The sequence below is a fragment of the Roseixanthobacter pseudopolyaromaticivorans genome, from assembly GCF_043195145.2.
In the GTDB taxonomy this organism is placed as follows: Bacteria; Pseudomonadota; Alphaproteobacteria; order Rhizobiales; family Xanthobacteraceae; genus NCEH01.
Genome location: NZ_CM195539.1, coordinates 903,821 through 956,624, shown reverse-complemented (window position 1 = coordinate 956,624; position 52,804 = coordinate 903,821). Strand labels below are relative to the sequence as shown.

The 52,804-nt window shown below is 60.9% G+C and carries 75 protein-coding genes and 1 tRNA gene (2 of these 76 cut by a window edge); 14 read left to right on the top strand and 62 right to left on the bottom strand.

What is annotated here, in order from left to right; genetic code table 11:
* The 17 genes from V5F68_RS04680 to V5F68_RS04600 form a co-directional block, all read right to left on the bottom strand.
* Positions 1-621: the start of a helix-turn-helix domain-containing protein gene (locus V5F68_RS04680; RefSeq protein WP_394016040.1), read on the bottom strand. It extends 630 nt beyond the left edge of the window; the window shows 621 of its 1,251 coding nt (coding positions 1-621); it begins with the start codon at positions 619-621; its stop codon lies off the left edge, out of view.
* A 27-nt stretch (positions 622-648) separates the two neighbouring features.
* Positions 649-1,005 (bottom strand): hypothetical protein, encoded by a 357-nt coding sequence (locus V5F68_RS04675; RefSeq protein ID WP_394016041.1) that lies wholly within the window; start codon positions 1,003-1,005, stop codon positions 649-651.
* Positions 1,005-1,133: a hypothetical protein gene (locus V5F68_RS04670; protein ID WP_394016042.1), complete on the bottom strand. Its 129-nt coding sequence runs from the start codon at positions 1,131-1,133 to the stop codon at positions 1,005-1,007. Before V5F68_RS04670 ends, V5F68_RS04675 begins: the two co-directional genes overlap by 1 nt.
* A 79-nt stretch (positions 1,134-1,212) precedes the next feature.
* Positions 1,213-1,644 (bottom strand): hypothetical protein, encoded by a 432-nt coding sequence (locus V5F68_RS04665; RefSeq protein ID WP_394016043.1) that lies wholly within the window; start codon positions 1,642-1,644, stop codon positions 1,213-1,215.
* A 264-nt stretch (positions 1,645-1,908) separates the two neighbouring features.
* Complete coding sequence (locus tag V5F68_RS04660) at positions 1,909-2,577, bottom strand: glycoside hydrolase family 19 protein (RefSeq protein ID WP_394016044.1); 669 nt, start codon at positions 2,575-2,577, stop codon at positions 1,909-1,911.
* A 75-nt stretch (positions 2,578-2,652) separates the two neighbouring features.
* On the bottom strand, positions 2,653-6,186 hold the full coding sequence (locus V5F68_RS04655; protein WP_394016045.1) for a hypothetical protein: 3,534 nt from the start codon (positions 6,184-6,186) through the stop codon (positions 2,653-2,655).
* Positions 6,186-6,527, bottom strand: coding sequence for a hypothetical protein (locus tag V5F68_RS04650; protein WP_394016046.1), 342 nt, complete (start codon positions 6,525-6,527; stop codon positions 6,186-6,188). Before V5F68_RS04650 ends, V5F68_RS04655 begins: the two co-directional genes overlap by 1 nt.
* A gap of 66 nt (positions 6,528-6,593) precedes the next feature.
* Positions 6,594-7,163 carry a hypothetical protein gene (locus V5F68_RS04645; protein WP_394016047.1) on the bottom strand — a complete coding sequence of 190 codons (570 nt, stop codon included), beginning with the start codon at positions 7,161-7,163 and terminating at the stop codon, positions 6,594-6,596.
* Entirely contained in the window at positions 7,163-8,488 is a 1,326-nt protein-coding gene (locus V5F68_RS04640) for a hypothetical protein (protein WP_394016048.1), read from the bottom strand. The genes V5F68_RS04645 and V5F68_RS04640 overlap by 1 nt, the downstream gene beginning before the upstream one ends.
* 84 nt (positions 8,489-8,572) lie before the next feature.
* On the bottom strand, positions 8,573-9,256 hold the full coding sequence (locus V5F68_RS04635) for a DUF2612 domain-containing protein (protein WP_394016049.1): 684 nt from the start codon (positions 9,254-9,256) through the stop codon (positions 8,573-8,575).
* Positions 9,256-10,425, bottom strand: coding sequence for a baseplate J/gp47 family protein (locus V5F68_RS04630; RefSeq protein ID WP_394016050.1), 1,170 nt, complete (start codon positions 10,423-10,425; stop codon positions 9,256-9,258). Before V5F68_RS04630 ends, V5F68_RS04635 begins: the two co-directional genes overlap by 1 nt.
* Positions 10,425-10,778: a contractile injection system sheath initiator gene (locus V5F68_RS04625; protein ID WP_394016051.1), complete on the bottom strand. Its 354-nt coding sequence runs from the start codon at positions 10,776-10,778 to the stop codon at positions 10,425-10,427. The genes V5F68_RS04630 and V5F68_RS04625 overlap by 1 nt, the downstream gene beginning before the upstream one ends.
* The gene (locus V5F68_RS04620; RefSeq protein ID WP_394016052.1) at positions 10,775-11,443 is read right to left on the bottom strand and encodes a Gp138 family membrane-puncturing spike protein; all 669 of its coding nucleotides are present in this window, start codon (positions 11,441-11,443) and stop codon (positions 10,775-10,777) included. The genes V5F68_RS04625 and V5F68_RS04620 overlap by 4 nt, the downstream gene beginning before the upstream one ends.
* Entirely contained in the window at positions 11,443-12,381 is a 939-nt protein-coding gene (locus V5F68_RS04615; RefSeq protein ID WP_394016053.1) for a phage protein, read from the bottom strand. Before V5F68_RS04615 ends, V5F68_RS04620 begins: the two co-directional genes overlap by 1 nt.
* Complete coding sequence (locus tag V5F68_RS04610; protein WP_394016054.1) at positions 12,378-12,689, bottom strand: phage baseplate plug family protein; 312 nt, start codon at positions 12,687-12,689, stop codon at positions 12,378-12,380. The genes V5F68_RS04615 and V5F68_RS04610 overlap by 4 nt, the downstream gene beginning before the upstream one ends.
* 96 nt (positions 12,690-12,785) lie before the next feature.
* On the bottom strand, positions 12,786-13,535 hold the full coding sequence (locus V5F68_RS04605) for a hypothetical protein (RefSeq protein ID WP_394016055.1): 750 nt from the start codon (positions 13,533-13,535) through the stop codon (positions 12,786-12,788).
* The gene (locus tag V5F68_RS04600; protein ID WP_394016056.1) at positions 13,528-14,046 is read right to left on the bottom strand and encodes a hypothetical protein; all 519 of its coding nucleotides are present in this window, start codon (positions 14,044-14,046) and stop codon (positions 13,528-13,530) included. The genes V5F68_RS04605 and V5F68_RS04600 overlap by 8 nt, the downstream gene beginning before the upstream one ends.
* A gap of 207 nt (positions 14,047-14,253) precedes the next feature.
* Between V5F68_RS04600 and V5F68_RS04595 the strand changes: the two genes are divergently transcribed.
* A complete protein-coding gene (locus V5F68_RS04595; protein ID WP_394016057.1) occupies positions 14,254-15,120 on the top strand; it encodes a hypothetical protein in 867 nt (288 codons plus the stop codon).
* Here the strand turns inward: V5F68_RS04595 and V5F68_RS04590 are convergent.
* The 16 genes from V5F68_RS04590 to V5F68_RS04515 are packed head-to-tail and all read right to left on the bottom strand — an operon-like array spanning position 15,117 to position 27,613.
* Positions 15,117-15,671, bottom strand: coding sequence for a phage baseplate protein (locus V5F68_RS04590; protein WP_394016058.1), 555 nt, complete (start codon positions 15,669-15,671; stop codon positions 15,117-15,119). The genes V5F68_RS04595 and V5F68_RS04590 overlap by 4 nt on opposite strands.
* Positions 15,668-17,554 carry a hypothetical protein gene (locus tag V5F68_RS04585; protein WP_394016059.1) on the bottom strand — a complete coding sequence of 629 codons (1,887 nt, stop codon included), beginning with the start codon at positions 17,552-17,554 and terminating at the stop codon, positions 15,668-15,670. Before V5F68_RS04585 ends, V5F68_RS04590 begins: the two co-directional genes overlap by 4 nt.
* Before the next feature lie 9 nt (positions 17,555-17,563).
* Positions 17,564-19,441, bottom strand: coding sequence for a M15 family metallopeptidase (locus tag V5F68_RS04580; RefSeq protein WP_394016060.1), 1,878 nt, complete (start codon positions 19,439-19,441; stop codon positions 17,564-17,566).
* The gene (locus tag V5F68_RS04575; protein WP_394016061.1) at positions 19,441-19,590 is read right to left on the bottom strand and encodes a DUF6889 family protein; all 150 of its coding nucleotides are present in this window, start codon (positions 19,588-19,590) and stop codon (positions 19,441-19,443) included. The genes V5F68_RS04580 and V5F68_RS04575 overlap by 1 nt, the downstream gene beginning before the upstream one ends.
* A 47-nt stretch (positions 19,591-19,637) precedes the next feature.
* Entirely contained in the window at positions 19,638-20,072 is a 435-nt protein-coding gene (locus V5F68_RS04570) for a phage tail assembly chaperone (RefSeq protein ID WP_394016062.1), read from the bottom strand.
* Between the two features lie 8 nt (positions 20,073-20,080).
* Positions 20,081-20,536, bottom strand: coding sequence for a phage structural protein (locus tag V5F68_RS04565; protein ID WP_394016063.1), 456 nt, complete (start codon positions 20,534-20,536; stop codon positions 20,081-20,083).
* A gap of 10 nt (positions 20,537-20,546) precedes the next feature.
* Positions 20,547-22,022 carry a DUF3383 domain-containing protein gene (locus V5F68_RS04560; protein WP_394016064.1) on the bottom strand — a complete coding sequence of 492 codons (1,476 nt, stop codon included), beginning with the start codon at positions 22,020-22,022 and terminating at the stop codon, positions 20,547-20,549.
* Positions 22,023-22,024: 2 nt separating this feature from the next.
* The gene (locus tag V5F68_RS04555; RefSeq protein WP_394016065.1) at positions 22,025-22,609 is read right to left on the bottom strand and encodes a phage neck terminator protein; all 585 of its coding nucleotides are present in this window, start codon (positions 22,607-22,609) and stop codon (positions 22,025-22,027) included.
* Positions 22,606-22,983, bottom strand: coding sequence for a hypothetical protein (locus V5F68_RS04550; RefSeq protein ID WP_394016066.1), 378 nt, complete (start codon positions 22,981-22,983; stop codon positions 22,606-22,608). The genes V5F68_RS04555 and V5F68_RS04550 overlap by 4 nt, the downstream gene beginning before the upstream one ends.
* 1 nt (position 22,984) lies before the next feature.
* Positions 22,985-23,488 (bottom strand): hypothetical protein, encoded by a 504-nt coding sequence (locus V5F68_RS04545; RefSeq protein ID WP_394016067.1) that lies wholly within the window; start codon positions 23,486-23,488, stop codon positions 22,985-22,987.
* Positions 23,485-23,874 (bottom strand): DUF4054 domain-containing protein, encoded by a 390-nt coding sequence (locus tag V5F68_RS04540; protein ID WP_394016068.1) that lies wholly within the window; start codon positions 23,872-23,874, stop codon positions 23,485-23,487. Before V5F68_RS04540 ends, V5F68_RS04545 begins: the two co-directional genes overlap by 4 nt.
* Positions 23,875-23,876: 2 nt before the next feature.
* A complete protein-coding gene (locus V5F68_RS04535) occupies positions 23,877-24,233 on the bottom strand; it encodes an STY1053 family phage-associated protein (protein ID WP_394016069.1) in 357 nt (118 codons plus the stop codon).
* Positions 24,234-24,282: 49 nt separating this feature from the next.
* Positions 24,283-25,332 (bottom strand): DUF2184 domain-containing protein, encoded by a 1,050-nt coding sequence (locus V5F68_RS04530; protein ID WP_394016070.1) that lies wholly within the window; start codon positions 25,330-25,332, stop codon positions 24,283-24,285.
* A 21-nt stretch (positions 25,333-25,353) separates the two neighbouring features.
* Positions 25,354-25,851 (bottom strand): structural cement protein Gp24, encoded by a 498-nt coding sequence (locus V5F68_RS04525; protein WP_394016071.1) that lies wholly within the window; start codon positions 25,849-25,851, stop codon positions 25,354-25,356.
* Between the two features lie 26 nt (positions 25,852-25,877).
* Positions 25,878-27,203, bottom strand: coding sequence for a DUF2213 domain-containing protein (locus V5F68_RS04520; RefSeq protein ID WP_394016072.1), 1,326 nt, complete (start codon positions 27,201-27,203; stop codon positions 25,878-25,880).
* A 29-nt stretch (positions 27,204-27,232) separates the two neighbouring features.
* Complete coding sequence (locus V5F68_RS04515) at positions 27,233-27,613, bottom strand: hypothetical protein (protein WP_394016073.1); 381 nt, start codon at positions 27,611-27,613, stop codon at positions 27,233-27,235.
* On the opposite strand from V5F68_RS04515, the gene V5F68_RS04510 reads away from it, so the two are divergent.
* Positions 27,612-27,914: a hypothetical protein gene (locus V5F68_RS04510; RefSeq protein WP_394016074.1), complete on the top strand. Its 303-nt coding sequence runs from the start codon at positions 27,612-27,614 to the stop codon at positions 27,912-27,914. The genes V5F68_RS04515 and V5F68_RS04510 overlap by 2 nt on opposite strands.
* Here the strand turns inward: V5F68_RS04510 and V5F68_RS04505 are convergent.
* From V5F68_RS04505 to V5F68_RS04430, 16 genes are all read right to left on the bottom strand, one after another.
* On the bottom strand, positions 27,904-28,683 hold the full coding sequence (locus V5F68_RS04505; protein WP_394016075.1) for a phage head morphogenesis protein: 780 nt from the start codon (positions 28,681-28,683) through the stop codon (positions 27,904-27,906). The genes V5F68_RS04510 and V5F68_RS04505 overlap by 11 nt on opposite strands.
* Positions 28,667-30,115, bottom strand: a complete 1,449-nt coding sequence (locus tag V5F68_RS04500; protein ID WP_394016076.1) for a DUF1073 domain-containing protein — start codon at positions 30,113-30,115, stop codon at positions 28,667-28,669. Before V5F68_RS04500 ends, V5F68_RS04505 begins: the two co-directional genes overlap by 17 nt.
* Positions 30,115-30,456 (bottom strand): hypothetical protein, encoded by a 342-nt coding sequence (locus V5F68_RS04495; RefSeq protein WP_394016077.1) that lies wholly within the window; start codon positions 30,454-30,456, stop codon positions 30,115-30,117. Before V5F68_RS04495 ends, V5F68_RS04500 begins: the two co-directional genes overlap by 1 nt.
* Positions 30,457-30,478: 22 nt before the next feature.
* On the bottom strand, positions 30,479-31,828 hold the full coding sequence (locus V5F68_RS04490) for a DNA-packaging protein (protein ID WP_394016078.1): 1,350 nt from the start codon (positions 31,826-31,828) through the stop codon (positions 30,479-30,481).
* On the bottom strand, positions 31,764-32,345 hold the full coding sequence (locus tag V5F68_RS04485) for a terminase small subunit (RefSeq protein ID WP_394016079.1): 582 nt from the start codon (positions 32,343-32,345) through the stop codon (positions 31,764-31,766). Before V5F68_RS04485 ends, V5F68_RS04490 begins: the two co-directional genes overlap by 65 nt.
* A complete protein-coding gene (locus V5F68_RS04480; RefSeq protein ID WP_394016080.1) occupies positions 32,345-32,533 on the bottom strand; it encodes a hypothetical protein in 189 nt (62 codons plus the stop codon). Before V5F68_RS04480 ends, V5F68_RS04485 begins: the two co-directional genes overlap by 1 nt.
* Before the next feature lie 88 nt (positions 32,534-32,621).
* Positions 32,622-32,849: a hypothetical protein gene (locus V5F68_RS04475; protein ID WP_394016081.1), complete on the bottom strand. Its 228-nt coding sequence runs from the start codon at positions 32,847-32,849 to the stop codon at positions 32,622-32,624.
* Positions 32,850-32,866: 17 nt separating this feature from the next.
* Positions 32,867-33,289 (bottom strand): hypothetical protein, encoded by a 423-nt coding sequence (locus tag V5F68_RS04470; RefSeq protein WP_394016082.1) that lies wholly within the window; start codon positions 33,287-33,289, stop codon positions 32,867-32,869.
* Positions 33,290-34,125: 836 nt separating this feature from the next.
* Positions 34,126-34,197, bottom strand: a tRNA-OTHER gene (locus V5F68_RS04465).
* A gap of 128 nt (positions 34,198-34,325) precedes the next feature.
* The gene (locus V5F68_RS04460; protein ID WP_394016084.1) at positions 34,326-35,249 is read right to left on the bottom strand and encodes a DUF6456 domain-containing protein; all 924 of its coding nucleotides are present in this window, start codon (positions 35,247-35,249) and stop codon (positions 34,326-34,328) included.
* Positions 35,250-35,335: 86 nt separating this feature from the next.
* Complete coding sequence (locus V5F68_RS04455; protein ID WP_445322320.1) at positions 35,336-35,683, bottom strand: DUF7736 domain-containing protein; 348 nt, start codon at positions 35,681-35,683, stop codon at positions 35,336-35,338.
* Position 35,684: 1 nt separating this feature from the next.
* Entirely contained in the window at positions 35,685-35,924 is a 240-nt protein-coding gene (locus V5F68_RS04450; RefSeq protein WP_394016085.1) for a hypothetical protein, read from the bottom strand.
* Positions 35,921-36,151, bottom strand: coding sequence for a hypothetical protein (locus V5F68_RS04445; RefSeq protein WP_394016086.1), 231 nt, complete (start codon positions 36,149-36,151; stop codon positions 35,921-35,923). Before V5F68_RS04445 ends, V5F68_RS04450 begins: the two co-directional genes overlap by 4 nt.
* Before the next feature lie 9 nt (positions 36,152-36,160).
* Positions 36,161-36,625, bottom strand: a complete 465-nt coding sequence (gene ssb / locus V5F68_RS04440; RefSeq protein WP_394016109.1) for a single-stranded DNA-binding protein — start codon at positions 36,623-36,625, stop codon at positions 36,161-36,163.
* 1 nt (position 36,626) lies between these two features.
* Entirely contained in the window at positions 36,627-37,022 is a 396-nt protein-coding gene (locus tag V5F68_RS04435; RefSeq protein ID WP_509274665.1) for a hypothetical protein, read from the bottom strand.
* A 19-nt stretch (positions 37,023-37,041) separates the two neighbouring features.
* Positions 37,042-38,061: a hypothetical protein gene (locus V5F68_RS04430; protein ID WP_394016088.1), complete on the bottom strand. Its 1,020-nt coding sequence runs from the start codon at positions 38,059-38,061 to the stop codon at positions 37,042-37,044.
* Between the two features lie 77 nt (positions 38,062-38,138).
* Between V5F68_RS04430 and V5F68_RS04425 the strand changes: the two genes are divergently transcribed.
* Positions 38,139-38,363, top strand: coding sequence for a hypothetical protein (locus V5F68_RS04425; RefSeq protein ID WP_394016089.1), 225 nt, complete (start codon positions 38,139-38,141; stop codon positions 38,361-38,363).
* 198 nt (positions 38,364-38,561) lie between these two features.
* Here the strand turns inward: V5F68_RS04425 and V5F68_RS04420 are convergent, their stop codons facing one another.
* The 13 genes from V5F68_RS04420 to V5F68_RS04360 form a co-directional block, all read right to left on the bottom strand.
* The gene (locus tag V5F68_RS04420) at positions 38,562-39,521 is read right to left on the bottom strand and encodes a DNA cytosine methyltransferase (protein WP_394016090.1); all 960 of its coding nucleotides are present in this window, start codon (positions 39,519-39,521) and stop codon (positions 38,562-38,564) included.
* A 117-nt stretch (positions 39,522-39,638) separates the two neighbouring features.
* Entirely contained in the window at positions 39,639-40,100 is a 462-nt protein-coding gene (locus V5F68_RS04415; protein WP_394016091.1) for a DNA methyltransferase, read from the bottom strand.
* Complete coding sequence (locus tag V5F68_RS04410) at positions 40,097-41,098, bottom strand: DNA-methyltransferase (protein WP_394016092.1); 1,002 nt, start codon at positions 41,096-41,098, stop codon at positions 40,097-40,099. The genes V5F68_RS04415 and V5F68_RS04410 overlap by 4 nt, the downstream gene beginning before the upstream one ends.
* The gene (locus tag V5F68_RS04405) at positions 41,095-42,495 is read right to left on the bottom strand and encodes a DEAD/DEAH box helicase (RefSeq protein ID WP_394016093.1); all 1,401 of its coding nucleotides are present in this window, start codon (positions 42,493-42,495) and stop codon (positions 41,095-41,097) included. Before V5F68_RS04405 ends, V5F68_RS04410 begins: the two co-directional genes overlap by 4 nt.
* Positions 42,492-42,722, bottom strand: coding sequence for a hypothetical protein (locus V5F68_RS04400; RefSeq protein ID WP_394016094.1), 231 nt, complete (start codon positions 42,720-42,722; stop codon positions 42,492-42,494). The genes V5F68_RS04405 and V5F68_RS04400 overlap by 4 nt, the downstream gene beginning before the upstream one ends.
* Positions 42,719-43,333, bottom strand: coding sequence for a helix-turn-helix domain-containing protein (locus tag V5F68_RS04395; RefSeq protein WP_394016095.1), 615 nt, complete (start codon positions 43,331-43,333; stop codon positions 42,719-42,721). Before V5F68_RS04395 ends, V5F68_RS04400 begins: the two co-directional genes overlap by 4 nt.
* A gap of 9 nt (positions 43,334-43,342) precedes the next feature.
* Positions 43,343-43,711, bottom strand: coding sequence for a hypothetical protein (locus V5F68_RS04390; protein ID WP_394016096.1), 369 nt, complete (start codon positions 43,709-43,711; stop codon positions 43,343-43,345).
* Positions 43,708-44,079, bottom strand: a complete 372-nt coding sequence (locus tag V5F68_RS04385) for a hypothetical protein (protein WP_394016097.1) — start codon at positions 44,077-44,079, stop codon at positions 43,708-43,710. Before V5F68_RS04385 ends, V5F68_RS04390 begins: the two co-directional genes overlap by 4 nt.
* Positions 44,079-44,369, bottom strand: a complete 291-nt coding sequence (locus tag V5F68_RS04380) for a DUF2312 domain-containing protein (RefSeq protein ID WP_394016098.1) — start codon at positions 44,367-44,369, stop codon at positions 44,079-44,081. Before V5F68_RS04380 ends, V5F68_RS04385 begins: the two co-directional genes overlap by 1 nt.
* 16 nt (positions 44,370-44,385) lie before the next feature.
* Positions 44,386-45,504 carry an ORF6N domain-containing protein gene (locus V5F68_RS04375; protein ID WP_394016099.1) on the bottom strand — a complete coding sequence of 373 codons (1,119 nt, stop codon included), beginning with the start codon at positions 45,502-45,504 and terminating at the stop codon, positions 44,386-44,388.
* 98 nt (positions 45,505-45,602) lie between these two features.
* Entirely contained in the window at positions 45,603-45,977 is a 375-nt protein-coding gene (locus V5F68_RS04370) for a hypothetical protein (RefSeq protein WP_394016100.1), read from the bottom strand.
* A 516-nt stretch (positions 45,978-46,493) separates the two neighbouring features.
* Positions 46,494-46,973, bottom strand: coding sequence for a hypothetical protein (locus V5F68_RS04365; protein ID WP_394016101.1), 480 nt, complete (start codon positions 46,971-46,973; stop codon positions 46,494-46,496).
* On the bottom strand, positions 46,970-47,212 hold the full coding sequence (locus V5F68_RS04360; protein WP_394016102.1) for a hypothetical protein: 243 nt from the start codon (positions 47,210-47,212) through the stop codon (positions 46,970-46,972). The genes V5F68_RS04365 and V5F68_RS04360 overlap by 4 nt, the downstream gene beginning before the upstream one ends.
* A gap of 75 nt (positions 47,213-47,287) precedes the next feature.
* Here V5F68_RS04360 and V5F68_RS04355 point away from each other — a divergent pair, with 75 nt between their 5' ends.
* The 11 genes from V5F68_RS04355 to V5F68_RS04305 all read left to right on the top strand — a co-directional run.
* Entirely contained in the window at positions 47,288-48,076 is a 789-nt protein-coding gene (locus V5F68_RS04355) for a S24 family peptidase (RefSeq protein ID WP_394016103.1), read from the top strand.
* A gap of 144 nt (positions 48,077-48,220) precedes the next feature.
* Positions 48,221-48,529, top strand: a complete 309-nt coding sequence (locus V5F68_RS04350) for a type II toxin-antitoxin system RelE/ParE family toxin (protein WP_509274664.1) — start codon at positions 48,221-48,223, stop codon at positions 48,527-48,529.
* On the top strand, positions 48,526-48,843 hold the full coding sequence (locus V5F68_RS04345) for a helix-turn-helix domain-containing protein (RefSeq protein WP_394016105.1): 318 nt from the start codon (positions 48,526-48,528) through the stop codon (positions 48,841-48,843). The genes V5F68_RS04350 and V5F68_RS04345 overlap by 4 nt, the downstream gene beginning before the upstream one ends.
* A 170-nt stretch (positions 48,844-49,013) precedes the next feature.
* Positions 49,014-49,181 (top strand): hypothetical protein, encoded by a 168-nt coding sequence (locus V5F68_RS04340; RefSeq protein WP_394016106.1) that lies wholly within the window; start codon positions 49,014-49,016, stop codon positions 49,179-49,181.
* Between the two features lie 154 nt (positions 49,182-49,335).
* The gene (locus V5F68_RS04335; protein ID WP_394016107.1) at positions 49,336-49,542 is read left to right on the top strand and encodes a hypothetical protein; all 207 of its coding nucleotides are present in this window, start codon (positions 49,336-49,338) and stop codon (positions 49,540-49,542) included.
* Positions 49,542-51,128: a DUF6745 domain-containing protein gene (locus tag V5F68_RS04330; protein WP_509274663.1), complete on the top strand. Its 1,587-nt coding sequence runs from the start codon at positions 49,542-49,544 to the stop codon at positions 51,126-51,128. Before V5F68_RS04335 ends, V5F68_RS04330 begins: the two co-directional genes overlap by 1 nt.
* A gap of 19 nt (positions 51,129-51,147) precedes the next feature.
* Positions 51,148-51,507 (top strand): DUF8820 family protein, encoded by a 360-nt coding sequence (locus V5F68_RS04325; RefSeq protein ID WP_394016169.1) that lies wholly within the window; start codon positions 51,148-51,150, stop codon positions 51,505-51,507.
* A 3-nt stretch (positions 51,508-51,510) separates the two neighbouring features.
* Positions 51,511-51,660 (top strand): hypothetical protein, encoded by a 150-nt coding sequence (locus V5F68_RS04320; RefSeq protein ID WP_394016168.1) that lies wholly within the window; start codon positions 51,511-51,513, stop codon positions 51,658-51,660.
* Positions 51,653-51,814: a hypothetical protein gene (locus tag V5F68_RS04315; RefSeq protein WP_394016167.1), complete on the top strand. Its 162-nt coding sequence runs from the start codon at positions 51,653-51,655 to the stop codon at positions 51,812-51,814. The genes V5F68_RS04320 and V5F68_RS04315 overlap by 8 nt, the downstream gene beginning before the upstream one ends.
* Complete coding sequence (locus V5F68_RS04310; RefSeq protein WP_394016166.1) at positions 51,807-52,658, top strand: ERF family protein; 852 nt, start codon at positions 51,807-51,809, stop codon at positions 52,656-52,658. Before V5F68_RS04315 ends, V5F68_RS04310 begins: the two co-directional genes overlap by 8 nt.
* Positions 52,658-52,804 carry the start of a hypothetical protein gene (locus V5F68_RS04305; protein ID WP_394016165.1) on the top strand. It continues 861 nt past the right edge of the window, so the window shows 147 of its 1,008 coding nt (coding positions 1-147); it begins with the start codon at positions 52,658-52,660; its stop codon lies off the right edge, out of view. The genes V5F68_RS04310 and V5F68_RS04305 overlap by 1 nt, the downstream gene beginning before the upstream one ends.

The window sequence follows — 52,804 nt, the reverse complement described above, 5'->3', positions numbered from 1 at the left end:
CACTGCATTTCCCGAAGCGGGTGTCCGAGAGACAAGATCGGCAACGCCATCGCCGATGACGGATTCGGCGATCTTCAGATCCCAATTGGTCCCGGTTTCGCCGCGCCAGGCGAAGAGGCCGATATGCCAGTCTGCCAGAGGAACCAGGGTCAGCAGATCATCGCTGACGTGCGCCGGGCTCGGAACGGGTGCGGCGGCGTGCTCATAATCTGAAAAGGCGGACTTGATCGCATCGGCTATGGCGAGCGGGTCGAGTTCGCCTTCCCGCGTCTTGATCCATTGCCCGATAATCCGGTTCTCAGCGTCCACATAAGCGGAAACGCCTTTGACGACGTGGCCGGCTGGCACCGCGAATTCCTCGCCTGGCGCCGGCTCCTGCTGCACCCATTGGCGCACAACCTCTTCGTTTTCGTCGAGTTCCGCGGATGTTTTGGTGATGACAAAGCCCGGAAGGACCGGCTTTGTGCCGAGCATCCCGAGGGCGGCCGCACTATCCAGCCGTTCGCGAAATGCTTGCCGAGATATCCCGATCTCGCGCGCTGCCGCGCTCTTGTTCCCTGGATTTCGCGCAAGTGCCTCCACAGCCTCCCGCGCTTTGGCTTCGTCTTTGGGCACGCCCATTGGTTCTGGCCTCGCGATGTTCGGGGGTTAATCCTGTGTCCGGCGGGGACGAGGGAGTGGCTTGCCCTCAAACATGCGATCGAAGCGGTCCCCGAGCTTGTCGATGGCGCCGACGACCCGGTCTTCCAACTCCCGCATGGACTCTCGCGAGACGTAGTCCTTGGCGACCTGCTCCCGGAACTTCGCCAGATCGGCCGACAGCATCTCGGCTTTCATGCCGGCGGTCTGCGCTGCATTTTCCGCTTTCGCGATGGCGTTCTGCGCCACGATGTTCGCCGTTTCAGCGGCGGAGCTGGCCTTGCTGATGCGATCGGAGAGGTTCATCCAGAAGATGATGAGGGCGCAGACGGCGGCGCCTGCCGTGGCGATGTTGCCCCAATCCATCACTTGCCCCCGCCGATGGCTTCCGCTTCCGCGTCATAGAGCGCCAGCAACCGTTTTCCGCAGCCGGACAGGCGCACCTCAGAGGCCCGCAGCTTCCCGACCAGGGTGACGATCTCCTTCGCCGACATGGCGCCGGAACCCGGAGGCTTCTTTGTCACTTCGGAAAAGCACGTCCGAAGATCCGCCGGCACTGCCGAGAGTTCGATCTTAGGGGGCGCTCCAGAGACCCCGCAGGCCATCAGCGGTAGCGTCATCAAGACAGGCGCCAGCAGGCGTGCGGGATTCCAGGTCATGTGTTTTCCCTTCAAGCGCGGTGATATCGGCGGCATTGCTGGCTGCCGCGATTGAATCGAGGTGGAGGGCGTCCGCCTGCTTCTGCATCTGGAGGAGGCGGACGTTCGCGGCGGCGAGTTGTTCTCGGAGGGCTGCGGCCTCGCTGATGGATTGGCCCGCAGCAACGCCCGCGGTCCAACACGCCCCCGCCACAAGAGCCGCCCCAACAAGCGAGGCGATGCGCCCATAGGGAAGAGGGAAAAGGCCATAGATGATGGCCCCTACGCCGATCAGTCCAAGGAGGCCGGCAAGCGCCGACACCCAGCCGGACGACAGGAAGGACAGAGTCCAGGCGATGACGTTCATGAAGCCCTCAGGAGCCAGAAGGAGGTGGGGGATCGTCGGACGGGCTGTCGATGTCCCGCAGGTGCGCCAGGAAGTTGCGGTCGTCCCACACGGCGCCAAAGACATAGGAGCCGATGGTAGACCCCATCAGCAGGAGCACCCCGCTCGCGATCGTGCGCGAGAGTTCGTGGTCTTGCCCCCAGCCCGTGAGGTAGATGATTTCCCCGCCGCAGAAGAGGAGGACGGCGACAATGATCCGTCGCCGAATGGTCCAAGACGGACGGCTTAGGCCGCCGCGGCGCCGGCCGCGAGCGCGCGCTTGACGTATCCCAGCCATTCCAATTGATCCTGATAGCCGTTGGGGATTTGGCTGGTTTTCACCGTGCCGACGTTGATGATCCGGGCGATCGACAGGGCATCGTTCTTGTCGGCGTAGGCGTTCAGGTTTCCGTCCGACCACTCGTAAAGCGAGGGCAGAAGGATGTTCTGAGGCTCCAAGAGCGCATCGGGATTGGACACGAGGTCCACGCCCATGCGCTTCCCATATTCCGCATAGGCGCCCTTGCCCGTCGTCTGGAGAGGTCCGCGCCCGCGATAGCGATACCCGTCGCCAGTCTCGGGGCCGCCATTGCCCATGCGGTTGCCGTACACGATGTTGAAGAGCTTCTCGCCTTGCCCTGCGAGCGCGACAAGCTCGGACTTGCTGCGGAAGTACCTGTGCCAGTTCCCGCGATCCCATTGGTCCGACAGGTTTTTGGCAGTGTAGCCGGCGCTTTCCACCAGGACCCGGAATCCGCCAGTCTCGGAGAGACATCGGGCGAGGAAATGCGACAGACGAAGATTTGTCGTGAGGCTGTAGGTGGCGAACAGATCGTCCGCATATTTGTCCAGCGCTTCGACATAGGCCGGCTGTGCGCGGGTCGCGATTTTGCGCACCACGTCGATTGCTCGCATGGGGATCACCTCAGATTTTGGGCATAAAAAAACCGCCTCGGCGGGCGGCGGGCAGGCCAGAAATGCCGCGGACGGCTAGCCCCAGCGGACATCCATCGTGTTGTAGGCACGGAAGAGCGGGACCGAGGCGCCCTTGATCGCCTCGCCCGGCGTCGCGCCGACGCCGAACGTGTCGCCGAGCGCGAATGCCCCGCTGTCGCTGCGGATCAGGTCCACAGAGACCCTGACCGCACCGCGCGCATGGACGCGCCCGCGTTGACCGGGGCGAATATCCTCCATCGCGATCCCGGCGAGTTGGGTCACGGGGTCAAACGATGTCATCTTGCGGCAGTTCTTCTCAGTCGTGTTGTAGGCGACGACGTGCTTTTGGCGGATCGCCTCGGTGCTCGTGTTGACCAGCACAACCTCTTCCGTCGCATAGGTCGGGCGATAGAGCAGCTCAGTGTTATAAAGAGATGCCGTCGCGGTAGCACCCAAAGTCGAGTTGATCGTGTTGACGATCGAGGTGTTGCTGGACGCGGTGTAGTTGCTGTTAAACGTCACCGTGACAGGCGCCCCACCATCAACGGTGATGACCAGCGACACCGGGTTGCTGGTGCAGTCGCCCAACCTCTTGCCAATGCTGGTGATCTGCAGGTTACTGGATGGACCAGTCAGAGCATCCGCAATGTCGAATGAACCCCATACCGCCCCCTTGAGACCACCGCCGGACGGATACGTCACCACGTCGCCGAAAATGATCGGCACTGCCGTCCCGCTGACCGTCACCGCGCTTGTGTCGAGCGTGCTTGCGCTCTCTATTTTTAGAGCGCGTGTGCCTCCGTCTCGCACGAGATAGGGCGTTGGGGAACAGTTGATGAGCGTTATCCCGTATTCGTTCCGCACTGCCGGCTGATAGGCCAGCGTTGACTGATACCAAGGTGTTGGCTGCACCGACAACGCGCCGACTATCGAGCAACTGTCGAGCACTACGATATCGCGCTGGCCGGACCCGAGCGACGAAATGGAGGCCCCATAGCCCCCGATAAGCCCCCCTTCGTCACGGGAAGAGGCGAGCACACACCCGTGCGCGGTGATCATGGATGGCCTCTGGAAGTTAGCCCGTGTGTGCGCGTGCAGGCCACCCACGGGGCCTGTCAATCGGCACCGCTCGTAGTGGAGGTGCGCGCCCGAGCTAGTCCCGTGACCAACGGGGAGCTCCGATGCCCAGACCGTCAGGCCGCCATGCGCCGCCTGATACGCGCGCGCCTCGTCGTTGCCGAGGTGCTCAATGTCGCAATCCTCGACCCACATGGTGATGTCGTATGTATCTGGGAGATTATTTGTTTCTGCGTGGATCGCATATCGCATATTTTGACACGTGATACGCAAGTTTGTAATTTTCGTATGTTTATCCAGCCATAGAGTGGACGTTGCTGCAATCGTATTCGGGTCGGTTTCGGGAGGTAGGTATCCCCTAAGCCACGGCTTGACCGGACCAATGCCCCTGATATCGACGTAATGCTTGGGGCGGCCCTCAACATCGGTGTAGGTTCCAGAGTAGACTCGGATTTCGTACCGGTTTGTTTCCGATGCGTCTGTGATCGCCGCGAGGGCCGCCGGGATGGTCGGATAGGTCGCGGCAGGTCCCACATAGACCGTGTGGGCGTAGCTGTTGCCAGCGGTTGCCGCATCAACCGCCTGAGATACCGCAGCGGCAGTGGTGTCGATGGCAGACCACTGGACGGATAGCGAGAGGTTTTCAGACGAAACGGTATTGATTGCCGATGGTGTTGCGATCACCTCGACACGTATGCCCTCAAGGCCGATATAGGCATCGGCCGCAAGTGCCGATGAACCACCTTTTTGATAGTACCAATTCCAAGCGGTCTCTGTTCCAGAAAGCGCGACCTCGAATTTGACAGTTCGGCGGTTTGTACTGATCTGGCTGCTCACAATATTCGTGAGGCTGTGGCCGGCCCAGAGGGGGGTGAATGTGAGCGCCCAATTATCACTGGTCGCAAAATCCGCATAGATGCGAACGGTGCGGCTCGCATATTGAGACTGCAAATCGGCCGGGATCGGGATTATCGGCTGGATCAACGAGGACGCGCCGCTACTTCCCGCCGGGATCGTGAACCCAGCCACGTCGCCCGCGCTATTTACACGGGGCGTCGCACCGTTGAGCGCCTGAACGGCAAACGTCGTAACCCGCCCAAAGACATCCGCGATCCCGGTGGTGTTCGCCGCGATCGACGCCTGTAAACTCTGGGTGGCGGTCGCGACGCTCTTGGCGACCAAATAATCGAGCAGCGCGTCCCCGACTGATGTGGATTTGATCGTGCCTGGCACGACCGGATACCAGCTCAATGACGCGAGTTGCACGGCGTGAGCGTTCGCGGCAGTCACCGGCGCAGCGAACTGGAACGTCACGCCCGCTGACGTATCGGTCGGATCGAGCGTAAATGAGACCACCTTCACGATTTTCGTGCCGGTCTGATAGAGCCGCTCAACCGAGCCGGTGCCGATCGTTGTGCTGCCGCGCCGCACCTGTGCGGTTGCGGAGGCGAGCTGCGGGCGCTCGGCCAGCAAGTTGGCCGTCGCATCAAAAACAGCGACCATATAAACGGTGCAGCCCGCAAATCGGGCGATCTGGTCCGCCGTGATGGGCGCGCGCGCGGTGAAATATGAGTTCGTTCCAGCGCTTAGCGCCGGGACGCTCATCCCCTGCACGATCCCGTTGACGAGGATCGTCGTGGCCCCGCTCGCGGTCGCAAAATTCGCGGTGTTAACGGTCGTCACGATCTCGCCAACCGTGAGCTGGTTCGCATCCGCAAGCACCGCGAGCGCCGGCACCGTCGCATTCGACGTTTTCAGCCAAATCCCTGAATCCCTGACATATTCGCCGTTGTTGATTCCGTCCCGGTCCACCACGCCTACGGCGCCGTCCGGATAGGACGCGGCCACCGCATTGAGCAGGGAAAGGCTGGCCTTCCGCACCCGCCCCGAGGCGACAGCCCCCTGCGCCTGGTCGCGCGCGGCCTCAGAGGCGGTCTGCGCGGCGACAGCACCCGTCTGTGCGGCTACAGCGCCAGTCTGCGCGCCGAGAGCCACCGTGGCGTTCGTGGCCGTGGTCGAGGCCGCAGAAGCAGCGCTCGCCGCGGCAGATTGAGAGAGCCCGGCCGCCGTTTCAGCCGCCGCCCGATCATTCGCCGCACCCGATCCGTCCAATTGCAAATCCCACCAGTCTGGATTGCTGGACGGGACCACATTGACGTTGGGGATACCCCCAAAAGCCTTGGCGACGTAGGAGGAGCCCTGAAAGGACACCGTATCCAGGGGCAGATAGGTGGCCTGATAATCCCACTCCCCACGGGGGTTGTAGGTCGGACCGGTCGCGCCGCGCGTGTCCGTGGCGTCGGAGATGGATTCCACCAGCCCCTCGAGACCCACATAGAGCCCCACCTCCGGCTTGGGCAGCGCCCCTCCGGTGTAGTCCACCACCTGCTGGACGGTGCGGTCGCCGTCCTGCACGACAGCCAGCACAGGCACCCAGCCGCGCGGGCCAGGGATGCCGGGCACGAGAACCTGGACCACCACCGGGTCAGACGTATCGACGGTGATGGTCATTAGCGCGCCTCGCCAGCAATGACGCCCTTGAGGAGCGTTTGCACGCCCCCGTCAGGATCGATCGATGAATAGTGGTATCGGGTGAGAGAGCCGGTCTGTATTGCTTGAGACTGCTCAGGCAGAACGGTCCATGTCACGGTGGTGTATGGGAGCCCGTCAACGAATTCCAAGGACGCTGATAGCGTGTTATCTTCCGTTGAGAGGATGATATTGGGTTGGCTTGGAGGCGTAAGCGTCAGGTTCCAGACGAACCCGACCCCGCCACGGTTAAAGCGGAAGACAACATCTGGAATCGTGTCTCCGATGACCATGGAATAATTGTATGACTGCGGGCTCGCCATGATTGCTCCAGGCACAAAAAAACCGCCCGGAGGCGGCATACGAGCGTTGGAAGATGAGCCTGAAGCTCACCAGTGGATGTCGTCGGCGTAGTCGTCGGGGATGGGAGACGTCGCCTGGAGCACGAACGAGGCCTGCCAGATGGGCTGCTGGAATTCGCCCGCCGCCCGAAGCACCGACATCCATTCGATGCCGGTCACATCGGCCTCTCCAGTGGCAGTGAGAATGTGGATTGTCCCGGAGGCATCGCCCGTCGATACCAGCGCCTGGGCGAGCTGCGTCACGACGTTCCAGCCCTTCATGTCCTCGGCGGTCGTACCGAAGTGATGCTCACCCCGCGCGTCGCCGAAGTCGTAATCGAACCCCAGCGACAGGCGGCGATCCCGTTCGGCGATCACGTCCTCCACGAGGGGGCCGGGGTGGACGCGGATGCCATAGGGGGCGAGGACCGCGGCAAGCTCTGCCTCACTTTCCGCCCCAGCCTCATCCTCTGGATAGGCTGTGGCGTGCCCGCCCGCAGCGACCCAGGCAAGGTACGCCTCGTCATCGGCGGCGACATATGTCTGCCGGGCCGACGAATAGATCGTCTCGTCAAGACGCTTCCAGTACCAGTCGCGGGGATTATAGGCGATATTCATCAGTAGTAAGCTCCACCCGTAGCGTCGCCGGCAGATGTTCCAGGGAAATAGCTCGCGCCGCCCCCCTGAGATGACACAATCCCACCCTCAAGACAGATGTACCGCTGACCCGTTGCATTGGACTTGTTCGTCCACGTCACGCCCGGCAACGAAATAACGCCGGACGTGTAGCTGCTGACGAAACCTGCCGAATACGTCATGCCGGCGGAGACGTTGATTGAGGGGAATGCGTTTGAATCGGAGATGATGATTCCTCCGGTCACCGCTCGCAGGAAGGAATTGTGGTTTCCCGCATCCAGCACGTGATTTCCGGAGATGAGGACGGTCGAATTTCGATCCGACACAACGTTCACGAGGGGCGCCTCGCCCCAATACATATTGCTCAGCTTGAGGGATGCGCCCGTGGTGGCAACCGCCCCGTAGGTCCCGGCGACGAAGCTTTCGATCTTGCAGCCGGTTATTGTCACGTCGCCACCCGCGAATATGGTGACGCAAGCGGTCCCGGAAACAATTGAGCTGGTCGAGAATTTCACGTTCGTCGGCGTGGTGTTGTTCCCAACGACATCGATGCCGACGAGCAGTCCGAGCCCCACCCACGCGGGATATGTCCCGTCAGCGACAATCGCTGTGATGCGGTTCGATGCGGAGACGTAGCGCCGAGCATAAGCGACCACGCCACTCATTGTCGCGAAGGCGTGAGATGAATCGTTGGCGGACCCATCGTTGTTGTCGTTCCCGTCCGGTCGGACGTAGACGGTCGCGCCGGTGGTCAGGATGATGGGCGTTTCGCTGTAGGCGCTACCGACCAACTGCCACGTCGTTCCGGAGCAGATCAGAGTCACAATCGCCCCAGAGGGGAGATCCCCCGCCCGCAGGCTGGCGTTCCGAAGGGTACGAATGGGCAGCGCGCCTGGTCCTGCATCAAGCGTTGCAGAGCCGGTATTCGTGCTGCTGATCTTGACCCGCAGGGGAGTGCCGGCAACATTCGCCGCGAGGGCTTGAACAAGCGTCGCCGTCAGTGCATTGGCCGTTCCGCCAGCCACAACGTAGTTGCCCTTCTGCGAGCGGATTGCAGCCTTATAGATGTTGAGGACGGTCGAGATGTCGCCATCGTCGGGCACATCAACTCCCATCAGATCCAGCCCGAACTGCGCAACCATCGCCGCGATGACGGACGCCTGTCGAACCGCTTTGTTGAAGGGCGCCGAAAGGGCCGTGCCGGCGACAAATCCAGCGCTACGCGACCCGAGCGCGGCATAATCTGCCTGCGACATGACATTGGCGCCGACGCCGGTCGCAAACGGGAGGAAGTCATTCGTTGGCATTGGGAGATCCCATTTTGGCGTGCAGAAACACTCCGCGCCCGATGGGGCAGAGTTCGTGACGTCCGGAGGTGGGTTTAGGAGGGGCTAAGGGTTGTAGAAGTCCGGCGGAACGCCCCAGGACCCGCGATCCCAGCCGCCGATGTATTCGTTGTCCACGTCAAAGCCGAAGATGGGCGCATCCACGACGGAGGTGGTGAGATAGAGCGCTTGGACACCTTCCGGCTTGATGGGGATATACCCGCCGGTCAGTAGCGCCAGAAACGCCGCGTTCGGCCGGCGACCCGAAACCCCGAAGATCATGCTCATGTCAAAGCGGTCTTCGATGTACATGTAGACGCCGTCGCCGCTGAAAAAGCGCTCCATCGGCTCACGGATGAACTCGATCGTGCCGTCCCATTGGTTTGCGATGATCTTGAGCTTCAGGAGGCTACGATAGGTTTCGTCGTCAAGAGCATAGAGGCCCGTGTCAGGATCAAACCTACCCTTCCAGATGCCCTGATCCCAGCCCAGCCCCTCCGTGTCGAAAGAAAACCAGACGCTGGCGAGGGGAATATTCACGTAGCGCGAGCGGCCGACCCACTCACCCACATGATCAAGCTGAACGCCGACCGCGGCATCCAGGTCGAAGACGAGCGCCAGATCCGCAATCACCGCCTGAGCATCTGCGACGGGCTCAACGACAGCGCCCACCGTGTCACGAAATTTGGGTCGTCCCCGATGATATGGGGTTATGAGGTCGAGGTAGCTCCCCTTGGCGCGCGGGCTCATCAGACCACCACCACCGAAACATCATCGATCGAGCACGAAGCGGCCTCATTGAATGCGATCGACAGGTTCGTCCCGACCAGAGATCCTCCATCGCGCGCAATTAGAAGCGTGGAGATGTCATAGGTTTCGCTTTGCGGCAGGCCATTCAGATTGGCCGGCACGAACAAACGTCGGCGATAAACATCCTCGCCGATGTCGAGAGCGTTGATGTAATCGGCGATGTCCTGCCTGATCAAATCACCTATGGCCGTTGTGTATCCGCCCACAACCGTAATGCCGACCTCAACCGTTATGGGCACGACTGTCGGCCGGAAGAAATTGATGGTCTTCGGGATTCCATAGGTGTCCGTGACCACCTCGCTAGTGGTGCCGTAGGTTGGCCCACCGGGGGTTTTCTTGATCCGGATGACACTGGCGATCTCTTGAGCATCGCCACCCTCTACCACCATGGCTAGAGCGTGCGCCGGGATCCCGTTGCCGTCTGTCGAATTGGTGTCGTTGTCGTACGGCTTGACCCGGACCACGCCGGGCAGATCAAGGAGAGCGCCGACGATCCCGTCCACGACCGTCTTGGAAGGAAGGGCTGTTGACGTCTTCTGACGACGGCGAAGGGCCGCATCGGATTCGACCGGCGCGCCCTCGGTCGCGGCTTCCGGATTTGTGACCGTCTGCCAGCCGCGCGTGGGCGTGCCGATATTGACGATGGAGTCGGGGGGCGCGGAGACTTGCCCATCGACAGCGCATGTGGCCGTCACCGTGATCTGCCCTTCGACAGGAATCGTAACGCTGTCAGGCAGCACCCATTGCACGCCGTCCGCGTCGGTCGCGTAGCCGCCTTCGATGGTCGTCCCAGCAGTTCCGCCAAGGAGGAGGTCCACACTGGATTTGCTCGGAGACAGGCGAGCGATGCCATTGATCTTTACGACACTCGAAAGGCCATTGCCCTGTGCCGTCGCCGGAGAATAAGCCCCATAACACGCTACGGTCTGTGCGTTGCAATCGTGGATCGCGGTTGAAAAAATATCGAGCAACTGCCCGTCCTGGCTATCGCTCTCCAGATACACGTCGGATCCATAGATCGCCTTATAGGCGTTGACGAAATAGGCTCGGATGTCGGCAAGGGCCGGGGCGTGGATGCCGGTCGCGTCGATCGTGCAAACGATTGCCATCAGATGGGCTCCACGATTTTGGCCTGGCCATAAGCGGTGTCGATGGTCACCGCTGCCGCGAACGTCCGCGTCTCGGGATTAAACGAACTGGAATAAGCGGCGATCGCCGTCACGCCTGTGGTGCCGAGTACCCGTGTCCGCACAGTCCGGTCACGAAGAGAGGTCGTGTATTTTCCGAGCACCTCGGTGTCCCACGGGGTGCCGGCCGATGTGTCGAGGAACCATTCACCGGTCTTCATGTGGAGGCGCGTTTTCACCGCTTGGGCGGGAGCCTCGGGCACGTCCCGATAGAAATCCAGGGATCCGCGGCCGAAGGTGTAATCTCCATCCGCGTCGAGTTTGCGATACCTCATACGACCCTCGCGAAAACCTTGGTGGAGGGGCCGCCCTCGGTCATCACGGGCGAACCACCAGCCCCTCCAAGGTCGATGCGATCGCTTGTGATCTCCACTGAGAGCCCGCCGACCTTATGGGTGATCTTGTCCGGGGTGACGGTGGATTCAGCGCCGGTCGCTTTGACCTTCACCTGTCCACCTTTGATATCGATCAGGGTGTTCCCGTCCGCGGAACGGATCTGCACGGAGTCGCTCGGGACGTTCGCCAGGGCATTCGGGTTGCTCCGAAAACCGACCATCACAAAGGCATTCGAGAGGTCGTGCCCTCGATTGTCGATCTGCTGTTGCTCTCCGCCCGACTGCTGCCAGGCATCCTGCGAGCGGGAGGAAATGATTGCCAGCCCCTCGTCACCTACCGCCACCGGGAAGGTCATGGAGACCCCTCCCCCGCGCGGGAAATGGAGTGGCGCGTCTTGGATCTGAGGAAGCGAGATCCACTCCTGCGAGCCGTCCGGCTTCCGCACGCAGGCCTTTACGGTGGGTTGCACGACGCAGGTCTGCTTCTGGTAATCCACGCTCACAATCTTCACGGGGACTGCTGTGTGAAGTTCCGCCATCCTTCCGTCGATGGCCGTTTGAATCGCTTCATCGAGATCGACGTCAAAGCGCGTGCGCTGGTCCATTACTGTTCCTGCGGGTTGACGTTGACGCCTCTAGAAGAGAGGCTATTTGGGATGATTTTTCCGCTCGCAGACAGGCAGATCACATCCGAATAATAGGCGTTCCCTCTGGTGTCACCCGAGTGATTGACCATTATGACTTTATATATTCCGTCGGACGACGTTTCTGGAATGAGGAAGTTCTGCGCATCTTGATAGTTGGTCGTGAATGCCGCCTGCTGGATGCTTGCCTCATCAATCTGGATGCGCCGGCCGGGTTTAATTTGCGGGTTCAAGAGGCACCGAACCTCAATCCCGTTCATGGTTTGAACGGGCATGCCAACCATTCCGGTGTTTGAATTCAGAACGATTGCATCACCTGGAATGTACGTGTCGTTGCGGACGATCTGGAGCTGATTGCCCTGGATGCTCCACGATGTCCCAGTAGCGGCACAGATCGAGCGGAGCTGGTTCTTGACCATGCCAAAAAGCGCCTTGCCGCGGGGCATTTTGGCCGTGCCGAGATCCGCGATGTAGCCTGCCGTGATGCCGTACTTTCCAAGCTCCTTCAGACACGCATCAACTTGATCGCGGAAGGTGTGCCCGGCGGCGAGGGACTTCGAGATCGTCGCGTAGGAATAGGCGCGCTGCCCCTCCTTGGCGATGATGTAGAGGTAGGTGTCGGTCGGATTTTCGCGGCCGCGCCGCTTCTGGACGATCTCCCCCTGGAAGATCGTCGCCACATTCCCCGGATAGGCCGCCTGAAGCACGACGGAATCGTATTCCTTCTGGATTCGGTTGGAGGTTTCGGCCGACAGGTTGGTGACGATGATGTCCGCGTGGTTGGGCGTCTGCACGTCGCCCTGCACCACGTTGAAGCGAATTCGCATGTTCGACAGATCGATGGCGTTTCCGCCGTTGCCGACCTGAAGGTTGACCTGCCTGATCCACTGGCGCGTCATGGCGTGACCCAAAATAGCCGCGAGGGGCCGCCAAGCGTCTCATAGGCAGGGACTTCATCAGGCGCGCCGTCGGTGGCGACATAGAGCGACCCGCCGAGCCCAAGGTGCTGATACTGCTCCAGAAGGTCCGCGCCGGTCACTAGCGGTACGCCGGCAAGGATCGACACGCCTTCCGTGTCAGCGATGTCCATGATCCACCCCGCCTCGTCCGCATCCCGGTAGGAAAAGGTCAGCCGGTACTCGACTTGTGCGAGCTGGATGGAGAACGCCTGCGGCATCGGCGAGAGCGGGATTTCATAGGTCGCCACGCCAATCCTCCAATAAAAAAGCCGCCCAGAGGCGGCTATTGTTCAATGCATACCCTTTAGATCTGCTTCGGCAGGCAATAGCTTCAACCAAAGAGATTAAGCCGCAGCCTTCGCCAAAAACTCATTGCTCTGCATTTCCTCAACCACACGACCAGGCACAAGCAACGAAATTCTCGATCCCAGGGATTCCTTGCTTCTGACAAAAGCAATAAGCCGCGGCGGCTTGGCAAGGGTGGACAAGTCGCGGAACGCCGTTGAGGCCCTATTGATCGAGTTCGCGTTATCGCTCACGGCCTGAAATACGGCCTGAGACCCGTCAAAGGTGACAAGCGCCGTCATCGTCCACTGGGTCGTTGAAGCGCCAATCAAATCAACTCCGCTCTCTACCTTTTCTTCGCCGAAGATAGCTCTTAGGCGCGAATTAAGCTCATCAGATAGCCCGACATCCTCTTCCTCGAAAGCTCGCTCGGAAAGCGCATCCACAACCCGCCACGACACTTCGGCCACGTCGCAGATTGCGCGCTCAAGCTCCTGAGCGCGGACATCCCTGAAAATGAAAGCATCGCCAACCTCGACGCCGCGAGACGTCGCAATTCGGTTTGCCGTCCGCCTAAAAGACCGAGACATGCCGATATCATCGGCCTCGCGAAAAGCGAACCCAGCGTCGCTCACTCGGAAGCCGGCCCCGCCTTGATCAATCCTAACGGTGACAAATGACCCATCGGCATAGATCAGGGGAAGGTTGACAAATACAGCGTCCCTCACCCGCCGACAGCGCACGAGATCTCTAACGGTGTCATCAATGACCCGTGCCGCATCAGGGGATATGTAGGCCGCGCTACTCATCAAACAGATCATACTCCCAATCAGGGGGAGGCACAATAACTATGTTGTTGATTTTAAAGCAAGTTCCACAGAATCGCCGAAGTTCTTCAAAGGTTTGAAGCGGTTCGTGAATTGGCTCCGCACACGGGAGCTTGCCCGCTTTCATTCGGCCTTCAGCCTCGAGGTAATTAAGGTCGAAGCTGTGCAGGTGTGTTTCGGGAACGCGCTCCCCGCCCCACGGACCGGCGCATTTTCTAGGGTTGTTCGAGTGCCCTTTTCGGAGCGATTTCCAGTCGATCCGCGCCAGCCGAATGCGTCGCGATCCATTGTGGTCGAGGATCGCCAGTTCGAGGGAAACATGCTGATCGCGATAGGGGCGGTAAGCTCCTCCTGATAAGGTCAAGCCAGAGTCCACGATCCCATCGATTTCCAACGGGACCAGAAATCGGACATAGCCATCCCGCTCCGGAGAGGTCCACTCGACCCGGATGGGAATTCGTTTTTCCGCAATGACCAATTTTCGCAACGGCATAGCCGACGCTAGCCCAGCCCCGGTTGGTGCGCTAGCCCCCGCACATCTTACGCGTTAAGAACACGGTCAAATAGTACCATAAATGGAACCAAATGAACCCCTCTGGTGATGCGCCGTGCCCCAAGGCATTCAATATGCGCTTCGAGCCGACGGCTCCCGCGATCGCCGCATTGCTGATAGCATAATTCCCATTTGGGGAGAGTGCAGATGCGCCGTGCGTTAATGGTTTCGGTTTTCGCGCTCCTTTGCTGCAGCCCAGCTCTGGCGTGGGATCTCAACTCATCAAAAGAGCCGGAAACGGGCATCCCCCTAGCCTTCATGACCGAACCATCTTCAGGTGGTGAACCCCGCGCTGTGGCCACTTTCAAGTGCAGGGGCGGCACCGACCCCAGGTTTGCCTTTGCGCTTATCTCTTACAAGGGGCCATTCCCGCAGCCGCTGCGAGTCGCCATCGCTCGCGACGCGCAGCTTGAATTGCAAGCCGGAAGCAGCCCCTTCTACCCCATTAGCTCCGACATCGACCCTGAAGGCACGCTGATCGAAACAGGCCCATCAGATCAGAAGAGCGTTAGCGCAATCGCTGCGGCCATGGCCTCTGGCGCTGCGCTAACGGTAAAATCACCGCTTGGATCCACTTGGTCGTTTCGTCCTGATAAAGAGGTGACGCGTAAACTATTAAGCGTTTGCGGAATTTCCGCACCCTCACCCGCCAGCCTTGAACCGGGCACGGAAAGCCTCGAAGAATTCACGAAGAATGCCAAATTGCTATCACCGAAAGATAGGACGTATCGAGAAGAGGTATTTTTCAGAACACTAGTTCTATGCGCCGTTAATCGTATCGCAAATGGCCGTGTAACCCTTCCCTTAGGAGAAAATACAACAGGCCAAGCGGCGGAGGGTGAATGCTCAAATACGTCCGTCTCGTTCTTACGATATTGCACTCTCAACAGCCATATCAAGAATAGAGAGGCCAGAATAAGCGAATGCTGGGATCGATATCGAGCTGCTCTACTTTTGATCGATACCGGTAGAGCCTCAATATCGGACTTCAATCCCTCCTCGGTTCAATATTAGGCGATGCCAGGAGCCGTCGGTATGGACCCAACTTCTATGGTTTGCTTTGAACCGGCATTCGTTGTCGAAGTTGTACGGGGTGGGCTAGCTTGAGTGCCCGCCCCTCCACCAACTGAGACCGACTGTGTCGAGACGATAATCACCTCGCGCAGCAGGACCCGCACAAACAGAGCATACTCCGTCGCCGCGGCTGTCGTAACTTCCAGGCCAACGATCAGCATGTTCGTATAGAGCCGTTTCCCGGTCAGCACCGTGAACGGCTCACGAGCGGCCTGGAGCGACTGGAGCGCGCCATAGACTAGCTCTGAATACCCCTGGAAGCCTGCGGTGCTGTCGGACCATGCGCACCGCATCTCGACTTCCACCGGCATCATGAAAGCGTGGTCCGAGATGGCGGCGCCACGCTCCACCGGATGGTTTGTCACAAAGGTTGTATCCCGCCCGATCTCTTCGGCGACCACGTCCGGCACAATGCCCCCGATAGAGCGGCCAGACGTCAACAGGAGAGACGATACCGTTCCGATCACGGCCTCAACGATATCGACCATCATGCCACCATCGATTGAGCGCGCGAGACGACCGCGCTGTTTACGCCACGCTGCGCCCGAGCGACCTCATAGGCGGTTTGGTTCGGATCGACATCGCCATTCACAACAATGGTCGTCGTCTGCTTCACCCGGCCGAAAGCCTCGTCATTGGATGCGACCATGGCGGGGGCAGCAAACCCACGCAGTTCCGCTCCGTTCCTTTTTTCCGGTACAGCCTCGGGCGCTGCCGGCGCGGGCGTCTTGGGCTGCTCTATGGGGTCGGGCTTCCCGCGCTTGAACATCTCATGGGCGCGACGCCATTCCGCGTCGCTCATCGGATATTCCCGTCCCGCCTCAAACTTCGACATGGCCTTGGCCAAGGGGATGGCGAACTCGGGATCGTCCAGCATTTCCTTGGTGATGACGTCGTTTGGACCGATCCCCAGGGCCTTCCCCACCGATCGGGCATATTCCGCCGATGCGTTTCCGCCCGACCACTTCCTGATTGCCTCAGCGAGTGTCAGCCCCGCATAACGATTTTTGAAGAGATCGAACAAGGCCGCGCCGCCCTGCTCCTTCGTGTCGAAAATGGCGATCTTATTGCCCTGCCCCAAGCCGTCATTGAGCACCTCATGACGGGTAGATCCGAATTTCGATGCCGATGGGCCGGGCCACATGGCACCAGGATTGTTGCTTCGAACAGACGCCGGAAGCCGAGAATCCCCTTTCGGTACTGCCGTGCTGGGACCCGCTCGCCCTTCCGATGAAACAGAGCCACCCTCAGGGCGCTTAGCTCCAGGCTCTCCCGTCTCGCCCTTCCGATCAAGGCCGATAAAACTGCGGACCCGGCTCCATACACTGGTCTTTGGCTCAATCGGTGCGCCATGCGCCTCGGCGCGGTCCTTAGACCAAAGACCCCCGGCTCTGGCGCCAGGCACCCTTAGAAGCTCCGTGAGAGCGACAACAGCCGCAAGAACCAGGCCGACCGTGCGCCCCATGCGGAGGGCGACTGAAACGAGGTAACCACCGGCGATGACGCCTGCGGCCGTTTCCAGGGCGCCCGTTCCACCGACAAATTCGCCGACCGCCTCACCTACAGGGGCCAAGCCGCGCGCCATGCGCTCTACGTCCCTGACGAGCGAAACGATGGCCTCCACCAAGCGCCCGACAAACGAAACGATCTTCTCCTGATTGGCTTCCAGCCATTCGGACAGCTTGTCGAGAAGAGGACCAAGCGCCGGAGCGAGTGCCCCCGCTACGAGCGCAAGCACAAGGTCCAGATCCGCCGCGAGACCCCTCACGCTGGCCATGAGGAGCGTCGCGCTTGTCGTGGCAGTGCTAGGGTCTACGCCGAACCGGCGCGCGCGTGCCTTGAACCCCTCCTGATAGGCCTGGATCTCCGCTCCATATTTGCGGAGGTGGTTGTACTGCTCTTCCGAGATCCCGAGTTGAGCCGCGGTATGGACCGCTTGGACGTAGGACGTTGCATCAAACGCGGCCACCACATCCAGAAGGATGTCCGTGGTGTCCCGCAACACTCCGCCGATGCGCGTCTGGACGCCGAGAAGATTGATGATCCCCTCTGTGCTCGGCAGGGTGCGGAGTCTCTTTGCAAGCCCGCTCACAGCCTCGGTCGCGGATGAACCTCCCGTCTGCCCCAACGCATAGGCTAGCGCCTGGAGCCCGGTCGCAGAGGCATCGAGACGTTGCGCCGAGAAGTTCAGATCGTCGAAGGCGAATGTTGTGCCCCCGATGAACCGCTTAACTTTCTCTTCCGCATCCGTAAACGCGGCTGTTAGCTTCGCTGCCGCGTCGTCTGCCGCGGCGAGAACTTCGTCCCATTTGGCCCAGCTCGCTCTATCGACGTCCCAACCGATAGAAACGAGGAACTCCTTCATCTGGTCCATGATCAGGCCTCAGACGAAAGCGGATTGTGAATTCCGGAGAAGCTCGGCATTGAGCCGAGGTTGGAGGCCCTCCAGCTTGTCCGATGTCCCGGCCGGGTCAGTGCTGCCGTTGATCTCGATCTTCGTGTTCTGCTCGATCGATGTGGAGCGGGTGACGCTATTGCCAAGGGCAAAGGCGCCGGAACTGAAAGGCTGAAGGCTCGCCTGGTTGACGGATTTCAGGATTTCGTCGCCGATGCCCTTAATCTCAGAGCGCCTGTCCGGAGGCGATTGGAACTGACCCTTTTCCAGTTGCTCCCGCAAGGCTTTAACCTCCTCATCTGAGAGAAGGCGGCCTCCCTCATTGGGGGCGGTCGAAAAGTGCATCGGGTCCTTCTTGGATGACCAATTGGCCCCCCAGCCCAATCCCCACTTCTTGGCGATCTCCGCCGTCTCGGGGGGGAGGTCGCTCTTTCCGACACCAAACGGTCCGGCGACTGGATTAGAATTAGGGTTGATGTCGATGGCGTTGCCCATGGAGTGCTGGCTCGGGATGTTCGTGCCGGCGATATTCCGGTTGCTGTAGCCGCCGATGTCCTTGATTTGATATCCGGTTCGTTTCTGCAGCTCGTCCACAAAGCCCTGGAATTGCGCGGCGCTCTGAGCGGACACCAGGGCCGTATTGCCCTCTTGGGTCTTGATGGGAGCCATGCCGGATTTGCCGGGCTTCGGAGCGCTTTCCGGGTTGCCCTTATTATCCACGGGGGGCAACCCGAGAAACTCTCGGGCCTTGTTCTGCTGCCGCGTCCACCAGTTCGGCGGGTCGCCGGCCTTGCCGTTCAGCGCATCATTGACGCCGGCACCAACGCCGATCTTGTCTTGATCCGACATCACGAAGGCGTCGTACCCGATGCCCATGATCGCAGCCAGAGCCAGAAAGGCCGGATTGCGCAAAAGGGTCGAGAGCGTCCCGAGCATTCCAGCCAGCCAGGCGCCGGCCATATACAGCAGGACTGCTTCCAGTGCCCATTTCAACCCACCGTCACCGGTCAGGCTGGTTACCAGGTCCAAGAAGGCGTCGGTGACCGGTTCAATCTTGTCCAAGAACAACGCGAAGTCCCGCGCCATCCCGTTAACGGCCTCGACAATCCCGAGCACCGCTTTCACGATGTCGTCGGAATGCGCCTGCACCCATCGGGCAAACTCACCCAGATATTTCGTAAGGACCGGCTGGAGTTCAACGGTGACCTTTTCCGTCACCAATTGCAGGCTGAGCAGCAGATCCCGGAAGCTCGTCATGAGCTTGTTGGAACTCTGTGCAGCCTTGTCCGGGTCTACCCCGAACTCGGCTGCACGGCGCTTATAGTCGTCCTGGAACTTCTTGATCTGCGGCCATTGCGTGACAAGCACGCGGAATGTCGCCTCGTCGATCCCGAGGATTCCAGCGATCTGCGCCGACGTGTAATAGGGATGGGTCTGAGACAGGTTCGAAACGATCCCGTCGATGATATCGGCCGTGTCCTTGAGCCGGCCGTTCTCCCTGGTCGCAATACCGAGGGAATTGAGCATCCCTTCAATGCCGGGATTGGTGCGGATTGCCGCGGCGAGGCCTTCGATGGCCGAAGACGCCTGACCCGAAGAGCCGCCCACCTGCGATAGGGCGTAGGTCAGGGACTTGATATTCGCGACGCTCGCGCCCGTCCGCTGGGAGGCAAAATAGATGCTGTCGAAGTCCGCCGCGATCTTAATCACGGACGCCTGGATGGCTGCCGCAGCCGCCGTCATCGCGGCCGAGAGGCCCACGACGGTTTTCGCTGCCGTTCCGAGCGCATCCTTGAAGCGGGCTTCGTCCGCCTTGTTGACCTTGAAGCCAAGGGTAACAAGGTAGTCTCGAAGGGTCTCGGACATTATTTGCTAGCCTTCTGGGCTTCGTTCATCCGGCGCGTGTTCTCGTCCCGGATATTGAGCGCGTCGTTCAACAGCGCGACGTCACACAGGTCGTACGTGCCGTCCTGCAACTCTTTGAGGGTGCAGAGCCCCGCCATAACGGGCCGCATCAGGAAGTCCTCGCCATCAGGGAGCGTGACGAGGCTAACACTCGGACCTATTGGCCCGGTGCGTTCGAACCGGACGGCAGGGCGCGCATAAAATTTGAAAGGTTCTCGCCGATCACATTGGCGGCGATCATGATCATCTCGGGCGCTTCGATGTCCTGATACTGCAGCGCCTGCGCCTGCTGATTCCACACGCGCTGCCAGCCGACGTTGCCCACCTCGCGCTCTACCACCGATAGGCAGGCCGCGAGCACATAGTTGCAGTCCTCTTCGGGTATTGCCGCGATGGCCTTCGTCAGCGGAAGGACCGCGCTCATCGCATCGAGAGGTGCGCTTACTTTCTTCCCGGAAGCTGCACCCATCAAAGCCTTCATCGCGGGGGCGAGTTCGCTCAAGACAGGAGCGATGCGCCGCGCGACATGGAGCTGCTTGAATACGTCCAATTTCGACGAGCGGTATTTGTGAGCCCCTACTGTAAACTCCATGGTTCACCTCAGAGCCCGGCGGCGAGGCCGGAGCCAAGCTGCATGTCGATGAAGACCGCATCGAACACCCATTCGTTCGTGCCGCCGTCCTTGGCGAACGTGATGTCAGGCTGCTTTTTGAAGGCGCACTGCTGGCACACGATCACGTCGCCGCGGTAGACATCGCGCCCGCTGAGGATGTTCTGGCCATGCACGGCGGGGTTCGATGTCTGGAAGTTGTAAGCGGCGCTGAGCAGCGCATTCGTCGGGCTGGTCTTGAGGAGCCGGATCGTGACCGTGCCGGATCGGCCGGCGTGTAGCGAATGCATGCCGGAGCCGTCCGCGCCGATGGTCATGGTATTCTTGTCCTCGGTCATCGCGAAGGTGACACCCTCCTCCGCATTGCCCGAGCCGGAGCCCACGGAGAAGTTTCCGCTCGGCCCCTGGAAGGTCATGACGAATGTCTGAAACGAATAGGTAGCCATAGATCAGGCCTCAGCGATTGACGTTGACGGAGACGAGCGCGAAGTGGACGGCGCCCGCGAGCTTGAGCGCGATCTGGAAGGAGACCGACTTGCGCGCCTCGCGATCAGCCTGCGATTGCGTGGCAACGGGCGGGGCATAGATGTACCAACCCTTAGTCAGGGTATCGCCCTGCTTCAGTTCACCGAAGCCGGCGGCATTCCAGACGCCGGGTGCCGCGAGCCCATTGCGAACGGCCTGAACGCACACGCTGTCCATCACAGCGACGATCTGCTGCATGCCTTCGTCGGTCTGGGGCACCTTCGTCGCAGACGTGTAGAGCAGGTTCCAGACCGCCGTCTGAATGGCGTTCTCGAACCAGTCCAGGCCCTGGCGTTCGTCGAAAAACTGCCCGCTGGCCATCACGCCTTCCTGGATGATGGCGGTCGAATTGTCGTAATTGACGAAGATGTTGACGTTCTTCGCCTTGAGAGCGGCGGCCTGCGTCTCGGTGATCGTCTCGGCGGCAACGCTCGGCTCGGTCTTGAACTTCATGGTCAGGGCGGTCTTGCTGCCGTTGAAGTCCACCGTCGCGGCGCGGCCAAAGAACGATGCCGCAGCATAAGCGTTGGCCGAATATTGGCCGTAGGAGCGGTTGTAATTGCCAGCCTTGAGGATGTAGCCGAGATCGGTCGTGCTCGCGCCATCCAGGACGGTGGACGACGTGATCGTGTAGCCGATGATGCGCTTCTTCCCTTGGCCTTCGATGAAGTCCGAGGCCGCCTGCGCGACAGACGTCGAGACGGACGGGAGAACCGTCGCAGAATACCAGTCGCCCGACTTATCAACGAACGCCTGGAGCGCGGCGGCGAGGCTTTCAACCGCGATGCCAGTCACGGGGGCAGACGCGAGGCCGGACGTCAGCTTGAGCTGTGCGGAGATGTCCACGCCGGAGCCGGTTGCGCTGGCATAGCCGACCGTCGATGACGTGCCCGTGGTGTCCGAGCGCACGACAAACTTGGCGTTATAGGCATCCCAGGTCACCGTCGCGCCGGTCAGGGCGGTGTCGATGATCGCGGCGACGCCGGGAAGGTTGAGGGCGGCCGAGAAGTTCAGGGACGACAGGGTCTTGGTGGTTCCGTCGATGTCGATCTTCATCGATCCAGTGGTGATCGAGGTCCAGGCGGACAGAAGTTGCTCGGATGCCTGGAGCACACCACCCCGCAGCACGCCCTTCGTCGCGCTCTGCCCCCATCGCCCGATGTAGAGCAATGCGGGCTGCGGCACCTGCGCGAAGTGCTTCTGAGCGGCGAGATATTCCGGGTCCGACAGGCCGAAATCCCCACCCACACCGGCCAGATTGGAATACTGCCGGATGCGCTCGCCGGTATCGATGACATCGGTCGTGCCGACGTGTAGGGCGGCGCCGAAGTTGCGGGTGGGCGCGGCGACGGGTGCGATGTTGACGGTAACGTTTACGACGTCTGTGACGGCAAGGCCCTGAGCCATGGTCAGTTCTCCGTGTCGAAGTTTTGAGAGGTGGCGCTTGCCGGATGGATGGTCCCGACACCCGACAGGATGTTGAGCACCGGGTAAGTCCGAACGATCTGCCTGCGGAACATCATCAGGACGTCGGCGCGGGCGATCCAATTCTGGTTGAAGAGATCAGCGGCGCTGACCACGTCGGAAGCCTGGAGGAGCAAGAGTCCCGCCGTGACGGCGGCTTCCAGGTTCTGCGGAACCAAAAGGCCGTCTGATAGCTGACTCGCGAAGCCCATCCGGTGCGGGCCATAGAAGCTCGCCATCACGGTTAGGGTTGCGTGCCGCCTCAGGGTATCGGATCCGTCTCCGGCGCTGTTGTGCGTGTGCGCGGCGAGCGCATCATTCTCGATATGGGTGACGCCCACTGCGCACCAATCCGTGTTCGGCTCTGGCTGTTTGGGCGGGTTGGGCTGCCACCGGGGCCGCACCACCTGTCCAGGCAAACCCGTGATGCCGACGATCATCGACTGCAGGACATCGTCCAACTGGTCGTCCCAAACGGTGGGAGATGACGACGGGGTGAGATAGCCGCCCGTCGCCGATGTATTGGTCACGGTGACACCTGCTTAAGGTCGCATGTGGCGCAGACGTAGCCCGCGCCATAGGTGGTGTAGTCGTTGACCGCGCTTACGATGTAGCGCCGACCATTCCACTGGATTTCGTCGGCATCAGTGCTGCCGTCTCCGTCCGTAAGGCGGAATGTCGTGTGGACCGTGATCGATCCCTTGATGCGCTGCCCTTCGGCGATGCGATCGAGGATGTCGCCGGTATCGGAGGTCACGACGCCGGTTATGGCCTGGGATGTCGTGGTCCGCGTGCCGCGGCCATCATTCCCAACCGTGAGGGTGGAGCGATAGAGCACAATGGCTCCAGCATCCTGCGCGAACATGGGATCGCTCAGGACGTCGCTCACATCAAGGAGAGGCATGCTATTTTCCCTTCGGCCGGATCACATAGGTCTGAGCATTCCGGTATTGTCCGGTGTCGAGAAGCGGCTTCTCGCCAGTTCTTCCACGCGCGCGCCGCGCGCGCAGCGTCGCTTCCGCAAGTGGCGTAAACGGCCCCTCTGTAATGCGCGCCTTGACGGCAGATGAGGCGATCAGCCCAACCTTGTTTAGGGCCGTATCCGCCGCATCGGCCTTTCCAGCCAATGCCTGCTGCGCCCCCTTTTTGAGTTGCCCCGCTATGGCGTCCTTGGCGTCTGAAATGCCGGGCAGGAGATGTGGCCGAGCGGGGATATTCGCGTTGGGCGCCCCGAACTCCATAATGTAGCCGATCGTCGCATTATTGATCGGCTCGCCCTTTTGTGCCTCTTCTTCATCCGAATTGCGGGGGGCGTTGGCGTCGGGAACGCCGACAAGCACTTGGCTCTTGGTCAGGTCCTTCACGCTGGCAAAAATGCCCGCGTCGAACTTGCGAACCGTGACCTTCACAACTGAAGCCCGCCGGTGCCGATCATCAGCGCCAATTGGCGATATCTAACGCCGTAGGTCGTCAGGTTCCACGCCCCTGCTCCCTCAAGGGAGGCGCTGGACGTATCGTACGACACTGAGACCTTATCGACGGCCTTCGAGGCCACAATGCCCGTCGCGCCCCCCGGCGCTGCCCCTGAGGCGGCGGCAGCCGTCGCCAAGCGGGAGAGCGCGAGGTTGTGCGCAACGAAGAGGCCAGTCCCGAGGTCGAGGAGATCTCCCCACCGTTCGGCACTCAATAGCGAGCGCGCTGCCGCAACCCACATATCCACCGTCGCGACAGGGTACTTCTCAACATCCGCGAATTCCGGGAACGCCTGATAGAAACTGGCGGATGTGACAGTCATGCTCAGGCCGCCCCAGCCTTGGCGATTTCGGCCTGGAGCCGGGGAACACCCCAGCGGCCATCAACGGCGATGCCGAGGGCTTCTGCCTGGGCAATGAGAGTGTGCTTCTCGCTTACCTCTTCCGGGCTGTCCACGTGCGTGCTGCCATCGTCTTCGACGGTGACGCTCTCGACCTGGGAGGGCTCGGGCTCGGGGTCGGGCTCCGAAACCGGTTCTGCGGCGACCGGGGGCGCGATATGAAGCAGCACGTACCAGTGCTGAGCGATATCGTCCTCGACCTCATGAACGCCCGCCTCGAATTTCTTCAAGACGGCGCCAAGGTTCAGGGTGAACGCCTTCACGACGTTGATGCGGGTCATGTGATCTTCCTCTGACAGGAAGGCCGGCGAAGGATCGCCGGCCCCTCGCTCACAGACCGTCGCGGTAGCCGATGGTCTCGGGGTACACGACTTCGACCACGCCGAGCCGGCCGAAGTAGGTGGTGAGCTGATAGAGCGACCGGTATTCCAGCGGGGTACGCTGGAGCGGCGTCATGGGGAAGCGAACACGCTGCGGGTCCTTGGTGTAGGCCTTCATGCGGTTCGTGGTGGTGTCGTCGCCCTGGGTGCCGCCGGAACCCGCGCCATTCAGCCACTTCAGCGGCTGGATGTTCAGATCCTGGCCGTTGGACTTGGCGAGGTTGTTCGCGCGCAGATACTCCAGGATCGACATATTGCCAGCGTTGGAGACCTTCTGCGAAACGAGGTAGCTGTACTTCTTGGGCGGAAGACGCAGTTCCGTGGGGATCACGGCCCAGCCCGAGGCAGCCCACACGCTGGACAGAAGCTCGTTCACGTCGGCGAGGATCTCGTCGGCCGTCTTGCTTTCCCACAGCGGGGAGAGCGATGCGCCGTTCGCCACATTGGTGACGTTGGTCACCTTGTTGTGGTTGACCAGGCCGTAGACGCCGAGCACGCTGTCGCCGATGTAAACCTGCTCGTCGGTGTCCATGTTGTGCTTGAGGCGCATGACCTCGAACTTCTGGGAGTCGACCGGGCGCCCAAGCTTCGCCGCGGATTCCAGTTCGGGGATCGTCCAGGAGATTTCCTGACCCCAGAGATACAGGGGCTGAGCGGTCTTGCCGATGTCGAGCGAAACGCCGGAAATGGCGTTGGCGTCCTTGCCTATCCAGGACTTGCCACCCGCGGTGATGCCGCCGGCCGCCGCGAAGCTGGAATTCGTGAAGGACGAGGTTTCGTCGGCGATGGAGACGTCTTCGCGCAGATCGATGTCACGCGACCAGGTCACGGAGACCAGGGGCATGTGCAGGGTCTGGTCGAGGCGCTCCAGCTCCTGGATGAGGAACGCGCCGGCGCTGTCGATGGTTCGACGGTCATAGGTCATCATCGCATCACGCGTGCGAGCGCGGATGATGGCCGGACGAGAGACGCCGGCCAGGAGATTCTTATCGTGGAACATTGATGTGGCTCCTTGCCGGGATCAGATGTTGTAGGCGATCTCGACGATGCCGTTGGCATCGGCGGGGCCGGTGAAGAAGGCGCCGGTGACGGCAACGGCGGTGCCGCCGCCAGCCGGAGACGTCGAGGTTACGATGTCGCCGACCACGACGCTGCCGCCGGCCGTGGTGACGACGTAAACGGCGCCATTCTTGGCCGCGGTGCCCAGGGCGAGGGTCGCCATGATGTAGCCGCGCTTCAGCACGTCGCAGATGCCGGAGGTCGCGGGGGTCGAGGTGCCGAGCCCATCCGTGCCGTTGCCGGAGGTGGGGAACGGCCGAACCAGCAGGCCATAGACGACCGAACCGGCATCACTCGACGCGAGCGGCTGAATCTTGCCGCTGACCATCTTGACGAAGATGCCGAACTTGGTCGGAGGGGTTCCGGAATCGATGACTTCCGGGGTGATGGTCGCGTGTTCGGCGCGGTTCACGGCGCCGGGGATTCCGGCAGCCATGCGGTAGAGAATTGCATTGCCCATGGTTTAGTCCTTTTGGCTGCGAGAAATCAGGAGCGCTTCGCCCAGAAGTCGCGGTTCGCCTTGTTCCAGTCCGAGATAGATTTCAGGGTGACGCTGCTGGCGTCGCGGGTGGCGCGGTCGTAACCGATGCCCCGATCATTGTTGTTGCGCTTGGCGATCTCGCTCGCCGCGTAGAACGACACCTTCACGGCGTCGCATGTCATCGACTTGACGCCGGCAGAGGCGACAAGAGGCTTCACGAATTCGGACGAGACGTCATCCGAAAGAGCGGCGTCGAGAGCCTTGCGGCGCAGGGCGCACAGGTTGTCGCGCACCTTCTTGGCGCCGGCCGCAGCGTCGAAGGTCGGCATCTTGATGCCTGGAGCGAGGATCTCGGCGCGGGCGATCGTGTCCTTGAACTCGTCACTGAGACCAGCGGAATCGACCGTCTTCCCCTCCTTGACGTCGCCCTCTTCGAGCACGTCTTCGTCGGTGGTCTTTTCCTTCTCGTCGTCCTTCTTTTCCCCCTCCGCCTCGTCCCCGGTCTGGGCGGCGGGTTGAGAGAGCTTGGCGACGGCCTCGGCGATCTGCGCAACGGAGGCTTCCAGGCGGGTGAAGCGCTCTTCCACGGGGTCCGCAATTTCGCCTTCATCCTTGCCGGGCACAGCCTCAGCCTTGGGGGACTCAGAGCCAGCGCCGTTCAGATGCACATGGACGTGCGTGCCACCGGCTTCGCCGGTATCGTCGTCCATGACCTCACCCTCTTCGAGGGCCTTGGCCATCTCTTCGTCGAGGGTCTGGCGGGACTTCAAGAGGCCCCGAAAATTGTCCTTCCAGGACTTCCTGGTCTTTGCCATTTTGCTGTCTCCGATAGAGCAACGAGGTCCGCACCGGCCGTGTTCGACCAGTGCAACGTGGTTTCCGATGATGTTGTGTTGCCGCCCACGACCCGGCGCGGTCTGCTCGTAATCGGCGTCATAGCCGCACGAGACTTCCACCTTCCCGCCAAGCACCTGAGTTATGGTGTCGGCATCTTTGATGAAGAGATCGCCGACTAAGCAATCGCTCCAGATCCCCTCCCCGCGCCGCGGGTTGTGAATCTCGCCCTTTGCGAGCTTGGCCCAATTATCAGGGGTGACATCCTCATCGGGATGCTCGTCCGTGACGGGCTTTCCAAAAAAAGAGGCGATGGTCTTCGGATCGAAGACGTCGGCCTCGCCACGCTCGATAAGAACAATGCCGTCCGGGCCAGCTTCGATGGGGACTTCCCCCGCCCCGTACGTCATGAGGCCGGTGCGCGCGAGCGGGACGGACTGGCAGACGAGAAAGCCCTCGGGCGTCTTGTATCGGGTTTCCCCGATCTTCTCGGTCACGTACCACATGGCCCCACCCTCTAATCAGATCAGGCGGAGAGGGCGCGGTACCACTTGCCCGCGACGGGGCAGACGTAGACCGCGGTTTTCCCGGCGGCCTGGGCAACGCCCGTGGCTGTTGCGACATCGTTGATCGTGTCGGTGCCGTAACCGAAGACCTGCATGGAATCGGCCGAGTCGCCGTTCGTGACGATGCAGATGGCGCCAGGCGCACTCTTGGGGAGCTTGACGCTGTCGGCAGCACTCGCAACGACGGTGACATGATTGATGCTGGCCGTGAGCTGCGTGGCGTTGGTCTGCCCGCCGCCGGCATAAGCGGTGATGCCGGTTTTTGCGGAAAGCGTGAGGGCGGAAAAATCGCCAACCGCAGCCTGAACCTTGCCCTTGCGGACATAGTCGGGAAGAGCCATGATTTCGGTTCCGTTTTATGAGAGACACATGCGAAACACTTTCGCCAACCTCATCGAAGAATTGCGAGAGAAGGCGGAAGAGGCCGCAGAAGAGGCGAATGATGGAAACGCGGCGCTTTCCAAGGTGATCAATGTTCCGCCCGCCCGCGCCCAAGACATGATCGAATGGGAAGCGGCGGATGTGATTGAGGAACTCTCAGAGGCGCTATCGAACATCAGCGATGGAGACGGAGATCCAAAGTCCATCGCGGATAAGATCTTCGATCCTACCGAGCGGGCGAAACGATTGCTCAATCGGTAATGATTGGCTCCGGATAGCAGCGGCAGTTCCAGATCGCCCCTGGCAGCGCGTGATGGCCGGGATCGCATTCCGGCGGATCGTCCCACCGAAACACCTTCCCGTTCAGCGCCTTGTGTGTCGGGCGAACGTCGCTGTCGCCGACCGTCCTCCAGATGAAATGGGTCGAGCCGACATGAAGAGCACGCGCCCGCGTCAATTCGGTCGCCGTTCGACTCACCTCGGTTCGTGCGATCAAGGTCGCTCGCGCCTTGGACACCTCACCGGAACGCATGATCTCGGCAGCGATCTCCTTGGCCCGCGTCCCGTTCGCGATCCCCTCAACGGTCAGTTCGTGCACCCGCTGCGCCGCCTCGAGAGGTAGGCTCTTGATCAGCGTCACCTGTTCGCTCAGTCGAGTGCGAACGACGCCCCCCGTGGGCGAGTGCCGCAGATCATTGCGAAGCTGGTCGCCCATCTGGCGCGCCGCCCGGTTCCACGTCTCGCGATCCCGCGCATCAACCTCAGCAATCATCCGGGAGGCCACAGCCTCAGCCCATGGCGCGATGGTCTCGCTATAACGCCGTAACAGGCTTTCCAGCGTCGAAGCCGCCTCGGTATCGCCGGGCTGATAAATGGCCCGCGTCAGGTCGTCTATGTGCTTGGCGATCTGCCTCAGTTGCCGGCCGTATCTGGCCTCCTCCTTCCGCGATCGCTTGAAGTCAGCCGCCTTTGGCCCCTGTCTATCCAGCGTGAGAGCCCTAAGGGTGATGCCCTCACACGCGAGGCACATCGGGACGATCTTCGGGCTTCGGCGCACTCGGGGCGCCGGGAAGAGGCGGGAGCGCCAATTCAGGAGCCGGAGGCGGCTCCGCCTCGGCTGCCGCGATATCCTCGTCCGTCACGTTGGACCAGATTCCAGTCACATCGGCAGACTGCCGCAACTCCTTCAAGGCCGTCGCCTTGTCCACCAGGCCGGAATCGGTCGCCTGCACCACGGCGGAGGTCACCCCTACCGCGATCGTCGCCTTCTCCGTGTCGCTCATTTGCCAGAGCGGGTTGAATCTGAAGTTCAGATCGGTCGGTGTGTCCTTGCCCACCTCGGAGCGATAGGTGAGGTCCACGATCTTGCGAACGCCGCCGCTCAGCTTGGCTTCCTGCTGTTGGGCGATCATGTCGTAATAATTTCGGATATCGGAGTCGCCCGTAGAATTCAGGCCGGCGGGCGACTGCCCGAACAGGCGCACAAGCGGGATCTGCAACGCACCAGACAATTGCTGCGCGAACTGCAAGAGCACATCCGACAGTCCAGAAAACGAATAGCTGTGCGTCTCGAATTTGTCTTTCGCATCGATCAGCGTCAGCCCTTCGTTGGACTGCATGACGCGGATCATGTCGAACATCTTAGTGAGGGCTTCCTCAAGCTTTCCACCGGCCGCGAGAATGTCCCGCAGGCCTTCGACACTGACGGTCCTCAGGTGCGCCTTGTAGACGAGCTGAGCTGCGCCCTGCGTCGTGCTGTCGAAGGCGATGAGCCGATCATAGAGCCGTTCGACAACCGAGAGCCCCCAGCCGTTCTCTGTGATCCGTTGCCAGTACGGCAACACGATCCCGTCTAGCCGGATCACGCGCGTGTAGTGCACCTTGCTGTTCTGAAGAGCCGGGGCGTTGGCCGTAACATAATAGGATTCCGGCTTTCCCAAGTCCGGCCCCAACTCCGTCACGAGACGCTCGAAGCTGGGCTGCACCATCCACCTGTCGAGGACCAGGATGCCCTTAAACTGCCCCTTCCCTACGGTCTCAACCCTCAAAGGGGTCGAAACGTCCTGACCATCCACCAGGAGAACGGCCAAGGCGCCACCGTAAAGGCGCGACCACTTGATCGTTTCGTTGAGGTTCTGCCAGACCTCCATGTGGGCCATAGCGCTCTTCACGGAGTCGAGTTCGTCCGGCGGAATATCGGACGTCAGGTCGATGCCGGCCCGCGTCATGTCCTCGGCGACGCAATCCACCGCCTGCCCGACAATCCACGATCCGCGATAGGCATACTCCAACTGGATGCGGTTCCGGGATATGGGGTTGAACCCATAAGCCGATGCAGAACTGATGTTGTCGGTTCCAATGCCCAGACGCGCGGCAACGTTCTGGAACGAGTCCGAAGTCCGCCTGGTCGCGAGGACACGAACGCGGGGCTTCTCAGCCGCGCCTTCTTCAATCTGTGCCATCAGGATACGGCGATCACAGCGATCTTGGCGCCCGCAGGCAGTGGAACATCAACGGGGGTTGCGGCTGCCAGATATTGCCGCGCCGACGTGACAGCGGCGTTGATAGCGGTCGCAGTTGGGTCCGGTGTGGTCCCGACTGCGAAATAGCACGCGGTGTCCGCGGTAATGTGGGCAACGGTTTTTGAGGACGCCCCGACAACGGCGCCCGTGACAGCAGAGCCTCCGATGGTCAAGGCCTCGGACGCCACGGCCAAACCAAAGATCGAGACGCCTGCCCCACCCTGATAACCAGAAGGCGCAGGGAGCGCGGGGCGCCCATATGCGATGTATGCCGTGGCCATGTCGCGGCTCCTGTCGCGCTGCCTATCCGGCGAACGCCTTGATCCATTGCGTTGGGTCTAGGGAGTCGCCGAGCATCAACTCGGTGAGCGCCCACACGGCGGCATCGACACGATCGGGAGACCCATCCCCCAAGAACCCGTCCGCCGTAAAACTGCACATCTGGTCTTCCAGGGCTGTAAGCCCGCCAGATCGGCTGGTGACGTGCTTCACACGCCCCTGCTCATAAAGTGCGGCCACGGGCTCGGCGCGAGGAACCTTCCCTCGACTTGCCGTCACCTCTTTGTAGGCAGCGCTCTTATCGACCGTCCGGATAACGTGCTCGACCATCGCGCCACCGAAGTTGCGCTCGGCAACGATCAGATCGGCAGCGAACTCGGCGTAGGCCTCAACGGTGCGCCGGCCCCATCCATCCGGGGACATCTTGCAGGTCCGGTCAGCCAGGATGTACGCCATCCCGCCGAAGTCCTTGCCGGCGACCACGATACCGATGCTATCGCCACCGTCCTCGGCGCCCTTTGTCCCGGATGGATCAACCGCCACCACGATGCGCTGAAGATCCGGGGGTGCAGACACGCGGCACGCGTCCATCATGTCCCGCGTCCACAGCGCGCCTGGAACGTCATCCAGGATTTCGGCTTCTAGCTCTTGCCGCCCCAACCGCGTGCCGGCGTAGCGATCTGTGATCGACCTAACGAAGGCCGGCGCGAGATTCGCGCTATTGTCCCGCGTCGCACCCCTCGTGACGACCGTTGAGCTTGCCGCCATAATCTCCCGCAGCACGGGGATTGGTCGGGGCGTTGTCGTTACGAGCTGCTTCGGCTTAGTCCCGAGGCGCAAGCCGAACTGGAGCATGTCCCAGGTTTCGCGGGCGTATGCCCATTTTGCCAATTCATCGCACCAGGCCGCATCGAACTGTGGGCCGCGCAATTGATCGGGCTCCGTCGCATTGAACAGCGTCGCCACCGCGCCATTCGGCCAAGTCACCCGGCGCTTTGATGGCTCATAGAGCGGGCGAAACCCCGGCGGATGAACGCTGAGGATTCCGCTATCGCCCTCGACCATCACGTCACGAGCATCGGCGGCGGTCTCCGCGATTAGCGCGATGCGCCCATAAGTCCCGCGCGCAAGAGGCGTAGAACCGCACACAATGGAGCGGACCCATTCCGCCCCTGCCCTGGTCTTGCCGAACCCACGCCCTGCGTTGATGACCCATGTGAGCCAATCGCCCTCAGGCGCTATCTGTTCAGGCCGGCCCCAGAACTGCCAGTCCCAGGCGAGCGCATCGAACTGTGCATCGGTCAGCCCATCAAGAGCTTTCGCCCTGTCCGCTTCTGGCAGTGAGGCGAGCAATTCGGCTTGTGACAAGCTCACGGGCGCTCACTTCCTCGACCTCGATCGGTCCACCGTCCTTGCCCGTATGCTCGACGCGTTCCTTGAACAGCCCAAGGTGCTTGCCGAGATCCACCAAGGCCGCACGCTTGTCGTGCATCTTGAACTTCACCCTGCGGACGTCCCGCGCATCTTCGCCGCGGCCATCCTTGAAGTCCTCGACGGTCACCTCTGCGAGCGCTGCGGCTTGGTCCCGAGTCAGATTGGAGAAGTCCAAATACGGGTCGCCATCGGCATTGGCCCGCATGTAATCCTGCATGTTCGCGAAGCCGATTTTCGCAAGCTCCTCGATCACGCGCTCTGCGGTAACCCCTGTCCGCTCGGAAATCGCTCGTTGGCGCTCGGCTATTGCTAGGGCAACCGGAGTTTTGCGGAGCGCTTGCCGACCGATGTCTGCCGCCGTCTTGGCGCTGTATCCGGCACGAATAGCTGCTTGGGTCGCATTAAGGTCGACCATGTACTCATCGACGAAGCGGGCCTGCTTATTGGTGAGAGCCATCAATGCACCGCTGTGCCTTCCAGCGTGTCGTCTTCGTCCGCCTCGGCGAGATCTGCGAACAGTTCCGGTGCGATCGCGTTCGCCTCTTCCATCAGGAGAGCGGCGAAGTGCTGGTCATCCATCCCGAGGACCGCCTGGGCAGCGGTGAGAAGAGCGGCAGCGGCGGCCCGACGTTCCATCTTGGTCATCGCTGCGGCTCTCTTGTGTCTAGGTACAGAGCAATTGCCACCAGAAGGGCGATGCACCAGATGGTGTGCCTTGCGATGTGGTGCATGGTCAGGCGGTCGCGGCGAACTCAGCCCAGACGGACGTCTGAGCGCACGTGATCTCCCAAAAGGGGCGCGAGGGCCTCTCCCCGAAAGCCGGATTGTGCGGATTGAACGGGGGCCAACCAAGGGGCTGCACCGGGAGAGGCGCCGGGGGGTTAAGCAAAGCCTTCAGCTCCAGCACATGCCGCTTGAGGTCCGCGATCTCGGCGCGGAGCTGACTGATTTCGTCGGTCATGTTGCAGTCCCTCGCGCTCACAGCCCCTCGATCGTCACAGACCCATCAGGCCAGATCGTCGTTACCTTGCGGCCCCTGCCCCTGGCATAGCGGATCGTGGCCCATGTGCCGGACTTGATGACCTCGGGGCCGTGAGGCGCGGCCACCAGTCCATCCGTCTCGTCCACAATGTCCCGGTTGCGGTCCAGATAGGGGCGCGGGTCTCTTGTGGCGTAGGCGCCGGGGCAGTCAGCCAGAAGCGCCGCATTGTCCGGCGGGTGCAGCACGATGGGCACCATCAGATCCCGAGCTATCGCGTGCGTTTGGGCATCGGCTCCGACGCATTGGCCATGATGCCATTCCACTGCCTGGGCAATGTGAAGCGCGACCTTATCGGCCTGCACCTTGGTCATGCCTTCGCGGGTGCCGGTAAAGCCGATGCGCTTGCCCCATGCGGTCATGATGCGCGCCTCTTGTGGGGTTCGGAAGGCTCGGCTCCAAGAGCGTCGGGTAGACGTGCGCCCAAAGGGGCTAGAGGAGACGTTCCGAGACGCTTCCGAATTCTGATAATTGGGTATGCTGGCGCATTAAATTTGCCACCAGCTAGGATTGAGCGCGCGGAAATCCGACCATTCGGCCTCCGTCATCTCGCGCTTTATACGGTTGCAGTCGTCGCACGCCCATATGGTGCGCTGCCCGCCCTTTGATCGGGGGTGCACATGATCCAAGGTCGGCGTAATGCCGGCGCAGGGCGCCATTTGTCGTTTGCAATACGGACAACACGTTCCGAGCGCGGCGGCATATCGGGCGATCTTGGTGAACTTGTTCGCCAATACGCATTCCATCGACTGCGGTGTTGCTTTCGGAAGAGGCGAGCGAGTACGCGCTAGAGCGATATTTGTAGGTGCGCAGTCCGCTTATTCCCCGATTTGGCCGTGAACCTCCCCAATGGGCCTTGACCATGGATCGGGAGCACTCGGACCAATCAGGGGCGTTGGCCGTCGCCCAACCGCACCCACCCGACGTGAGCTAGATCATTCCTAGTCATCGATCTGGTTGCACCCAGATCCCACGTCGCTCTGCTACGTGACTCTCAGCATAACGCGCACTCGCGCGCCTCTCTCGAAACTGTATCTCGCGAGCCGGGCGCTAATCCGGCTTCCCTGAATGCCGTTATGCTATCCGGGCTTTGCTTCATCCACTCTGGGAGTCCGCTTTCATCCGGCCAATTGCTCTCAGCCACGACAGATCAGGCACCAATGGAGGCGTGTCTGCTTTCCACGCCGCCGCGAGAATTTGGAGCGGAGAGCGGGCATCGAACCCGCCGTCACAGCTTGGAAGGCTGTTACTGCGCCTTGCAGACCCCCGCGATTAGTCCGTGCAGTCAAGCCCACGGCGGCGTCAGAATTTAAGATCTCGGGAAAGAGCCTCGCGCCTCCGGGCGCGAATCTGGCTCATAATTATTTCTCCCACATCTCGGGATCCCGACGCAAGAGATTATTTTGCGATATCCCAATTTTCTTCAAGCACTGTCGCTTTAGCGAAACGCACAGACCTGACTTTCACTGGTGGCTCTGCATCGGGGTCGGAGCTTTCTCCATCGTCTGGAAGACGATAGTGATCTGCAAGCATCTTCAGGCCTACCTTGAGCACTTCAATCAGAGCTGCGGTGGCCTGCTTTGCATTTTCGCGACCAGTCATGCGCCGGGCGATGGCTTCCAGCTTTTCCCCAACTTCCTCGGCGGAGATGACCACGGCGAGCACAAACCCCGACATATGCTTTCCCATTGCCTGAATCGCATCGCGGAACCTCTGGCGTGCGGCGGCCTGCATTTCAGCTACCGGCATATATCCAGGCGCAGACTGTGCGCCCCCGCCGCCTGTGCGCCCATAATCCATGGATGATACCGGAGACAGCCCAGCGGTAAACCAGTCGTTCAGGAGGCGAAGCCCAGCTTCGCTTTGCCGCTTCGAAAGCAGCGAGCGCGCCCGCAGCACATCCATGGGCGATTGTGTGACCTTCACAGTACGATTGGAGCTGATCTCCAACACGTCCGACATGGCGATGCGCTCAGCCGTGCCCGTTTGCTCCTTCGGATCGACGGGCTTCCTTCCCGTCCTCTTGGCCTGATCGGCGCGTTGTGAATCCCGGTAGTCCCGCCCCGCCAGATCCAGCTTTCCGGAAACCAGATCATGGCGGGCCTTCACGGCGCCGATCTCTGCGGCGGCCTCCACGGCTGCGCGTTCGCGGCGCTCCGTTCGGTCCCACGTCTGGGCGACCCGGTCATCCTCACACGCGGGTGCACGTGCACGTCGCTCCGCCGCCTTGCGCCGGCCCTCGGCGGCCGCTTTGACGTCCACTCGGGTGATGCCCGTATCGCGAATGTCGATGCGGACTGAAGGCTTCCTGTCTTTGGCCATGTGTGGTCAGTCCTTGTTCAGCGGGGATTGCGCAACTGCGCCTGATTTGAGTCCGTCAATGATCGTCATTGGCTGGTGCCTCCTAATCACCTCCTCCAAAGATTCCTAATTAGCGCTTCCAAATAACTGGTAGGGTCGGCGGCGTGTTCAGCTTTGCCAGCCGCAATCTCCAGGGCGGGGCCGTATCGGGCCACAAGATCGGCCGCACACTTTTCGCAATCAGCCGGCGTGTCGGTTGGCATTTCGGGGTATGCGGCCAACACTGCCGGGGCGCAGATATCCCGGATAGCGTTCGGAATCTCGTGCATCCGCACCGGGTGCCCGGCGATATGTTCGATTGCATCGTGAACATCAGCGAAAATTGGCCACAACAATGTGCCACTCGTGATAGTGCCGAGGATGCGAACGTGAAAAGAGCGTACTGTTTCAGTCATTTCAAGCCCTCGCACGGGTGTGGTTGCTTGGCTCCGGATTGTCTTGCGTCAACCCTCCTTTGAGCGCCGCACGCATCTTCTGCACCAGGGCAAGCTCTTCCGCCTGGCGCTGGGCAGACTCGTCTTTTCCTTCGACGGTCATCCGCTCCACTCTGCGCATGAGTATGTGCTCTCTGTTGCCAAGAGCGGCCAGCAGCGCGTCACGCTCGGATTTGGTGCCTCGGAAGAGCATGAGGCTCACGGCTCGCGATGTTTGGGCAGGTCGGGGATGTCGAGAATTTCGCCATCCGATTTGGCCAATTCCGACAAAAATTGTGCCCGTACGGCAGCCACATAATACCGCAGCGCTGACGCTACTTTACAGCACTCCGCAAAATTCAATGCCGGCGGCGAAACCTCACCATCCCCTAGAGCCGCCGCCCTTGAAGCGAGATAGTCCAGCTTTTCCGCATATGCTTCGTAGTCCATGGCTACCCCTTAGAATGGAATTTCGTCGTCCATATCGTCTCGGTTCGGCCTCGAACCCGCAGAAACCGGGGCGCGCTCAGATCGGCTAGGAGCCTCGTCAGCGGCCGCTTCACGATCGGCGCCACTTGTCCCGCTTAAAATGGTCAGTTCGCCCCTGTACGGCCTCAGGACGACTTCCGTGGTGTATTGCTCGCGCCCATCCTTCTCGTACTTGCGGGTTTCGATCTGGCCTTCGATGTAGACCGTCGTGCCCTTCTTCAAAAACCGCTCGCAGATACCGACAAGGTTTTCGTTCAGCACCGACACCCGATGCCACTCGGTGCGCTCTTTCCGTTCGCCGCTCTGCTTATCCCGCCAAGACTCGCTGGTTGCAACACTGATATTAGCAACGCGCCCCCCTGATTGAAAGCTTCGGATGTCGGGATCTCGGCCCAAATGACCGATAATAATGACTTTGTTCACAGACCCAGCCATTTCACCACCCGCCCTTATCTGCATGATTGACGCCGGCAGGATTGCCAGGGCGCCGTCGCGTTACTGCGGGAAGCGCCGCGATGGCCGCGGCTGCAATCTGCGCTGCCCGATCCACGCTTGGTCGCTCGGGCTCGCGCTCCACCTCGGCATCCAAGAGCCTGCGCAGTTGGACGGCATGCCATCGGGCTGGAAGTGAGATTTCGTCCACCAGGGCACGCAGCTCCGGCGCGGGCGGAACGAAGGTCTTGCTGCATTCGGACTTCGCCTTCAGGATCCGCCGCACGGCCTCCTGGAGCGCAAACGCGGGCGCGTCTTCGAGTGCGATCAGAAACCCCTCGGCATTTGCCGCCGCCAGGGCGGGCTCAAGCTCTCGGGTGTGGAGGCTGGCTTGCAGCACCGAGCACCATTTGCCGATATCAGCGGGCGACGCCGGTGCCAGATGTGAGGCCAAACGGGATGATGTCGCCTCCACGACCCGCCGTTGATCCTCCGTCAGCGCCCGTGCCGCCGGGATCCGCGGCCGAAAATCCTGGGTCAGTGCGTCGAGCGACTGCCTCAGCCAAGGCGGCGACATTTCGAGCGGCGCCAGAAGGGCGGCCCTGCGGTCGGTGGTGACGATGGCGTTCATCGGGTTGCTCTGGCGGTTCGGGAGCGAGGCGGCGATCACGGGCTTCGAAAATCCGGGCTCGGAAAAACTCCCAAGACCCGATCTTCCGGTTCATCTTGTCCGGCTTGCGCTTCCTTCGAGCCACCACCTCCCGAATGGTCGGGATGATGTCTAATTCCAGATCGCACCCGCCATCCAGGCAGTTCAGGATCGGGGAAAGCTGACAAAGGGCCGGCGATGTGGGATCAAGCTCGTCCGCTCCAGCCTGCCTCAATGCATCCTCAAGCGCGTCAAGCGACGATCGGTCTCTCGGAAACCCAGCCTCGTGCACCTGCACGTGTGCGGGAAAGCCCAGCTCTTCATTTCCTTTCCCTTCCTCTTCCTTTTCCCTTCCCTTCCCTTCCCCATATGCGTGCACCTGCTCTGCATATGCATCGTCATGCGGCGCATATGCGTGCACGTGCATTGCACTGCTTTGCATATGCGTTGCAGATTCCGGGGCTGGAATTGTCGAGGCCGCCTCGCGTAGATTGACGTTCTGATGCCGGCTGAAGGACGGGATGTAGCCGAAAGATTCCCCATCGACCTCGTATCTGGTGACGAACCCGCCTGCCTCCATGGCGTCGAGAACAGCAGAGAAATCTACGTCGTCGTATGGCATAACATCGACCTTGAGTGCGCGCGGCCGCCACTTGAACCGCCCCTCCCGATCGCAGCAGGTGAAGAGCCCCATGAACGCCAGGCGCACCGGCAATCCCGTTCTCGCCTCAAGGTCGAACAGGCTCTCGTGCTTGAAAAGTTCAGGCTTGATGGTCCGGATGCGCGCCATTAACAGCCCCCCACGAACACGTTGACATTTAGGGCCAATGGTCCTATCTTGTGTGGATAGACAGAGGAGCCGGTCTCATGCCTTCCACCAACCCACTCATTTCCGCCGCTCTTGCAATGCCGAAGACCCACGCTGTGGTCACGACCTATGCAGATGGGCAGATCAAGACCTTCCAGACGCGAAGCATCGGTTCGGCCGAAAGCTTCGCTATCGGAGAGCGGCGCAAGATTGGGCGCGACCTGATCAGCCGGGAGACTGGCGCAACGGTTCGCGTTATCTCCGTCGTGGTGGAGGCCTTGTGAAACAGGCAGAGCTTGAGCGCCGCGCGTCCGCGATTTATGGGGCGGATTGGCAAACACCTCTCGCAAAAAGGGTTTGCGTAGACCCTCGCACTGTCCGGCGGTGGAAGGCTGGTGATCGTGATATCCCGGCATGGATGGAATGGGCTTTGGGAGTTCTTGAGCGGAACCCAAAGGAACGTTGAGCCGCGCGTTATTCATTCAGCGGCCTCTTGCGTCGAGATATGCGCCGATGAACTGCGCAGCCGGACGATGGTCGATCGCGTTTCCGATGGCGCGCAGTTTATCCACTCGGGCGGGTATCCGAGCTCCCAGCCAGCGAACTCCGGGTGGAGGGAGCCGGCGCCATTTTCCATCGGGGCATTCGAGGTATTGGCAACCGTCGATACTTGCGACGGCAGTGGAGAACCCCCGGCTCCAAAACTCATGTTCGGTCCACCCTTCTCCCCATCCGAAGCCCGGACGGTCGACCAAAGAGCAATTTCCACCACTTGTTCGGTCAGCCATGTTTGATGGCGGCCCGGCACTGTCGCTCGGGTCTTGTTGCCCTTCTCTCCTTCGCTTGCTTGGCACGTGCGCCACGTCGCCATGACCATCGTAGCCAATGGCATCCCGCCCTGGGCATATCGGTTGGTCCGCATGCTCACGCTGTCCTGCGTCACGGTCGGCCACAAACCAATACCGATCCCTGAAATGGTCCGCGTCCGCGCTCGCGGCCTCCATCGGGATTGCCCCCACGGCGTATCCCATTTCGACCAGATCACCTCGCACGAGGTTGAGCCACTCAGGCGCTCGCGCAACCTGCTCTCCAAACAGAACTGGAGGGCGTCCGACCTCGATAAGGCCTCTGAATACTGGCCAGAGGTGTCGTTCGTCGGCGAATCCTTTTCGTTTGCCACTGATGCTGAATGGCTGGCAGGGGCAAGAGCCGGTCCACACCCTCCAATCTTCAGGCCATCCGGAAACTGCGAGGGCAAAGGGCCACCCACCAAGGCCGGCGAAGAAATGGCATCTGCGGAACCCTCGCAGGTCATCAGGCCGAACATCGACAATTGAGCGCTCATCGACGTATCCAGGAGGTATAAGCCCTTCCGCGATGAGGTTGCGGAGCCATTGCGCGGCATAGGGGTCGAATTCGTTGTAATAGTCGCGGGCATTCATGCGGCCTCCCGGACTTGCTCTGCATTATGGATGGTCAGAGTTGTGGTGTGTCCGGTCGTGACCTCGCTCCCTGAGAGGATGTGCATGGTCATGCGGCGGTCTCCCTATTGAAGGTATTCACTTGATACCCCCAAGCATTGACAACTGCTTTGCAGGCGTTGGGCGTTCTACAAACATGTCAGGCTGCGCGTACGCCTTGCGGATGCGCTCGCACGACAGATCAAACCACCGCTCGTTTTGCTCGATTCCGATAAACGAACGGCCCATCTTGGCGCAGGCAACGCCGGTGGTGCCGGAGCCCATGAACGGGTCGCAAATGGTTTCGCCGGGGCGCGTAAAGTCGCCAACTATTTCCATCATCAGCGCCAACGGCTTTTCGGTCGGGTGCTCACCCTGCCGGTTGGTGTTGACGCAGTGCGTATAGATTCCGCGCTTCCCGCCGCCATTCCAAAGATTCATGAGGTAAAATGCGAGTTCTGGCCTTCGCTTGCATCGCAGCCACGCCTTCGACTTGCGCAAGCGCTCAATCTGAAGAGGCATATAAGGGAGGCAGCGGACGTCTATGATCTCTGCGCTCATTCAGCGGCCTCGGCCGCGAACAGATCGCCGCGCTTACGCTTAGCCTCCGACACGTTCTTCACCGCTTGACGGAAATAGGACGGCTTGAGTTCGATCCCGATGCCTCGTCGCCCCATCTCGACCGCACAGAACACCTCGCTCCCAATGCCGAGAAATGGGGTCAGCACCACATCGCCAGGCGCGCTCCACAAGTCGATTGCCCGTTCGATGACGTCTAGCTGCAATGGCGAAATATGCTGCTCGTCCTTGTCGTCGCGCGCATTGCGATATTGGAGAGTCCTGGTCTGGTCGATGTCCATCCAAACCGGCGATGCATAGCGCTGCCACACCAGTACAGACACCCACATTTCATAAGGCCACGGCGGTCCACATTCCGGCGGACGTTCACGACACTGGCGATCGTATGCCGCCCGGCTGAAGTCGAGGCCGGTCCCGACGAAATCTTCAAACATTCCGGCGACAGGCTCAGGGTTCTCCCCCGGCTTGCGGAACATCATCAGATAATCAGCGAGGCCCTGCCCGGACATGGCACTGTCCTTGACCACCTGCTTATGCAGGAGGCGGATGGACTTCGTGCGCTGCTGAGCGACGACCGGGTCTTTCCAGATGCAGACCTCAGAGTGAAAAATCCATCCTGCGTCCTCATAGGCACGCACGATCTCACCGCGGAAATCACGTATTCCGATATACCCGTGACGGCCCTTGCTGGTGGGAAGTTGCATGCAATGGACGCCATGAAGGCGGCCAGGCATGGTCACCCGAAGCAATTCCTGGATCAGGAAGGCGTAGTGCTCCCAGAACTGCGGGCCCTCATTGTTCGAGATGTCGCGGTCATAGTTCGAGAATTTGTACAGACCCTCGAACGGTGGGGAGTGAATGCCAAAGTGGATCGAAGCACCCGGAATGCCCCGGATAAGCTCGCAGGCATCGCCATGGTAAAGAGCATAGTCTTCGGTCACCACCTGCTCGACCGCCTTGATTCCATCTGCTTGTTTCATGCTGTGTCTCCGAGCCAAGAAGGGAGAATCAGAGGAACCTGGGGTGCGTAATTTGGACGGTCACGCACAACCCCGCGCACCGCTCGCATCGACAGGTCAGCCATATGCATGACCATCGCCGCCGCCATCCGATCAGCGTCGGCCTCTTTCCGGCGGATGTTTGCCACGACTGCACCTTCGGTCTCTGCCGCCACGAAATGGACGTTCACGGGCTTTGTTTGTCCGAAGCGCCAGAAGCGGCGAATAGCCTGGTAGATCTGTTCCCAACTATCGGAGAGGCCGACAAAGCCAGTGTCAGCGCAGTGCTGCCAGTTCATGCCAAATCCGGCAATCGAAGGCTTTGTCACGAGGACACGGATATGGCCTTCGCTGAAATCGATCAGCTTGCGTTCTTTGGTGCGTTCGTCGTCGGCACCGGAAAGCTCGACAGCTTCCGGGATGATCCGCACCAGCGCATTGCTCTCCGCATTGAGATTGCACCACCATACAAACGGACGATCATCAGGCGTGATCTTCGCAGCCAGCGCCACCCGTTCATCAACGGTGCTCCGGCGCGCCGCGAGGCGCTCCTGAAGCGTAACGGCCTCCATCGGGAAAAGAAGGCCGGTTTCAAAGCTCGGCACATAATCCACGCCAACTGTGTGCTGGTGCTGGCGGAGCGGCGGAAGGGTATAATCCCCGTCCTCGTATCCGAGATCTGACGGCTTTCGTAGCATCACGGCCCATGAAGCCATCCACTTCCAGAATTCTCCTTCCGCGTGGCCTTTGAGACGCCATTTGCGCGTATCGCCGCCATCATGGGTGAAGAAGGTGGCGAGCATGTCTGTGTAGGACATGATGCCAAGAAATTCGGCGTGATTACCGAGTTCCATGAAGTCATTCGGCGCTGGCGTAGCCGTTGCGGCGAGACGAAAGGGGATACCCGCGCACGCCTCGATGAGATGACTGCGATAATGGCCATCGGAACTCTTGAGGATCGAGCTCTCGTCCAAGATCACGCCGCCAAAGCGCGAAAGATCGAAACGATCAAGCTTCTGATAATTGGTGATGTTCGTACCGGAGAGGCATTCCGATTGGTCATGCACCTGACGCGCTATTATGCCAAACTTGTCCGCCTCGCGCGCCATCTGCGCCGAGACAGCCAGCGGAGCGAGATGCAGGATGTCCTGCCCTGTCTCGCGATGGACCGCATCCGCCCACACCAATTCCATCAGGCTCTTGCCGAGGCCGGTTCCGGCAAAAAGCGCGGCACGACCGCGTCTAAGCGTCCAAGCTGTGATGTCGCGTTGGAAATCAAAGAGCACCTCGGGCAGACTATGAATTTCGGTCAATCCCGTCGGTGGATCAGGAATTGCCTTACGATCGAGGAATGCGTGATAATCCACGAGCGCGCTCATGATCCGCCCCGCTCATTGGCACGGGCGGCTCGTTTCTCCACGACACGCTCCATGAACTCTGCCAACGCCCACTTGCTCGTGCAACGTTCCCGCAGCCGGTCCATCTGCTGTTCGGTGAGCTTGAAATTGGCGTCTCTGGTGACGCCGCATTGGGTCACGAAGGACTCAAATTCCTGCTCTGAAAGCTTGGCCTCATCGGCCAGGGCTGGGATATCGAATTGGCTCATGATTTTGCCTCGACCTGCGCGCGCAGGGCGGCAACATCTGAGGCGACACGAACGTCTCGAAGCAGCAACGCATCAATGCGTCGGATGGCGTGTAGCACTGTTGTGTGATCGCGACCGCCGAAGCGGCGACCGATCTCCGGCAGCGAACACAAGGTCAGGGTCTTCGCCAAGAACATCGCGATGTGCCTTGGCATGATGAGATTGGCTGTCCGTCGCTCCGACAGCAGATCCACGCGTGAAATGCCGTAATAGCTGCAAACAGCACGCTGAATACGCATGATCGGTGGGACCTGTGGGTTTACGGAAAGCCAATCTCGTTGAGGTGGTGGCGCGGGCCGGATGGTTTCATCGATCTTGTCCAAGCCTGAAACCATTCGCGCATGGGCAATGCGGGCGCGCCGCTCCTCTTGGAGCCTGCGTTCACGCTCGAGGCGCTCCGCCTCTGCGCGCTCTTGTTGCTCAACGAGCGCCCGTTCTTCCGCCTCGCGCTTAAGATTGGTCAGGCGAATATGCCGGCGAGCGGCGGCGTCCAAACGCGCACGACGGGCGCGGGCCGCAATGCGCTGGGCTTGGAGCGCAGGAACGTTCACAGCCGTGTCTACCAATCGCATGGCCGCCCCCTAGATCTGCCAACCGCTGCCGAGCGAAATGATCTTTGGCGCCGCTCGCATGGGCACGGTCTGTTCGAAATCCGTGATCTCGGGATCGGCCTTGCGATAGCCAGCCGCCTCCATAGCCGCGCAGAAGGCGTCGTTCATCGCAACGAGTTCACGCCGCTCCCACCAGTCGCGAGAGGCCTTCTCCTCAGCCACGACGTGCACTCTCGGCGGGCGCGTCAGGTGCATCCGCTGGATCTTGTCGCCAATGGCGCAGGGTGAACGCGCAAACCCGGACTCCGCAAAGTGAGCGGAAATATTCGCTATCGTCAGCCCCTTTGACAGGAGTGAGCGCAGAAGGTGTTCTTCCTGTCCGGTCCAGAGCGTGCTCATTGTTCTTCTGCCTTACGATCAGCGGTTGCGAAGGCCTTCACATGCTCAGCGCATTCGAGCACCCGAGCTGCATCGGAAAGCCGGAGAACAATCAGCGGATCCTTTCGATCCGCCTTGATGACGAGGCCGTAATTGCCTTCAAGCCAGGCGTAGATCCTGGCAAAGCCCGTGGCCCGTGCCTTGACTTCTAGGCGCTCGTCTTGGCCAAGGACGGGGACATGTACATCGCCGCCGAACCGATCCGATGCGCGGGCAATTGCGCCCTGACCAGACAGAGGCACACGCTCGGCGCATAGGCCGAAATCCTGCAGCAGCTTGACGATCGCGCGCTCTATGCGGGCGCCCTTGTCGCGAGATTTCTTGCCCATCAGAGGAAGATGCCGAGGGCCTGGGCATAGAGTTCCACGATCGCCTCGTGCTCTTTGCGTTCCTCCACGTCCTGGCGGCGCATAGCGAGGATTGCCTTGATCGCCTTCACGTCGAACCCGTTTGCCTTGGCCTCAGCGAAGACGTCACTGATGTCGTCGGCGATAGCTTTGCGTTCTTCGGTCAGGCGTTCAACGCGTTCGATGAACGACTTCAGTTGCTCCTTCGCGAAGCCGGCGGGGGCTTCAGCGGACTCGGGGGCAGACGAGTGGTGTGAGTTATCTTCGAACATTGGAAAATCTCGCTGTTTAGATGGACCGGCCGACTTGCGCGGAAGGCACGAGCGTGAACGACCTCTGTCCAGTCCGCGCTCGGCGCGCGCTGACCTTGGCTATGTGGTTCCGGATAACCTCGCCGCCCATCGTGGAGCCGGTCAGCCAGTCGAGGGCGGCTTGCCTGGGGAAACGCCAACGGCGATCCGGATCAATAGCTTCCGGGGCGCGCTGTGCGGCAAACCCGTGGGAAAGACAGAAGTCTTTCATGGCGCGCGTGATGATGCCGCCAGTAGTGCCGCGTACACGCCCATCTCGGGAGATGCCGGCCATGTCCATGATGTCGCGCGAAGTGACGGTGCCCGCCATGTCAAAGGACGGAACGATCGGAGCGCTCTTCATCCGCTCGATCTCATGGCCAAGGCGGACCACCTCTTCCAGGACCAATTCAACGCCGGCCCGCATGTCCTCAGTGCTTTTGTGCGTCACCGATTTGACCACACCACCGATCCGGCGCCAGACGGACTCGGGCAACGTCACCTCGCCATCGGCAACCGCCTTGGCGACATCCCGCACGACGAAATAGGCGTCCTGCATGGCGTCGTGCAGCGCCCATGCCAGATCGTCGTTCCAGCCCTTGACGATCTTGCCGTATCCCCGCTCGGTGAAGAGGAGAACCTTGTCAGGCGTTCCGCCCTGTGGGCGACTGAAACCAAGCGTCCGAATTTCGGACGGCTCCTTAATCTCATGAAAATCAACAGCTTCCACGAAGCGGGTCCGGTGCGCGTTGAACTGCTTGCGCGCTTGGCCCTCCGCCTTCTCGTGGACGGTGTCGATCTGCTTGAGCGTCACGACACGCTCGCCCTTGTATTCCACCGTCGCCACGGTCTTCCCGAGCACGGTCACGACTTCATGGTTCATGCTGGCCTCAGGCGTAGTTGCCGCTTCAATCAAGCGGCGGAGTTGAGCCGCCGAGTTGAGTGGGGACCGGATGTCCGATGGTGATTTTGGGAAAGGGACGCTCAGGGGCGGCTCGCATGCGAAGACAATAAGCTTCGGATGCTTTCCGCCGTCGACCACGTCAAAGGCGACGCCGTGTTCGTCACATACGTCTGCCATCGCCTGGAAGCATGGATTTGTTCGAATATTGCCCATTGCGCCCCATCCTGGCTGAAGTCCGGATCCATGTTGCTCGTAACTACTTGTCGGAGCGGCCTATCCACTCTCCCAGGTTGATCCACCTGCGACCGTGCTTAACCGTTCGCCGCATCATCCATTGGCGGACTGGCCAGGGAAGCCAGTTCCTCAAGGCGCGACAGACGCGCCCGTAATTCCGCAATTTCCCCATTGAGTTGTGCCTCTTCGTGAGCACGCATCAGGCCCCGCACCCGATCAAGCTCTTCTGCGCGGACACGCCCGCGCCCGTACCAAAGATCAAACGCTCGGTTGTAACCAAAGCCAGTCTTGCGAGAGACCTTGGCAATCAACGCTTTTACGCTTTCACCGGCATGGACCGGCTCGGCCAAACGCCGAAGGCCCATACTCATCTCGACTGAAACAGACGACGCGGTCATTTCGCGCTCACAAGGATTTTGGGATTTGCAACACTGATTTTGGGGAAACGGCATCTCGGTCTCCGATACCTTTGGGCCATCGGAGTTGGAGACAACGAATGCTTGCGAAGACGCGCACCACGACTGAACTTGCAGGGACGGACGCGGCGCGTGCGAATAAAGGCCCCAGCCAGAAGGCCGGGGAAGTTAGCGCGGGGGAGGAAATCCGCGCGGGAGGATGGCAGTCCATCGGAGCCCTTGCGGCTTCCGTGATGGACAAATTGAGGTTGCCAGCGGATCGCACCGCCGCTGGCGCCGGCTGTGAAACGGGAACGCCGGCACGAGATATCGGCCTTCCCGCTGCGATTTGGAATGGAGGCTTCGGACATGCCTAACCCCCGTATCGGCAAACGAAATAGATTGTTTCCGTCAGGACGTAGGCGGCGGCAAAGACGATGCCCGCGTACCTGTGGCGCATGAGGCCGCGCAGTGTCAGGGGCTCATGAGCCCTCTGGACCTGCCGCGAGACTGGGGCCGGCCTGGGTTGCGGGCCGGCGAGATCGTCAAGGAGCTGGTTGCGCGCGAGGATGCTCATGCAGCGCCCCCACGAATTCCCGTATTTCTGCGGGCGTAATATCCATCACAGGCACGAAGTGCAGCAGCCAATCGCCGCTGATGTTTTTCGAATTTCGTGCAACGGACGCTATGATCTGCAAGCTCATTCAGGCTCGCGCTGATCATTGCTCGCGTCGGGAACTTCGGAGCAATTACCAAATTCTCGTTGGAAAGAATGCGAGAAAGTGCGGAAACGCTCACGCCAGCCCCTGACTGGATCAAAATCCAGTCCAGAGTTCCGCCCGGCTTGCGCTTATCGACGTAGCTTCTCGCGCCATCCCAAATCTCCCGCACCAACTGATGCAGAGCATTGGGGGATTTTACGCCAGCCTCTTGGGCACAATGGACAATGGCATATCCGTACTCATGGACGCAGGCGCGCCACTCTGGCGACATGCTATCCACGTCCGCCCAAGACCGTTGCGGGCGGGAATCCTGAAGATAGGCGTTGCTCATGCTGCGCCCTCCTCACGTGCACGTGCACGAGGGGAGACGTTGGCGTGCGCTTTCTCCAGCACCTCAAACGTGACGGGAAAGCCGCGCTTCTTCGCCTCCTCAACCACCCGAGGCCAGCGTCTGGCCGGGATCGAGTTCCGAGTTTTCATGACGTGAGCGTGGCTGACCTTCACGCCGATATCTCCGGCGAACTCCGGCACGGAACTCCAAAGGCTGATGATGCTGTCGGCGTCTCTCATAGCTACAATTGCTACATCACGTAGTCACTCACGTCAACTACCTCATGTAGTAATTTTATCGCTACGTTTTGCGCCATGAAAACCCGTGGCGAACGCTTGAAATTCCTTAGAGACCGCGCCGGCTTTAGATCAGCCCGTGATGCGGCAATGCACTTCGGTGTGGCGGTATCAACGTTCAACGCTCACGAGCGCGCTGGCTCCCCTGGCGGCCGGGACTTCGATGTCGATGCCGCAACGAAATATGCCAGATGGTTTCGGAGCAATATGCTGTGGCTGTTTCACGGACGCGGGTCGCCCGATGCCCACATTGAAAGCAGCGTGATTGCAGAGGATCAGGAAGCCCCTGATAGGGATGAGCCTATGACGATCGGCTCTGAAACTGGCCGACGCGGGCTGCCTAAGGACACCTCTGCTCAGATTGATGTCACTGCGGGCATGGGAGGAGGTGGCCTTACCGTCATCTCAGAGGGCGTACCAGGCAAGAGCGGCATGACCTTTGCTGCCGAGCACGTAAGAGATTTTTGGCGGCTACCCCAAGAGGTGACGTCAGCGCTCGGCCTCAGGGCTGCCGATATCGTCGTAATCCCCGTGCAGGGCGACTCTATGGCGGATACCCTTTCAGAGGGCGATTACGTTTTCGTGGATACGAGGCACCGCCTCCCCTCCCCCGATGGCCTTTATGTGCTGACCGACGATTTCGGTGGTCTAATAGTTAAGCGCCTCGAGATGGCTTCGCACCCGCGCGATGAGGAAGCGACGGTACGGATCATATCGGACAATCCGCGACACGCGCCAAAGGAGCGGTTGCTCGCAGATCTCCAGATCATTGGGCGCGTGGTCCGGCGGTTTGGTGTGGTTGGTTGAGCGCCACCATCACCCGCTAGTGACATAGCGTCGCGCGAATGCGCGCACAATCGCGTTGACATGGGTGCGTAATTTACGCATTTTGTTTTTATGCATTGTGTCTCACAAACACCAGCATTCGTGCGGGCCGCCGACAGCGTCGGCATGAGCGAAGATGAGATTGACGCACTGGTCGATCATTTAGCTCGGAACCCAATGGCGGGCGATGAAATTCCTGGCACGGGCGGCTGTCGCAAGCTGCGGTGGGCCGGGAAGGGCGTAGGCAAGAGAGGCGCATTCCGGACTATCACATTTTACACAGGTTCTGAATTACCGGTGTATCTGATCACTGTGTTCGCGAAGGGCGAGAAGGCGAACCTGACGCAGGCCGAGCGAAATAAGCTCGGCAAGTTCACAAAGATGATCGTGGATGCATACCGGCTAAAAGTTGTTTCGGTAGGAGAAGGACGATGAGCAGGAAGGCATTCGACAAAATCGCAGAAGGGCTTGGGGAAGCGCTTGCGATTGCGCGTGGGGAAATGCAGCCCGCTAAGCTTCATGTGCCTGCTGAGATAAATGTCCGAGCTATCCGAGCAAAGCTGAGTGCCTCGCAGGAGGATTTTGCTTCAACATTCGGCTTTACGGTTCACCAGATTAGGCAGTGGGAGCAAGGTCGCGTTCGGCCGCTCGGTGCCACACGAGCCTATCTAATGATCATCGACAGGGACCCTGATGGCGTTCGCGAAATGCTCCGAGCCGCCACGAAGGAGTCGATGAAGGCCGCCTGATTCACGCCTCACGGCACGTTAAGCCCGCCCAGCCTGGCGGGCTTTTTTGTGGCCTGATGCATTCGTACCGTGTAGCAACACATTCTGCGAAATTGCTACGATTGGTAGTTGACATAGCTACGTGACGTAGTAACTTCATCCTCATCAACCAAGCGATGGGGATCGCAGACATGACCACCGAGCGCCAGATCGAACAGCTCACCGAGGCCGCCGCCGACCTCCGCACCCAGGCCGAGAAATACCTCGCCAAGGGCGGCAAGTACGCCCAGCGGATCGCGGCCCAGCTCCAAGCAGACGCCGCCCGCACCGAAGCCCTCGCCCTCCAGATTGGAGGGTGAGGAGATGCACGAGATCATCCACCAGCCCCTGCGCCGCGAGAAGAAATACAACGCTGCCCGCAAATGCGGCCGCCCGCTGGGCAAGCGATGAGCCCGGCGAAGATCCCCGCCGCGAACACGGCACCTATTACACAAGCAACGGCATGAGGGCAGCATGAACGCCCACGGCATCCGCGACGACTTGCTCAAGATCATCGGCCACCTCGGAACGGCGGAAGTGCAAAGCCTGCCGAGCGATGACCAGATCATCATGGATCACGTGCGCGAAGCCCTGGAAATCGCCCGGGCTGCGCTGACCGCCACCAACACACAGGCGCCTGCGCTGAACGATGCAGCCTGCCTCAAGGGATGGAGCGCCTGATGGCCAAGATTGTCCGCACTTCCACAAAAGCCACTGGCGGCGTTACTCCGGAAGAACTGGAGAAGATGCGCGCCCACACCGAAATGTGGATCAAGCGCGCTTTCCGCACCGACCCGATTGACCCCGACAAGATCATCCCGGCGATCAAGGGATTGTACGCCGCAGCCGGCTTGAAAGAGCCGAGGATTGTCATCGCCCCGTCCCCGCTTGTTATGGCATTCGCATACGGAGCGTCTGCGGCAATCTGGCATAATCGTGGGCAGCGCAGCGCGACCGACAGCGCGACCGGCAGCGCGACCGACAGCGCGACCGACAGCGCGACCGACAGCGCGACCGACAGCGCGACCGACAGCGCGACCGACAGCGCGACCGACAGCGCGACCTACAACGCGACCTACAACGCGACCCGCATCGCGACCGACAGCGCGACCGACAGCGCGACCCGCAGCGCGACCCGCATCGCGACCGACATCGCGACCCGCATCGCGACCGACAGCGCGACCGGCAGCGCGACCGGCAGCGCGACCGGCAGCGCGACCCGCAGCGCGACCTACAACGCGACCCGCAGCGCGACCCGCATCGCGACCGACAGCGCGACCGGCAGCGCGACCCGCAGCGCGACCCGCATCGCGACCGACATCGCGACCCGCATCGCGACCGACAGCGCGACCGGCAGCGCGACCGGCAGCGCGACCGGCAGCGCGACCCGCAGCGCGACCGGCAGCGCGACCGGCAGCGCGACCGGCAGCGCGACCGGCAGCGCGACCGGCAGCGCGACCCGCAGCGCGACCTACAACGCGACCCGCAGCGCGACCCGCATCGCGACCGACAGCGCGACCGGCAGCGCGACCGGCAGCGCGACCGGCAGCGCGACCCGCAGCGCCGAAAAAGACGCCGCTCAGGCGTGCTTCGACCTGGCAGGAGAATTCGGCCTCATGTGCGCAGCCCGGTGGGGGAATGTCTACCAGGGCGGAAACATGTGGGCAGCATACGACAGTTATCTGACTGCTATGCGCGACATCATCGGTCTACAGCTCCCCGAGCACCGCGCGTATGCAAGCTGGGAACAAGCGGCGATCGAGGGCGGATTTCGCGTCATGCATCCCGAGTTTTGCATCGTCAGCGATTTCCCTGAATTCATCCGGATCGATGATCAGCGCCGCCCACATTGCGAGAACGGGCCAAGCCACCGGTGGCGGGATGGGTGGTCCCTCTACCACTGGCACGGAACCCGTATTCCGGCTGAGTGGATCGAACAGAAGGACAGACTGACGGCGCAAGCCGCTCTCAGCCAGACGAACTTGGAGCTGCGCCGCGCGGCAATAGAAATCGTCGGATGGCACCACGTCCTGCGGGATCTCGGCGCCAAAGTGATCGACGAACACCCCGACCCGCATTGCGGTGCTCTCGTTGAAGTTCAGCTTCCCGATCTCGATCGCAAGAGCCTGTTCATTCACGCGCGCTGCGGCACGGACCGAGAATTCGCGATTGGCGTACCCCCTGAATGCTCGACGGTGGTCGAAGCGCAGGCGTGGCTGACGGGGCTCCCCGTCTCCGAGTTCCAGTTTCCCTCAATCCGTACTTGACCAGCAGAAAGACCAAACCATGAAGATCATCGAAACTCTTGGCGCGCAGGGCGAAATTCGCATGTTCCGCGTCGACGCTCTTCCGGCCAAGGGGTTGACGCCCCTCAAGCGTGAAGGCGGCCACCTCATCATTGGCCACAGCGAAACCGGCCACCACCATGTGCTGGTGGCTGAGCGGGCGCAGGTTTTCGAGGCGGATACCGCCCCCGAAGGGATGCGCATCCTCTTCGCAGTGCTCGACAGCGCCGGCACGCTGGAGCACCTGCGCGGTCACGACACGCACGCGCCGCATGCCTTCGAGCCCGGCGACACGATCATGTTCCGCACGGATCGCGAATATGACCCGTATGCGGAACTTGCCCGCCGCGTTGCCGACTAGCCCATGACCGGCGACCTCATCCTCCTCGGCATCGGCGCCGTGTGCGCCTTCCTGGTGTTCGCGCCTTTGCTGCGCCGGACCATTCCCCGCGACCCTCTGGACGATGCCCATGGGGATGTCCCGCAATGGACACCGGAGATGGGCGATGACTGACCGCGATTTCAGCCGCGCGGAAGAATGCATAGGCCGCCAGATCCAGCAGCAAGCGATCCTGGCTGAGATCTATGCGCGACAGACATTGGCATCGCGGGAAATCGCGATGCGGATCGAGCTTCTCAAGATCAGGAATGGAGGCCGCCGTGGCTGAAGCTGCATATCTCGACGAAATCGACGACCTCGCCTTGGCACAACCGGCTTCCCCGGTCCGGGGTGGAGTGCCCGCTACGCGCTCTGCTCCCAGGGCTGTTGCGCAGCGCCGGGCGTCGTCCCCGAAATCTGATGCCGGATCAATCCTCGGTGCCATCATGAATGCGGCGTCAAACGCCGCGATTGATGCCGACAAGGTCGAACGCCTGATGGCGATGTATCGCCAGATCCGGGCTGACGAGGCCCGGCAAGCATACCTCTTCGCCCTGCCTCTCATGCAGAACGAACTTCCGATGATCGACCAGAACGGTCGCATCGTCATCAGGGATAAGGGTGGTGAGCGGATTATCCAGGAGACCAAATACGCGCGCTGGGAAGACATCAACGAGGCGATCCAACCCGTCCTTTTCCGGCATGGGTTTGGCCTCTCCTTCCGCCTCAGCGCGGCGCCGGATGGAAAGCAGATTGTCACCTGCGTTCTCAGCCACCGGGACGGCCACCAGGAAGAAACCTCCATCACCCTGATGCATGACAGCACCGGGAGCAAGAACAGTGTCCAGGCTGTCGGCAGCACCATCAGTTACGGCCAGCGCTACACGGCGCGCGCGCTGACGAACTTTCAGAGCCGGGCGCGCGAGGATCGCGACGACGACGGGAAGGCTGCCGGCGCCGGAGAAACCATTTCTGCCGGGCAGGTGGATCAACTCCGCCTGCTGATCGACGAAACCGGCTCCGACATCCGCCGCTTCTGCGCCCACTTCAAGATCGGCGCCCTGATTGATTTGCCTTCGGGCGAGTTCGGCCGGGCGCTCACCATGCTCAACGCCAAGCGAAAGGCCTCGTGATGGACCTCGAACTCATCACCATCGAGCCGGCGAGCGCCCTTGTCGTTTTCACTACGCCCAAGGCGATTGATCCCTTCCTAGCCAAAGTGCGGGAGGAAATCGATGGCTTTTCCGGCGACATGACGACAGCGAAGGGGAGAGCCGAG

Coding starts and splice junctions, on each gene's coding strand:
- V5F68_RS04505 (WP_394016075.1), bottom strand. CDS start 28,683: ATGTGCCTCGCGTGTGAGGGCATCACCCTTAGGGCTCTCACGCTGGAT.
- V5F68_RS04425 (WP_394016089.1), top strand. CDS start 38,139: ATGCCTTCCACCAACCCACTCATTTCCGCCGCTCTTGCAATGCCGAAG.
- V5F68_RS04500 (WP_394016076.1), bottom strand. CDS start 30,115: ATGGCACAGATTGAAGAAGGCGCGGCTGAGAAGCCCCGCGTTCGTGTC.
- V5F68_RS04355 (WP_394016103.1), top strand. CDS start 47,288: ATGAAAACCCGTGGCGAACGCTTGAAATTCCTTAGAGACCGCGCCGGC.
- V5F68_RS04570 (WP_394016062.1), bottom strand. CDS start 20,072: ATGGAGTTTACAGTAGGGGCTCACAAATACCGCTCGTCGAAATTGGAC.
- V5F68_RS04360 (WP_394016102.1), bottom strand. CDS start 47,212: ATGAGAGACGCCGACAGCATCATCAGCCTTTGGAGTTCCGTGCCGGAG.
- V5F68_RS04455 (WP_445322320.1), bottom strand. CDS start 35,683: ATGACTGAAACAGTACGCTCTTTTCACGTTCGCATCCTCGGCACTATC.
- V5F68_RS04560 (WP_394016064.1), bottom strand. CDS start 22,022: ATGGCTCAGGGCCTTGCCGTCACAGACGTCGTAAACGTTACCGTCAAC.
- V5F68_RS04675 (WP_394016041.1), bottom strand. CDS start 1,005: ATGGATTGGGGCAACATCGCCACGGCAGGCGCCGCCGTCTGCGCCCTC.
- V5F68_RS04635 (WP_394016049.1), bottom strand. CDS start 9,256: ATGAGCCCGCGCGCCAAGGGGAGCTACCTCGACCTCATAACCCCATAT.
- V5F68_RS04615 (WP_394016053.1), bottom strand. CDS start 12,381: ATGACGCGCCAGTGGATCAGGCAGGTCAACCTTCAGGTCGGCAACGGC.
- V5F68_RS04495 (WP_394016077.1), bottom strand. CDS start 30,456: ATGGCCACGGCATACATCGCATATGGGCGCCCCGCGCTCCCTGCGCCT.
- V5F68_RS04445 (WP_394016086.1), bottom strand. CDS start 36,151: ATGGACTACGAAGCATATGCGGAAAAGCTGGACTATCTCGCTTCAAGG.
- V5F68_RS04385 (WP_394016097.1), bottom strand. CDS start 44,079: ATGGGCAAGAAATCTCGCGACAAGGGCGCCCGCATAGAGCGCGCGATC.
- V5F68_RS04645 (WP_394016047.1), bottom strand. CDS start 7,163: ATGAATATCGCCTATAATCCCCGCGACTGGTACTGGAAGCGTCTTGAC.
- V5F68_RS04380 (WP_394016098.1), bottom strand. CDS start 44,369: ATGTTCGAAGATAACTCACACCACTCGTCTGCCCCCGAGTCCGCTGAA.
- V5F68_RS04580 (WP_394016060.1), bottom strand. CDS start 19,441: ATGTCCGAGACCCTTCGAGACTACCTTGTTACCCTTGGCTTCAAGGTC.
- V5F68_RS04365 (WP_394016101.1), bottom strand. CDS start 46,973: ATGAGCAACGCCTATCTTCAGGATTCCCGCCCGCAACGGTCTTGGGCG.
- V5F68_RS04510 (WP_394016074.1), top strand. CDS start 27,612: ATGATTTCGGTTCCGTTTTATGAGAGACACATGCGAAACACTTTCGCC.
- V5F68_RS04350 (WP_509274664.1), top strand. CDS start 48,221: ATGAGCGAAGATGAGATTGACGCACTGGTCGATCATTTAGCTCGGAAC.
- V5F68_RS04625 (WP_394016051.1), bottom strand. CDS start 10,778: ATGAGGTATCGCAAACTCGACGCGGATGGAGATTACACCTTCGGCCGC.
- V5F68_RS04665 (WP_394016043.1), bottom strand. CDS start 1,644: ATGAACGTCATCGCCTGGACTCTGTCCTTCCTGTCGTCCGGCTGGGTG.
- V5F68_RS04475 (WP_394016081.1), bottom strand. CDS start 32,849: ATGACCGACGAAATCAGTCAGCTCCGCGCCGAGATCGCGGACCTCAAG.
- V5F68_RS04320 (WP_394016168.1), top strand. CDS start 51,511: ATGACCGGCGACCTCATCCTCCTCGGCATCGGCGCCGTGTGCGCCTTC.
- V5F68_RS04640 (WP_394016048.1), bottom strand. CDS start 8,488: ATGCCAACGAATGACTTCCTCCCGTTTGCGACCGGCGTCGGCGCCAAT.
- V5F68_RS04540 (WP_394016068.1), bottom strand. CDS start 23,874: ATGACTGTCACATCCGCCAGTTTCTATCAGGCGTTCCCGGAATTCGCG.
- V5F68_RS04535 (WP_394016069.1), bottom strand. CDS start 24,233: ATGACCCGCATCAACGTCGTGAAGGCGTTCACCCTGAACCTTGGCGCC.
- V5F68_RS04515 (WP_394016073.1), bottom strand. CDS start 27,613: ATGGCTCTTCCCGACTATGTCCGCAAGGGCAAGGTTCAGGCTGCGGTT.
- V5F68_RS04415 (WP_394016091.1), bottom strand. CDS start 40,100: ATGAGCGCAGAGATCATAGACGTCCGCTGCCTCCCTTATATGCCTCTT.
- V5F68_RS04655 (WP_394016045.1), bottom strand. CDS start 6,186: ATGACCATCACCGTCGATACGTCTGACCCGGTGGTGGTCCAGGTTCTC.
- V5F68_RS04400 (WP_394016094.1), bottom strand. CDS start 42,722: ATGAGCCAATTCGATATCCCAGCCCTGGCCGATGAGGCCAAGCTTTCA.
- V5F68_RS04595 (WP_394016057.1), top strand. CDS start 14,254: ATGCGCCGTGCGTTAATGGTTTCGGTTTTCGCGCTCCTTTGCTGCAGC.
- V5F68_RS04470 (WP_394016082.1), bottom strand. CDS start 33,289: ATGACCGCATGGGGCAAGCGCATCGGCTTTACCGGCACCCGCGAAGGC.
- ssb (WP_394016109.1), bottom strand. CDS start 36,625: ATGGCTGGGTCTGTGAACAAAGTCATTATTATCGGTCATTTGGGCCGA.
- V5F68_RS04335 (WP_394016107.1), top strand. CDS start 49,336: ATGAACGCCCACGGCATCCGCGACGACTTGCTCAAGATCATCGGCCAC.
- V5F68_RS04585 (WP_394016059.1), bottom strand. CDS start 17,554: ATGGACCAGATGAAGGAGTTCCTCGTTTCTATCGGTTGGGACGTCGAT.
- V5F68_RS04620 (WP_394016052.1), bottom strand. CDS start 11,443: ATGGACCAGCGCACGCGCTTTGACGTCGATCTCGATGAAGCGATTCAA.
- V5F68_RS04525 (WP_394016071.1), bottom strand. CDS start 25,851: ATGGGCAATGCAATTCTCTACCGCATGGCTGCCGGAATCCCCGGCGCC.
- V5F68_RS04460 (WP_394016084.1), bottom strand. CDS start 35,249: ATGGCCAAAGACAGGAAGCCTTCAGTCCGCATCGACATTCGCGATACG.
- V5F68_RS04390 (WP_394016096.1), bottom strand. CDS start 43,711: ATGAGCACGCTCTGGACCGGACAGGAAGAACACCTTCTGCGCTCACTC.
- V5F68_RS04395 (WP_394016095.1), bottom strand. CDS start 43,333: ATGCGATTGGTAGACACGGCTGTGAACGTTCCTGCGCTCCAAGCCCAG.
- V5F68_RS04660 (WP_394016044.1), bottom strand. CDS start 2,577: ATGCGAGCAATCGACGTGGTGCGCAAAATCGCGACCCGCGCACAGCCG.
- V5F68_RS04480 (WP_394016080.1), bottom strand. CDS start 32,533: ATGACCAAGATGGAACGTCGGGCCGCCGCTGCCGCTCTTCTCACCGCT.
- V5F68_RS04590 (WP_394016058.1), bottom strand. CDS start 15,671: ATGATGGTCGATATCGTTGAGGCCGTGATCGGAACGGTATCGTCTCTC.
- V5F68_RS04430 (WP_394016088.1), bottom strand. CDS start 38,061: ATGGCGCGCATCCGGACCATCAAGCCTGAACTTTTCAAGCACGAGAGC.
- V5F68_RS04670 (WP_394016042.1), bottom strand. CDS start 1,133: ATGTCGGCGAAGGAGATCGTCACCCTGGTCGGGAAGCTGCGGGCCTCT.
- V5F68_RS04325 (WP_394016169.1), top strand. CDS start 51,148: ATGAAGATCATCGAAACTCTTGGCGCGCAGGGCGAAATTCGCATGTTC.
- V5F68_RS04600 (WP_394016056.1), bottom strand. CDS start 14,046: ATGCCGTTGCGAAAATTGGTCATTGCGGAAAAACGAATTCCCATCCGG.
- V5F68_RS04630 (WP_394016050.1), bottom strand. CDS start 10,425: ATGGCAATCGTTTGCACGATCGACGCGACCGGCATCCACGCCCCGGCC.
- V5F68_RS04565 (WP_394016063.1), bottom strand. CDS start 20,536: ATGGCTACCTATTCGTTTCAGACATTCGTCATGACCTTCCAGGGGCCG.
- V5F68_RS04375 (WP_394016099.1), bottom strand. CDS start 45,504: ATGGGCAATATTCGAACAAATCCATGCTTCCAGGCGATGGCAGACGTA.
- V5F68_RS04575 (WP_394016061.1), bottom strand. CDS start 19,590: ATGCGGCCCGTTATGGCGGGGCTCTGCACCCTCAAAGAGTTGCAGGAC.
- V5F68_RS04420 (WP_394016090.1), bottom strand. CDS start 39,521: ATGAATGCCCGCGACTATTACAACGAATTCGACCCCTATGCCGCGCAA.
- V5F68_RS04370 (WP_394016100.1), bottom strand. CDS start 45,977: ATGCCGTTTCCCCAAAATCAGTGTTGCAAATCCCAAAATCCTTGTGAG.
- V5F68_RS04550 (WP_394016066.1), bottom strand. CDS start 22,983: ATGCCTCTCCTTGATGTGAGCGACGTCCTGAGCGATCCCATGTTCGCG.
- V5F68_RS04405 (WP_394016093.1), bottom strand. CDS start 42,495: ATGAGCGCGCTCGTGGATTATCACGCATTCCTCGATCGTAAGGCAATT.
- V5F68_RS04650 (WP_394016046.1), bottom strand. CDS start 6,527: ATGGCGAGCCCGCAGTCATACAATTATTCCATGGTCATCGGAGACACG.
- V5F68_RS04345 (WP_394016105.1), top strand. CDS start 48,526: ATGAGCAGGAAGGCATTCGACAAAATCGCAGAAGGGCTTGGGGAAGCG.
- V5F68_RS04530 (WP_394016070.1), bottom strand. CDS start 25,332: ATGTTCCACGATAAGAATCTCCTGGCCGGCGTCTCTCGTCCGGCCATC.
- V5F68_RS04410 (WP_394016092.1), bottom strand. CDS start 41,098: ATGAAACAAGCAGATGGAATCAAGGCGGTCGAGCAGGTGGTGACCGAA.
- V5F68_RS04340 (WP_394016106.1), top strand. CDS start 49,014: ATGACCACCGAGCGCCAGATCGAACAGCTCACCGAGGCCGCCGCCGAC.
- V5F68_RS04605 (WP_394016055.1), bottom strand. CDS start 13,535: ATGAGTAGCGCGGCCTACATATCCCCTGATGCGGCACGGGTCATTGAT.
- V5F68_RS04485 (WP_394016079.1), bottom strand. CDS start 32,345: ATGGCTCTCACCAATAAGCAGGCCCGCTTCGTCGATGAGTACATGGTC.
- V5F68_RS04330 (WP_509274663.1), top strand. CDS start 49,542: ATGGCCAAGATTGTCCGCACTTCCACAAAAGCCACTGGCGGCGTTACT.
- V5F68_RS04315 (WP_394016167.1), top strand. CDS start 51,653: ATGACTGACCGCGATTTCAGCCGCGCGGAAGAATGCATAGGCCGCCAG.